Genomic DNA, 56204 nt, shown 5'->3' with positions numbered 1-56204 from the left:
CAGGCGAAAGCGACCCAGGGCGTCACATAGGTGGGCAGGCCGACGATCGAGGCCGTGCCCATCGTCACCTTGTCCCAGTTGGAATAGACGACATTGAGGATGAAGAGCGCTGCCAAGGTCGAGATCGAGGCGGCTATCCCTGAGAGGCGCATGAGGACGAGGCCGACGATGAAGGCGGCGACCGCGGCGAGCGTCGCCGCGCTGATGCCGGCGGGCAGCACCGGATAGGTATGGCTGCGCAGGAACTCCGGCAGGCCCGACATGGTGATCGGTTTCAAGGCCGAGCAGCAGGTCTGCCAGGCCGTGGCATAGGCGGCGATCGCCATGAAGGCGACATGGCCGAAGGAGACGACGCCGGAATTGCCGATGAAGATGTAGAGGCCGACCACGGTGACGATCTTGATCAAGCCCTCGGTCACCGAGCGTTCGACCGAGATCGAGCCGAACTGTTCGGCGAGGAACACGATGAGCGCCAGAGGCAGCAGAAGCCCGAGGATCGGCCAGGCCTGTTTCAGCAGACGCAAGGCCATCATACCCGCTCCCTCGACGCGCTCGAGGGGATGAGGCCCTTCGGATAAGCAAGCAGGATGAGGATGACGAGCGCAAAGACACCGGCATCGCGGAAGGGACGCAAGTCGGGCGGCAAATAGGCCTGGAGCAGGACGCTCGCCACACCGACCAGGAAGCCGCCGAGAGCCGCGCCGGCAAGCGAGCCCATGCCGCCGATGACGGTGGCGAAGAAGGCATAGATAACCGGCATGATGCCCATCCGGATGTCGAGCGTGCCGGTCTGGGCGACGAGCAGCAGCGAGACGGTGCCGGCGAGGAAGCCGCTCAAGGCGAAACCGAAAGCGATGACCTTGTTGGCCTTGACGCCGAGCAGGCGCGCCATCTGGAAGTTCTCCGCCGCGGCCCGCATCTGGATGCCGATCGCGGTCTTCTTGAGCAGGATGACGAAGCCGATGAGCAAGGTCACGGTGGTGATCATGGTCACGAGCTGCAGGCCCGGGATGCGTACGCCGAAGATGTCGATGGCCTGGGCGAGCGATGCGCCGATGGCGACCGATTTCGGCCGCCCGGTATGGACGAGCATCAGCGCATGCTGGAGGAAATAGCTCACCGCGAAGGACGAAATGAGAAGTGTCGCCGGATTGGCGTTGCGCAAGGGGCGAAAGGCGATGCGCTCGGTGAGCAAGGCGGCGATCATGCAGGTGGCGAGGACCGCCGCCACCATCAAAGGCCAGGGTAAAGCGCCGAACAGCAAGGGCGGCGTCACGCTTGCGGTCGGCACCACCAGCGAATAGGCGCCGATGGTGAGATAGTCGCCTTGCGCGAAATTGATCAGCCGCATGATGCCGAAGACGAGGCCGATGGCGAGCGCCACCAGGGCATAGAGGCTGCCAAGCGCCGCGGCATCGAAGAGGACCTGGATGAAATTCAGCATCGGGCCCTCAGATCAGCTGGCCGTGATCGGACTTGGTGCCGAGATAGGCGCGTCTGACCTCGGCATTGGCGCGCATCTCGGCCGGCGTCCCCTCGGCCAGGCTCTTGCCGTTGTCGAGAACATGGACGCGCCGGCAGGCCCCCATCACCACTTGCATATTGTGCTCGATCAGAAGCACGCCGCAGTCGAACCTGTCGGGTATCTCGGCGATGAGCCGCATTAGCGCATCGCACTCCTGGTCGTTCATGCCCGAGGCCGGCTCGTCGAGAAGCACATATTTGGGCGACAAAGCGAGCGCGCGGGCGATGCCGATGCGGCGCTCATCGCCATAAGGAAGACTGCCGGCCAAAAGGTTCGCCTTGCCGGCACAGCCGATCCAGTCGAGCAGCGCGTCGGCCAGGGCGCGCGCCGCCTTGCGCTTCCGGCCCGAGCCGATCCCGGCGACTTCGAGATTCTGGCGGACGGTGAGATCGCGGAACAGGCGCGCCGCCTGAAAGCTCCGCGCCACGCCGGCGCGCGCCACATTGCGGGGCCCGAGACCGCTGAGCGAGCGGCCGTCGAGCGTCACATCCCCCGAGGTCGCAGCCTGGAAGCCGGTCAGCACGTTCACCATCGTGGTCTTGCCGGCGCCATTCGGTCCGATGAGGCCCAGGACCTCGCCGCGCTTCAGCTTCAGGTCGACGCCTTTCAGCGCCTTCAGGCCGCCAAAGGCGACATGCACGTCGCGTGCATGAAGGCCGCTATCCTGTGCAACCGTGCTCATCAGTCCCGTCTCCGAACCGGCCTGCCGCTGTGCACGGCAGGCCGATGCGCTTGCCTCAGTTGCCGACGCGGAACAGCAGTTCCATCGAGGGCGTGAAGCTGTTGCGGTAGATTTCGACCGCGTGGAAGGACTCGTTCTCGACCTTCATGATGAGCCAGGGACGCGCCGTCTGGATGTGGAGCTCGGGCGTGTAGGAGGTCGGCCCGACCAGGAAGGGCTGGTCCTTGTAGCTGTTCATGACCTCGAGCACCTTGTCGGAGTCGGTGCCGCCGGCCTGCTTGACCGCATGCGCCCATTGCTCGATGAGGCTGTAGCCCAGCACCGAATAGGACGACACTGGCGCCTCGCCCCAGCGCGCTTTGTGGGCTTCGACGAACTTGTTCATCTCGGGCCGCGGGTCATCGCCATAGAGCGACATGAAGGCGGCGAGATAGAAGTTCTTGAGGCCAGGCGCCGAATTCAGCCAGTAATTGTCGACCATCGCGGTGTTGGCGAGGATCGGCAGGTCGACGCCGGCGGCACGGATCTGGCGCACCGCCGAGGCGCCGCCCGGGGTGAAGCTGCAGACGAAGACGGCGTCGGGCTGCGGGTTGAGGCTCTTGAGCCTGGTGATCTGGGCGGCAATCGAGGGGTCGTCATTCTTGAACGTGTCATCGCCGAGGATCGAGGCCTCGCCGCCGCCATTGATCCAGGCGGCGCGGAAGCCGGCGCAGGACGACTTGTTGTATTCGATCGTCAGGTCTTCCAGCACATAGGCCGTCTTGAGGCCGAGCTTCTTTTGCGCCCATTCGGCAATGGCGATGCCTTCCGACTGGGCGGCGCTGTTGGCGGTGAAGGCATAGGGGCCGACACCTTGCACGCCCATCTTCGGATCGGCGGCGCACAGGCTGATGGTGATGATCTTGGCCTGGTTGCCGGCGAGCGCCGCGGGCGCACCGAAATCATAGTCGCAGGAGACGACCAGGAGATCGACGCCCGCCTCGACGAGTTCGGCGCCGGCCGTCGCCGAGCGCTCGCGCTCGGTTTTGGTGTCGATCACCTTGTATTCGATCTTGCGGCCGTTGAGGCCGCCCGCCTTGTTGATCTCCTCGATCTGCATCACCGCCGCCTTGAAGGGCGGGCCGTCATAATTATGCAGCCAGCCGGATTCGGCGATGGCGAAGCCGATCTGGATCGGCTTCTCCTCGGCTTCAGCCGCGAAATTCAGCGAGAACAGCGCCGTGCCGAAAATGGCCGCGGCGCGAAGGGTCGATCGGAAAGAGATCATATCTGGCTCCCTGCCGGCACCCCGGGCGGGGCGCCATTTCTTGTGTTTATCAGTCTTCTGTAGACTGTGGACAGAGGACAGGCTAGTTTTTAGATCAAGACTTGTCAAATGAAACGAGTCCGAAAATGAACATTTGATCCGTGGACAAACGGGTCCGCCGGCGCCAGGGAGAGGAAATGCTGAAGGTTGAAGAACTTAAGGTCTCTTACGGGCGCGTCTCGGCGATCAAAGGCATCTCGCTCGAGGTCCAGGAGAATGAGGTCGTCTTCCTCATCGGGCCGAATGGTGCCGGAAAATCAACGCTCCTCAAGACCATTTCCGGCCTGCAGCGGCCGGAAGCGGGATCGATCGCCTTCGAAAACGCGGCGATCTCAGGTCAGGCGCCTGAGGAGATCTGCCGGCGCGGCCTCGTCCTCGTGCCCGAGGGCCGGCATATTTTCGGCACGCTCAGCGTCGCCGAGAACCTGTCGCTCGGCACCACGATCCGCGACGACCGCCAGCAGATCCGCGCCGATCTCGACGAGGTGCTGACCCTCTTCCCGATCCTGCGCGAGCGCTACAGCAGCACTGCCGTCTATCTCTCGGGCGGCGAGCAGCAGCAGCTCGCCATCGCCCGCGCCATCCTGCAGAAGCCGCGGCTCATGATGATCGATGAGCCGTCGCTCGGCCTCGCCCCTCTGGTCATCGACCAGGTCTACGACGCCTTGCGCAAGCTCAACGCCAAGGGCATGACGCTCCTCGTCATCGAGCAGTCGACGGCACGCGTCGCCGACCTCGCCTCGCGCGTCTATGTCATGCGCAACGGCAGGATCGTGCTGCATGAGACGAAGGCCTCGCTCGGCGACGGCACCGCGCTCACCGAGGCCTATTTCGGCGACGCTGGACATGCGGCCGAACAGCGTGTGCACTAAGCCCCAACTCGTCATGGCCGCCCTTGAGGCGGCCATCCAGCCCATCCATGCAGCAGCTGTATGGCGTCGAGCCTGGATGGCCGGGTCGGGGCCCGGCCATGACGAGTGGGGAGAGTCTGGCTCACATTTCTGGCGAGGGTAGTCTAGTCGCGTGGATAGAATCGACTGCACCGTCATCGGCGCCGGCGTCATCGGCCTCGCCGTCGCGCGCGCTCTAGCGCTCGCTGGCCGCGACGTGCTCGTCATCGATGCCGCTCAAGGCATCGGCACGGAGACGAGCTCGCGCAATTCGGAAGTCATCCATGCCGGCATCTATTATCCGAAAGGCAGCCTGAAAGCGCGGCTCTGCGTCAGGGGGCGTGACCGGCTCTATGCCTATGCCAGGGAGCGCGGCATAGGCCATGAGCGCCTGGGCAAGCTCATCGTCGCCACCAGCGATGATCAATTGCCAAAACTCCGGCAGATCAGGGCGGCGGCCGAGGCTTGCGACGTGCATGATCTCGTCCTTCTCGACCAGGCGGCGGCCCAAAAACTGGAGCCCGAGCTTGCCTGTGTCGCCGCCCTCTCCTCGCCCTCGACCGGCATCATCGACAGCCATGCGCTGATGCTGAGCTTTGAGGGCGATGCCGAGGCGAAGGGCGCCGTCTTCGCCTTCGAAACGAAAGTGGAAGGAGGCCGGATCACGCCCGAGGGCATCGTCCTGCGCACGGTGACGGGTGATGGGACGGCTTATGAATTTTTATCGCGGAGCGTCATCAACGCGGCGGGACTCGGGGCGCAGGATGTCGCCGGCAAGCTCAAAGGCTTCCCGGCGCAGCATATTCCGCCGCTCACTTTCGCCCGCGGCTGCTATTTCACGCTCACCGGCAAGGCGCCCTTCTCGCGGCTCATCTATCCCGTCCCCGTCGATGGCGGGCTCGGCGTGCATTTGACGCTCGATCTCGGTCATCAGGCGCGCTTCGGGCCCGACGTCGAATGGATCGACCGTATCGACTACACGCTGGATGAGCGGCGCGGCCAATCCTTCTATGCCGATATCCGCCGCTACTGGCCGGCCCTCGCCGATGGCCGGCTGCAGCCCGGCTATACCGGCATAAGGCCAAAACTTTCGAAACAAGGCGAGCCTGCCGCCGATTTCGTGATCTCAGGCCCCGCCGATCACGGCATTGCCGGTCTCGTCAATCTCTTCGGCATCGAAAGCCCCGGTCTCACCGCGAGCCTTGCCATCGCGGACGAGGTCTCGGCCAAGCTCGCTTCTGACTAGCGCCGGTGCATCAACTCACGCCGCGCTCCATTGCCAGTTCGGCCTCCAGGCTGTCGACATCCCGGAAGATCGAGGCAACCGCCACGCTGCGCCCATCATTCTTGAAGCGGAGAACACAGTCTCTGGATGCGATCTCGCCCTCGATTGCGATCTCGTCCCATTTGACGGCGTGACCCACATAGTTGATCGATAAATCGTAATGCTGGCTCCAGAAAAACGGAACGGCGGTAAATTTCTCCTGATATCCGAGCATATTGCGTGCTGCTGTTTGTCCTTGCCGCTCCGCAACGACCCAATGCTCGACCCGAATGCTTTCTCCACTGTGAGGATCGGGCCAGCGTGCAATATCGCCTGCCACGAAAATATCCGGCACAGTCGAGGCAAGAAAAGCATCGGCGATGACACCTCCGTCGATAGCCAGTCCGGCTCGCTCAGCGAGGTCGATCCTCGGCTAGACGCCGACACCCGCAACCACGAAGTCGGCACTGAGGCTATGACCGCTCCCCAGCCTGACCTGCAGACCGTCGATCAGGCTGACCTTGTCCTCGAGGTGGAACACTACTCCATGCTCCTCATGCAGTGCGCGAATGAACTCACCCATCTGGGGCCCGAGAATGTGCTCCATCGGTCGCTTTTCCGGAGCGACAACATGAACTTCGATGTCACGCGCCCGCAAAGCCGCGGCAACTTCGAGCCCGATGAAACTCGCGCCGACAACGACAGCTCGCCGCGCCCCTTGGGCATGCCGGATGATGGTGCGGCAGTCCGCAACAGAGCGCAGTGTCAGAACGGGCAATCGATCGGATCCGGGAACCGACAACCTGCGAGGCTCAGCACCTGTCGCGAGCAGCAGACGATCGTAGCCGATGCTGCTCCCGTCTCCGAGCGCAACGTCCCGCGACCGCGCATCGATGTCGACCACCTTCGCGTCAAGCCGTAAATCGACATCGTTCTCGGAATAGAAGGTCTCTGGACGAAGCGGCAGCCAATCCTCGGGCGCGCTGCCGGCGAGATAATCCTTCGAAAGATTCGGGCGGTCGACCGGCGGCGCGCTGTCGGCGCTGAGCATCACGAGACCGCCCCGATACTGCTCCCGCCTCAGCATCTCGGCGGCGGCAAATCCCGCCGCGCCGCCTCCGATGATTACGATCCTCTCCGGGTCCGTCCTTCGCGGCCTCTTCCGGCGCGGCTCCGGGCCTGCCGATGGACGCCTTCGCCTGACGTAAACCTTGCCGTCACTGTGATCCACATCCCAGCATCCAAGCGGGCTCAGCGCCGGCGGGCCGATGGCTTCGCCTGTACGCAAGTCGAAGCGGGCATGATGCCAGGGGCATCGAACCGTGTCCCCGACCAGTATCCCCTCCGCCAACGGGCCATGGTAATGCGTGCAGTGGGCATCGACAGCGAGAAATTCCTCGCCACGCCGGACCAGCAACACTTCTTTCTTGCCGACATGCCCGGCAAGGCAGCCGTCATCGGGAATGTCGCTCACAGGAACTCCAAGCGCAAAATCCGGGCCGACAGGAGCGGTATCGTCATTCATCGGAAAGACCTCCAAATGGGCGACGCGTGTCGAGATTCCTTCTCTATTTTACGGCAAATGCCTCAGGCAGACGAAAGTTATTGGCATTTCAATGCAATAATTTTGCTGCGATCAACCTGCAGCGGATATTCTACGTGGCCGGACCGGTTGAAATCGAGCGGGAGAGTTTCCGGCCAGCAGCGGACGCCGATGGCTTTGTGCTGGCGCGCAGGCTGAGCTTGAAGCCGAGATCGATGCGCGACGCCGACGGCCGCTTGCCCGATCCGCGGATGATCTCCAGGATGATCTCGGCGCTGAGCCGGCCCATCTCGTGGCGCGGCACGGCGATGGTCGTCAGCGCCGGATAGGCGCTGGCGGCGAATTCGAGGTCGTTGAAGCCCACGACCGACAAGGCGTCGGGAACGGCGATGCCGCGGCGGCCGCATTCGAACAGGACGCCGAGAGCGAGGTCGTCATTGCCGCAGAACACCGCCTCGAGGTCGGAGCGGCGGGCGAGCAGCGTCTCGAAAAGCTCGGCCCCCAATTTCACCGTAGATGGCAGCGTGCTCCATTCCATCAGGCTCTCGTCATGGAGGCCCTGCTTCTTCATCGCATCGACATAACCCGCCACGCGATTGCGCGTGCGTGAATCGAGCCGCGCCGCAATGATGCCGATCCGCCGGTGACCGAGATCGAGCAGGTGCCGCGTCGCGAGTCCGCCCGCCTCGAATTGCGAGATGCCGATATTGATGTCGACCGGTCTGTCGGTCAGCCCCATGGTCTGGATGATGGGGATGCCGGCATGTTCCAGAAGCTCGCGGGCATAGGGTGTCTGGTCGACATCGGTGAGGATGAGCGCTTCCGGGCGCTGGCCCAAGAGCGTCACGATCGCCTTCTCTTCCTCGAGCGGCGAATAGCGGCTGTTCAGCACCATGACCTGGAAGCCCTTGGGCTGGAACATGTCGTGCAGGGCGCGCAAATAATCGGCGAAGACGCCATTGGTGAGCGAGGAGACGACCACGCCGATGACATTGGAGCGCGACGAGGCGAGGATGCTGGCCGCGCGATTGGGAATGTAGGCCAGATCCTTGATCGCGGTCTCGATGCGCTCGCGCAAGTGCGGCGAGACCATTTCCGGCCGGCGCAAGGCGCGCGACACCGTGACCGCGCTCACCCCGGCACGAAGCGCTACATCCGACAATTTGCTGCGCGGCCGGCGCTGCTTTCGCGGCATATGCATCATGCTCCCCTCATATCTTTACCTTCAGGCAATCGCAATTGACAGCGCTTTCATCATATAATACCTTCATGCTGGCTCCGATGGCCGGACCGACCTCTTTTTCGCTTGCCGCAATAAGAATAATCACCGGGCCGTCCCCCCACCGAGAGCTTTTAAGCCAACTCGAGAATGGCGTTTGGGAGGAACCATCCATGATCTCTACAGTGAAAAGGGCGTGCCTTGCTTCCATTGCGGGAGCGTTCTCTCTGAGCCTTGCCTATACGGCCGCATTGGCCGCCGGACCTGAAGCCGTCGCCGGCCCCGCCTCGGAGCCCGATTGCTTCGTGCCATGGACGGACCAGACGAAGTTCTACAAATACCCGAAGAAGGACGGTCCCTATCGCATCGCCCTGGCCAATGGCTATATCGCCAATACCTGGCGCATCCAGATGATCCAGACCGCCAAGGCCTATGCGGCGCAGCCCGATGTCGCCGCCAAGCTAAAGGAATTCAAGGTCGTTTCGACCGGCGAGGACGTGCCGGCACAGATCTCGGCGATCAACAACTTCATCGACTCGGGCTATGATGCGATCGTCGTCAACGCCCAAAACCCAACCGCCTTCGCTCCCGTCATCAAGCGCGCCAAGGAGGCCGGCGTCGTTCTCGTCGCCTTCGACAACATCCTCGACACCCAGGATGCGATCAATGTGAATGTCGATCAGAAGGGTTTGGGCGTTCTGTGGGCGAACTGGCTCGCCAAGCATCTGCCCGATGGCGGCAAGGTCCTCGAAGTGCGCGGCGTCGCCGGCACCTCGGTCGACACCGACCGCCACAACGGCATCCATGAGACGCTCGACGCCACCGGCAAGAAGTGGGAAGTCGTCGAAGTGCTCGGCAAATGGGACGACCCGACCGCCCAGAAGGCGACCGCCGACGCGATCGCCGTGCACAAGAAGTTCGACGGCATCACCGCGCAGGGCGGCGACACCGGCGTCGTGCAGGCGATGATCGATGCCAAGCATCCCTTCGTGCCCTTCGGTGGCGAGACCGAGAACGGCTTCCGCAAGTTCTGCGCTAAATTCGCGGGCGAAGGCCTGAAATGCTCGTCCGCCGGCACGGGTCCTGCCCAGGTGGCGGTGGCGATAAAGACGGCCATCGCCGCACTTGAAGGCAATGTCGTGCCGCAGTCGGTCAAGCTGCCGCTCGCCATCGTCGAGGACCCTAACTTCAAGGACGGCCAGGACTTCTTTCCGGACCAGTCTGATAACTTCTTCGTCGGCAATTCCTTCCCCACCTGCGGGATCAATTTCTCCGCGCAGGAAATCATGGGACAGTCGAAAGAGAACCAGTAGAACTCGTTTCGATCTCTGCGCCGCGGCTTGCATGCCGCGGCGCAGGATTCCGATTGCTGGAAGGTCCCATGACGAGTCAGGAAACCGCAACGGCGCCCCCGCTGTTCAGCATGTCGGGGATCTCCAAATATTATGGCGGCGTGCGTGCGCTTGAAAAGGCCGAGCTCACCGTCATGCCCGGTCGCATCCACGCCATCCTCGGCGAGAATGGCGCCGGCAAGTCGACACTTATCAAGATCATGGCCGGCGTCGTCGCGCCCGATGAAGGCCGCCTCCTTCTCGATGGCCGCGAGGTGAGTTTCGCATCGCCCGCCGCAGCCGCCTCTTCCGGCATCGCCTGTGTTTTCCAGGAACTGTCGCTGATCCCGGATCTGAGCGTCGCCGATAATATCTGCATCTCCAACCCGCCGCGCCGTTTCGGCCTGATCGACCGTCAGGCGCAGCGCGTCATCGCCGGCGAAGCGCTGGCGCGCGCCGGCGCCGACGACATCCATCCGCGCACCCTGGTGAAGGATCTGCCGCTGTCGCGCCGCCAGATGGTGGAGATCGCCAAGGCCCTCGCCCGCAAGCCGCAGATTCTGATTCTCGACGAGGCTACCTCGGCCTTGACGGCCGGCGACGTCGCTAAGGTCTTCGCCGTCCTGAAGAGATTCCGCGCGGAGGGCATGGCGCTCCTCTATATCTCGCATCGCATGCATGAGATCGCCGAGCTCGCCGATGAATGCACGGTCTTCCGCAACGGCCGCAATGTCGCGACCTATAAGGCCGGCACCCGCAGCGAGACCGAAGTGGTCGAGATGATGATCGGGCGCGAATACAAGAATGTCTTTCCCGCGAAGCCCGTGCATGTTTCCCGTCCTGAACCGCCGGTGCTCGAATGCCGCGATCTCGGTTGGGACGATCGCCTGCGCAATATCTCGCTGACGGTCAGCGAAGGCGAGGTCGTCGGCCTGGGCGGTCTCGATGGCCAGGGCCAGCGCGATCTGCTGCTCGCTCTGTTCGGCGTTTTGCGTGGCACCACGGGAGAGATCCTCATCGATGGCAAGCCCCAACCCATCACCGGTCCGGCCAAGGCCTGCCACGAGAGTATCGGCATGGCGCTCATTCCGGAGGACCGCAAGACCGAGGGTCTCATGCTGCCGATGACCGTGCGCGAGAACCTCTCCATCGCCGCATTCGACCGCGTGGCGCGCCGCGGCATCATCGACCGCGACAAGGAGGAGGAGCTCATCGACGGGATGGTGCGCCTGCTCGACATCAAGACCGCCGGTTTAGACATCCCGGTCGGCGCTCTGTCGGGCGGCAATCAGCAGAAAGTCGTCATCGCCAAATGGCTGATGCGCAGTCCGCGTTTGATCCTGCTCAACGACCCCACCCGCGGCATCGATGTCGGCACCAAGCAGGAGCTCTATGCGCTGCTGCGCCGCCTCGCCGATCAGGGTGCTGCGATCCTGTTCTATTCGACCGACTATGACGAGCTGATCGGCTGCTGCGACCGCGTGCTCGTCCTTTACAATGGCAGCGTCGTCAACGAGCTCTCGGGCGACCGCCTCACCGAACGCGCGCTGGTCGCCAGCGCCCTCAATGTCGATCAGGCGCGGATGAAGGAGGTCCGCATATGAAGGAATGGCGCTTCTGGCTGGCCGAGCAGCGCCAGACTTTGATGGCGATCGGCATCTTCGCCGTCATGTTTGCTATCTATGTCGCCAATCATCCGGCGGGCTTCACCGCCAATGTCGTGCAGACCGCCGCCAATAAGAGCGTGCTCCTCGCCTTCGTCGCGATGGCGCAGACCCTGGTGGTGATCACCGCCGGCATCGATCTCTCCGTCGGCATGATCTTCATCCTCACCAACTGCCTCGCCTCCTGGCTTGTCGTCGGCGGGGCCGGCGCAACCACGCTGGGCGTGATCGCGGTGCTGGGCTCAGGTCTCGCCTGCGGCATCCTCAACGGGCTGATCGTGATTTATGGCCGGCTGCAGCCGATCGTCGCCACCATCGCCACCGGGGCCGCCTATTTCGGGATCGCTCTGCTGCTGCGGCCCTACCCTGGTGGCTCGGTGAATGAGGGCCTGGCCGACGCCTTGACCGGCAAGTTGTTTGGCGGCATCCCGGCGAGCCTCGTTGCGCTCGCTGCCGTGGTGCTGGTGGTCTGGGTGCCGTTCAGCCGTTCGGTGCTGGGCCGCGCCGCCTATGCCTCGGGCTCGTCCGAGCCCGCGGCCTATATGTCCGGCATGCCGATACGCCGGGCGAAATTCCTGGCCTATGCGCTCGCAGGTCTCCTCGCCGCGATCGGCGGCCTTTTTCTCACCTTCTTCACCTATACGGGCGAGGCCGCTTATGCGAGCGGCAATGCCTATACGCTCTTCTCCATCGCCGCCGTGGTGCTGGGAGGTGTATCGCTCTTCGGCGGCAAGGGCAGCGTCATCGGTGCGATCTTCGGCGCATTCGCCTTCCGCACCATCGGCGATCTCCTCTTCGTCTTCGATTTCGACCCGCTATGGCAGCCGCTGTTCCAGGGCGTAGTATTGCTGATCGCCGTCAGCCTCGGCGCCTTCGGCTTGTTCCGTGTCCGCAATCGGCTGGAGTGGTTCGGATGAGCGATATCACTGGAGAACGCGGGATGGAGCGCCGCCTGCCGAAATTCTTTCGCCGCATCGATCCGGCGGTCGCCACCGCTTTCGGTTGCATCCTGCTGCTGCTCGCCGTGGGCAGCATCTATTCGACGAGCTTCCTGTCGGTCGAGTATCTTCTGCAGCAATTGAAGGTGGCCTCGTTCCTGGGCGTCATCGCCACCGGCATGATGATCGTCATCCTGCTCGGCCAGATCGACCTGTCGGTGCCTTGGTCGGTGGCCGTCGGCGGCATGATGGCCTGTGCCGCTGCCGCTTTCGGTCATGTCGGCGAGGTGCTCGCCATTCCCTTCGGCATCCTGTGCGGCATGGCGATCGGCCTGGCCAATGGCGTTGGCGTCGCCTATCTGCGTATCCCATCGATGATCATCACGCTCGCCACCAACGCGGTCGCGCAAGGGCTGATGGTCGTCTATACCGGCGGCTTCTCGCCCCAGGATTCAGCCACAACCGCGATGCGCTACATCGCGACAGGCTTCCTCGTACCGGGCGTGCCCAATGCGGTGATCATCTGGGCGCTGATCGGCGCCGCGGCGGTCTTCGCCTTGACCCGCACGACCTTCGGCCGCAGCGTTTATGCGATCGGCAATCGCGAGCGCGCCGCCTACATGTCCGGCATCGACACGCGCCGCGTCGTCTTGATCGCCTTCGTCGTCTCAGGCGGGCTCAGCGCCTTTGGCGGCGTGCTGCTCGCGGGCTATGCATCCAAGGCGGCGCAGTCGATGGGCGACACCTATCTCCTGCCTTCGATCGCCGCCGTGGTGCTGGGCGGCACGTCGATCCTCGGCGGCCGCGGCTCCTATCTCGGCACCGTGGCGGGCGTCATCCTGATCACGCTCCTGCAGTCGATCCTGTCGGTGATGCAGATGCCGGAGGCGGGGCGGCAGATCATCTATGGCGTCGTCATCATCGCGATGCTCCTGCTCTACGGCCGGACGCCGGCGAACCGCTAGCGGTTCCTGATTGGAGCTTGACTTTTCTCCCTCTTGAAGCTTGACTCAACTGGTCTGACAGCCTGACCGCTTGAAGTCAGGACAGAGAGAGAAGCGTCTTGAAATCCAAGCCTGCGCCGTCTGCTTTTCTGGGTCCGGTCAAGAGCCAAACCCTTGACTCTGCTGTGATTGATGCGCTGGCGGCCTATGTCGAGGAAGCCCACATCGCGCTGGGGGAAAAACTCCCTTCCGAGCGCATGCTGTGCGAAAGGCTGGAAGTCAGCCGGCCCACGGTCCGCGAGGCCCTGAAGCGCTGGGAGGCGCTCGGCATCGTCGAGATGCGCAAAGGCTCGGGCGTTTTCCTGCGCAAGGCGGTCGGGCGCAACATCCTGCATGTGCCGCTGGTCCTCAGCCAGTCATCGAAGGTCAAGAGCCTGCTCTATGGCTTGCAGGTGCGCCGCGCGCTCGAGGGCGAGGCCGCCGCCATTTGCGCCGCTTCCGCTTCGCCCGACCGCATCGCCATGATCGAGACGGCGCTCGACCGCATGGAGCGCGCCCATGCCAAGGGCAATTCCTCCGAGGAGGACTGGGAATATCACCAGTCGATCATCGAGGCGACCGGCAATCCGCTCTTCACCCAGATCATCCAGTCGATGCGCGACCTGGTGCATCAGTTCTGGGAGAACCCGCTGCAGCTGCCGAATTTCGCCGAGGCGTCCTTCCCGTTCCACCGCAGCATGTTTGACGCGATAGCGCGGCGCGATCCGGAAGCGGCGCGCGCCGAAGCGCTCAAGATCATCGACAGCGTCGGTGAGGAAATCCGCGAGGCCTATCCAAATGAAGCATGAGAGCCGCATGACCGACGCCGCGGACGCCGCCATCGCAGCCGCTTCGCTCATCGTCACCGATGATGCGCCGCATCTCCACGACCCCGTCGTCGGACCGATCTACCAGACCTCGCTCTTCACCTTCAAAGACTATGCCGAAATGCGCAACGCCTTTGCCGGCGAGCGCAATGGCTACATCTACAGCCGTGTCGGCAATCCGACGGTGCATGATTTCGAACGCCGCATCGCCGCCCTCGAGCAGGCCGAGGCCGCCCGCGCCTTCTCTTCCGGCATGGCGGCGATCAGCTCGACCGTGCTCTCTATCGTCTCCTCGGGCGACCGCATCCTCGCGGTGCGAAATTGCTATGGCGATGCCTATCGCTTCTTCGAGAAGCTCCTGCCGCGCTTCGGCGTCACGGTCGACTATGTCGACGGGTCCGATGCCGAGGCGGTCGAGGCAGCCCTTCCCGGGGCCAGGCTCCTCTATCTCGAAAGCCCCTCTTCCATGGTCTTCGAGCTGCAGGACATAGGGCGCCTCGCCAAGGCTGCCCGCGCCCAGGGCATCATCACCGTCATGGACAATTCCTGGGCGACGCCGATCTTCCAGAAGCCTGTCACCCATGGCGTCGATCTGGTGCTCCATTCCGCCTCCAAATATATCGGCGGCCACAGCGACACGGTGGCGGGCGTGGTCTCAGGCTCGACGGCGCTCATCGCCCGGATCAACGAGCTCACCCATCCTTTCCTCGGCGCCAAGCTGTCGCCGCTCGAGGCTTTCCTTCTCACGCGGGGCCTGCGCACCTTGCCCTTCCGGCTCAAGCGCCATATGGAAAGCGCGCTCACTCTTGCCGAGCGCCTGCGCGGACATGCGCATGTCACCAAGATCCATCATCCGGTCTATTCCAACCATCCGGGGCGCGCGACCTTGTCGGGTTTCACCGGCCTCTTCACCTTCGAGGTCGATGAGGCGATCGACATCCCGCGCTTCGCCGATCTCTTGAAATTCTTCCGCCTCGGCGTCAGCTGGGGCGGGCATGAGAGTCTTGTCGTGCCGGTCGCTGCATCGCTCGCGCAGACGCCGGGCGTCAATTCCTTCGACCGCTTCAACGTCAGCCCGCGGGCGATCAGGCTGCATGTCGGATTGGAGGATGCCGAGACGCTGTGGGCGGATCTCGAGAACGCCCTGGCGAAGAGTGTGACGTGAGAACCAACAAGGGAGGAGACCACATGAAAAGACTGCTGCAGACAATCATGTTCGGCGCCGGCATCGCCGCTCTGGCGAGCGTTGCTTCGGCCGAGACCAAGGTGCAACTGGTGGAGGTGATCACCAGCCCGCAGCGCACCGAATTCCTGCGCAAGGAGCTCGATGAGTTCGAGAAGGCCAATCCCGACATCAAGGTCGAGATCGTGTCGCTGCCCTGGGGCCAGGCCTTCGAGAAATTCCTCTCTATGGTGCAGGCGGGTGAGACACCGGACATCGTCGAGATGCCGGAACGCTGGATGGGCCTTTATGGCAATAACGGCCAGCTCGAGGATCTCGGCCCCTATATGAAGGACTGGCCGGAATTCGGAACCTTGGGCGACCGCGCCAAGGTTTTCGGCTCCACCGTCAAGAACACGCAATATATGATTCCCTATGGCTATTACGCCCGCGCGATGTTCTGGAACAAGAAGCTCTTCGCCGAAGCCGGCCTCAAAGAAGCGCCGAAGACGATCGATGAGTTCATCGATGCGTCCAAGAAGATCTCAGGCCTCGGCAACGGCAAATACGGCTATTGCCTGAGGGGCGGCCCCGGCGCCTTCGGCGGCATCCAGATGTTCATGAACATCATGGACGGCAAGCCCGGCTTCTTCAACGAGGACGGCACCTCGACCTTCAACGAGGAAGGCTCGGTCAAGGCGCTGCAGATGCTGCAGGACATGTACAAGAACGGTCTCGTGCCGAAGGACAGCGTGAGCTGGGGCTTCAACGAGATCGTGACCGGCTTCTATACCGGCACATGCGCCATGCTCGACCAGGATCCGGATGCCTTGATCGGCATCGCCGAGAAGATGAAGGCCGATGATTTCGCCGTGGCGCCGATGCCGGTCGGTCCCAATGGCAAGTCCTATCCGACCTTGGGCTATGCCGGCTGGTCGATGTTCGCCGACAGCCCGGCCAAGAAGGAGTCCTGGAAGGTCATCGAGTTCCTGTCCTCCAACAAGCAGAATCTCGAATGGGCCAAGGTGGTGGGCGTGCTGCCGATCCACAATGGCGCCGACCAGGATGCGCATTTCAAGACCGAGCAGTTCAAGGGCTGGTTCGAGGAACTCGCGAACCCCGACAAATATGTGTTCGTGACGCCGCCGACGCATCTCGAGAATCTGGGCGTGTTCTATGATTCCATGGTGCCGACCGGCTTCCAGCAGATCCTGCTCGCAAAGCGCAGCCCGAAGGAAGTGGCGGATGAATGGGCCACCTTCCTCACCGCCGAGCAGAAGAAATGGATGGAAAGCAATAAGTAGGTAAATGGTAGAAAGCGAAAGCTGTCACCTGAATCTTCCCCTCTCCCGTTGCGTAGCAATGGGAGAGGGTGCCCGGAGGGCGGGTGAGGGCTCTTTGCCTCAGCTAGAACTGTTCTTTAAAATCAAAGTGCGCTGCACGAAAGAGCCCTCATCCGGCCTTCGGCCACCTTCTCCCACGCGTCCCGCGCAGGAGAAGGGGAAAGCATGAAATGACAGTTCTCGTCGAAGACATTGGGGGATTGCAGCGGCAAGCCGACCGGCGCCGGTGGCTCGAACCGTGGCTCTATCTGAGCCCGGCGCTCGTCATCATCTTCACCATCCTCATCGTGCCGCTCATCATCGGCATCGGCTATTCCTTCCGCAAGTTCTCGGCCTTCCGCTCGGAATTCGTCGGCCTCGGCCAATACCGTGCGATGCTCGGCGATCCCGTCCTGCATGGCGCGCTCATCAACACCTTCTGGTGGACGGTCTGGAGCCTCGCTCTGCAGTTCTTCTTGGGCCTCGGCCTCGCTCTCCTGCTCAACCGGCCCTTCCACGGCCAGAAGCTGGTGCAAGGCCTCGTCTTCCTGCCCTGGGCGGTACCGATCTTCCTGACCGGCCTCACCTGGGCGTGGCTGTTCAATCCGCTCATCGGCCCCTTGCCGCATGTCTTCCATGCGATCGGCCTTCAAGCCGAGCCCGTCACCATCCTGGCCGATCCCGCAACAGCCATGTGGGGGCCGATCATCGCCAATGTCTGGTTCGGCATCCCCTTCTTCGCCATCACGCTGCTCGCGGCGCGCAAATCCATTCCTTCCGAGCTCTATGAGGCCGCCGCCATCGACGGCGCCTCGCCCTGGCAGCAATTCACCAAGGTGACGCTCCCCTTCCTCGCCCCCACCATCGCCATCACCGTGATGCTGCGCACCGTGTGGATCGCGACCTTCGCCGATCTCATCTATGTCATGACGGCGGGAGGGCCGGCGGGCTCCACCAACACCATCGCCACCTACATCTATGTCTCGGCCTTCAAATCGCTCGACAAGGGCTATGCCTCGGCCATCGCCGTCCTCCTGCTCGTGCTTCTCATCGCCTATGCGCTGATCGTCATCCAGATGCGGCGCGCGCTTCTGAGGGACACCTGACATGCCCGGCCAGTCCCTCCTCCAGCGCCTCCTCGGCCAGATCGGCCTTTACGCCGCCGTCGCCGCCTATGTCGCCTTCGCGCTGCTCCCGATCTATTGGACGATCAAGATCTCGGTGACGCCGCAGGATCTGCTCTATAGCGAAGGCATCCGCCTGTGGCCGAGCCGCATGACGCTCGCCAATTATGCGAGCGTCCTCGAGGCCACCGACTTCCCGCGCTATTTCCTCAACAGCATCCTGGTCTCGGTGGCGACGGCGGTGATCGTCACCGCGGTCGCGTCCTTCGCCGGCTACGCGCTGTCGCGCTTCCGCTTCCGCGGCAAGGCCATGGTGAGCCTCGTCCTGCTTCTCACCCAGACCTTTCCTTTGGTGATGGTGATCCCGCCGATCTATCGGATCATGGGCCAGATCGGCCTCACCGACAGTCTCTATGGGCTCATCATCATCTACACCGCCTTCAATATCGCCTTCGCGACCTTCCTGATGCAGTCCTTCTTCGACGGCGTGCCGAAGGATTTGGAAGAAGCGGCGATGATCGACGGCTGCACGCGCCTCATGGCGCTCCGGCGCGTGATCCTGCCCTTGACGCTGCCCGGCATGGGCGCCACCGTTGCCTTCGTCTTCACCGCCGCCTGGAGCGAGTTGCTGTTCGGCCTGATGCTGATCAACAGCGAGAGCCAGAAGACCTTCTCGGTCGGGCTTCTCACCTTCATCGGCAAATTCGCCGTCGACTGGGGGCAGATGATGGCGGCCTCGGTGCTGGCCCTCATCCCGGTCTGCCTGTTCTTCCTGTTCCTGCAACGTTATCTGGTCACCGGCCTCACCGCCGGCGCCGTCAAGGGCTAATCATGGCTTCCGTTTCCCTGCGCAATGTCCACAAGGCCTTCGGACCGATCACGGTGCTCAAATCGATCGATCTCGACATCGCCGATGGCGAGTTCGTCGTGCTCGTCGGCCCGTCGGGCTGCGGCAAGTCGACGTTGCTCAGATCCATCGCCGGGCTCGAGACCATCAATGGCGGCGAGATCCGTATCGGCGAACGGGAGGTCAATCACGTGGCGCCCAAGGATCGCGACATCGCCATGGTGTTCCAGTCCTATGCGCTCTACCCGCATATGGATGTGCGGCGGAACATGGCGTTCAGCCTCAACTTGCGCAAGAGCCCTCAGGCCATGATCAGCGAACGCGTCGGCGCCGCCTCGCAGAAGCTCGGCCTCGGCAGCCTGCTCGAGCGCCTGCCGAAGCAGCTTTCCGGCGGCCAGCGCCAGCGCGTCGCCATGGGGCGCGCCATCGTGCGCCAGCCCCAGGTTTTTCTGTTCGACGAGCCGCTGTCCAATCTCGATGCCAAATTGCGCTCGACCATGCGCACCGAGATCAAGGCGCTGCATCAGCAACTCAAGACGACCGCCATCTATGTCACCCATGACCAGGTCGAGGCGATGACCATGGCCAACCGCATCGTGGTGATGAATGACGGCGTCATCCAGCAAGTGGGAGCGCCGCTCGAGCTCTATGATCGCCCCGCCAATATCTTCGTCGCGGGCTTCATCGGCTCGCCGACGATGAATTTCTTCGACGCGGTCATCGAGAAGAGGTCGGCCCGCCTCGCCGATGGCGCGCTGCTGGCGCTTCCGGCCTCTACGACAGCCACTGAAGGCCAGGAAGTGGTGATCGGCATCAGGCCGGAGCATCTGCATTTCGCCGGATCAGGGATTGCCGCGACGGTGGCGGTCGTCGAACCCCTGGGCATGAGCACGCAAGTTACGCTCGATGCCGCCCAGGAGCGCGTGACGCTCTTGACGCTGGACCGGCCGCAGTTCTCGCCCGGCGATGCCCGGATCATCACGGCCAAGACCGCCGACATCCATGTCTTCCATCGCGAAAGCGGGCTTAGATTGAATTAGCAACGATTGAGAACGGCGCCTTTGCCCTCGCCCCGCTTTAGCGGGGAGAGGGTAGGGAACCATTGCGAAGCAATGGGAAGGGTGAGGGGCCTGTGTGCAATCGGATACAAGCCCCTCACCCTTCCCGTCGCTTCGCGTCGGGCCCCTACCCTCTCCCCGCTAAAGCGGGGCGAGGGCAAAGGCATGGGTTCCCATTTTCGCGCCAATGTGCAAAAGCTCATGCCCACAGGAAATGGGCAGAGTGGCGCGCAAACCCGATTCAGAAGCTGACCGGCTCGATGACGCCGCAAGGGCGGGCTGGCTCTATTACATCGCCGGCAACACCCAGGACGAGATCGCTCGCAAGCTCGGCGTGTCGCGGCAGACGGCGCAGAGGCTCGTGTCGCTCGCGGTCAGCGAGAAGCTGATCAAGGTCCGGCTCGATCATCCGATCGGACACTGCCTCGAGCTGTCGGAGAAGCTGAAAGCCCATTACGGCATCGATTTCTGCGAGGTCGTGCCGAGCGATCCGGAATCGACCTCGAGCTCGATCGGCGTCGCGGAAGCCGCCGCCGCCGAGCTCGAGCGCTACCTCGTCTCGCAGCATCCCGTCATCGTCGCCATGGGCACCGGGCGCATGCTGCGGGCCATGGTCGAGCAATTGACGCCGATGGATTGCCCGCAGCACAAGGTCGTGTCGCTGGTCGGCAATATCGCGCCCGACGGCTCGGCCTCGCTCTTCGATGTGGTGAGCCGCGTCGGCGACCGCGTGAAGGCGCCGCATTATCCGATGCCGCTGCCGGTGATTGCCACGACCGTGCATGAGAAATCGCTCCTCCTGGCGCAGAAGCCCTTGCGCAATGTCATCGAGCTGGCGCGCCAGGCCGATGTCACCTTTGTCGGCATCGGCACCGTCGATGACGATGCCGCGCTGCTGCGCGACGGCTTCGTCCGCCCCGACGAGATTCGCGCTCTGGTCAGGACGGGGGCCGTCGGCGAGATCGTCGGCTGGGCCTATGACGGCGATGGCAAGCTCATCGACGGGCTCACCAATGACCGGGTGCTGAGCGTCCCCCTGGAGCAGCCGGCAACCCGCCGGATGATCGGCATCGCCATGGCGGTCCCCCGATTCCGGGCGATCAAGGGCGCGCTGCGTGGGAAATTGATCAATGGTCTGGTCACCAATGAAAAAATGGCTGAGCTTTTGCTTGAATAACCAGCAAAAGCTCAAATTTTATTCTCTCGTAAAAACAAGACATTGTCGCAGATGTTGCAGCGCTTTTGTGCGTCGCAACAGGAAATCGGCTTGACTTCGTTTGGCAATCATATTGGGATAATGCCCACTAAAAAGGCAAATGCTCAATATGGGAGGATTCTATGAAGGCCATTCTCACCGGCATTCTCGGCGCCTTCGCCGTCGCCGCTTTGTCGACGACAGCGCTCGCCGAAACCAAGCTCACCATCGCTACCGTCAATAATGGCGACATGATCCGCATGCAGGGACTGACCGAGGATTTCACCAAGGCCAACCCCGACATCACGCTCGAATGGGTGACGCTCGAGGAGAATGTCCTGCGCCAGAAGGTGACGACCGACATCGCCACCAAGGGCGGCCAGTTCGACGTTCTCACCATCGGCACTTATGAAGTGCCGATCTGGGCCAAGAAGGGCTGGCTCGTCCCACTCGACAATCTGGGCGCCGACTATGATGTCGACGATCTTCTGCCGCCGATCCGCGGCGGCCTGTCGCTCGACGGCAAGCTCTATGCGGCGCCCTTCTATGGCGAAAGCTCCATGGTGATGTATCGCACCGATCTCATGGACAAGGCCGGGCTGAAGATGCCGGATGCGCCGACCTGGGACTTCATCGCCGATGCCGCCAAGAAGATGACCGACAAGGCATCAGAGACCTATGGCGTGTGCCTGCGCGGCAAGGCCGGCTGGGGCGAGAACATGGCCTTCCTTACCGCCACCTCCAACTCCTTCGGCGCCCGCTGGTTCGATGAGAACTGGAAGCCGCAATTCGACCAGCCGGAATGGAAGGAAACGCTCACCTTCTATCTCGACCTGATGAAGGAAGCGGGCCCTCCGGGCGCTTCCTCGAACGGCTTCAACGAAAACCTCGCGCTGTTCAATGCCGGCAAATGCGGCATGTGGATCGACGCCACGGTCGCCGCCTCCTTCGTGAGCAATCCCAAGGACTCGAAGGTCGCCGACAAGGTCGGCTTCGCACTCGCGCCCGACAAGGGTCTCGGCAAGCGCGGCAACTGGCTGTGGGCGTGGTCGCTCGCCGTGCCCGCCGGCTCGCAGAAAGCCGAGGCGGCGCAGAAATTCGTCTCCTGGGCCACGAGCAAGCACTATGCCGACCTCGTCGCGTCCAAGGAAGGCTGGGCGAACGTGCCGCCCGGCACGCGCAGCTCGCTCTACGCCAATCCGGAATATCAGAAGGCCGCGCCTTTCGCGAAGATGACGCTCGACTCGATCAACTCGGCCGATCCGAACAAGCCCACCGTCAAGCCCGTGCCCTATGTCGGCGTGCAATTCGTCGCCATTCCTGAATTCCAGGGCATCGGCACGATGGTCGGCCAGATCTTCTCCGCGGCACTCGCGGGCGAGAAGTCGGTCGATGACGCGCTCGCCGAGGCGCAGTCGGCGACGACGCGCGAAATGACCAAAGCCGGCTATATCAAATAGGACGGCACCTCCCTGGACTGGGCTGCCCGGAGCGCCGGGCAGCCATTTTCTCCGGGTGATGATGGGGGATAGTCATATGCACAGGCCTCTCCAGGTTTCCCCCTCTCCCGTTGCGAAGCAATGGGAGAGGGTGCCCGAAGGGCGGGTGAGGGCTCTCCATCTGAGCAAGCGACATTCATCGAGATCAGAGCATCCTGCACGAAAGAGCCCTCATCCGGCCTTCGGCCACCTTCTCCCACGCTGCGCGCGGGAGAAGGGAAACATGGACTAGGAGAGACGCCATGGCAACGCAGCAAACACGAGTGCTAGGCCGGCTCGCCGTAGCGCCCTCGGTCATCGTGCTGTTCCTGTGGATGATCGTGCCGCTGGTGCTCACCATCTGGTTCTCGCTTCTACGCTACAATCTCCTCGATCCGGGGAATGAGAGCTTCGTCGGACTCTTCAATTACGAATACTTCCTCACCGATCCGGCTTTCTTCGCGGCCATCGGCAATTCATTGAAGCTCGTTTTCGCGGTGCTCGCCATCAGCATCATCGGCGGCACGCTCCTCGCCCTTCTCCTCGACCAGGCCATCATCGGCCGCAGTATCGTGCGCCTCATGGTGATCGCGCCTTTCTTCATCATGCCGACGGTGAGCGCGCTGGTCTGGAAGAACATGTTCATGCATCCGGTCTCGGGGCTCTTTGCCTGGCTCATGAAGTCGGTCGGCCTTCAACCAATTGACTGGTTTGCCTCGGCGCCGCTCACCGCCGTCATCATCATGGTGGCGTGGCAATGGCTGCCTTTCGCAACGCTGATCCTCTTGACTGCCATCCAGTCGCTTGATGAGGAGCAGAAGGAGGCCGCCGAAATGGACGGCACACCACCGCTTTCATTTTTCTTCTACATAGTCCTGCCGCATCTCGCGCGCCCGATCACCGTGGTGATCCTGATCGAGACGATATTCCTCCTCAACGTGTTTGCTGAAATATATGTCACCGGCAGCGGCGGACCTGCCGGCAACCTGCCCTATCTTGTCTATTTCCAGGGCTTGCTCAATTTCGATGTCGGCGGCGCCTCCGCGGGCGGGATCGTGGCGGTCGTTCTTGCCAATATCGTGGCCTTCTTCCTGGTCAGGATGGTCGGCCGGAACCTGGAGGGTTAGCCATGGCCAGAGCAGTATCGGCACGCCGACGCGCCATCAGCACCGTGATTGCCTGGATCATCGGCTTCCTCATCTTTTTCCCGATCCTTTGGACTGTCATCACCAGTTTCAAGACGGAGCTGGAGGCTTTTTCCATTCCGCCGAAATTCCTGTTCTTCGACTGGACGCTCGAAAACTACGAGATCGTGCAGGAGCGATCGAACTACCTGCGCTTCGTCACCAATTCGCTGATACTGTCCATCGGCTCGTGCCTGGTGTCGCTTCTGGTTGCCATTCCCGCAGCGTGGTCCATGGCGTTCTCACCGGGCAAGCGCACCAAGGATCTCCTGATGTGGATGCTTTCGACCAAGATGATGCCGCCGGTTGGCGCGCTCATCCCGGTCTATCTCATCTTCCGCGACCTGGGGCTCCTCGACACGCGCGGCGGCCTGATCGCCATCCTGTTCCTGCTCGATCTGCCGATCATTGTCTGGATGCTCTATACCTACTTCAAGGAGATTCCGGGTGAGATCTTGGAAGCAGCCCGCATGGACGGCGCGTCCTTGTGGAAGGAACTCGTCTTTGTTCTCGCCCCGATGGCCGTTCCAGGCATCGCCTCGACGCTCCTCCTCAACATCATTCTTGCCTGGAACGAGTCATTCTGGACGCTTAATCTCACCACCTCATCCGCCGCACCGCTTACCGCCTTCATCGCCTCCTATTCGAGTCCGGAAGGCCTGTTCTGGGCGAAGCTTTCCGCCGCCTCGACGATGGCGATCGCACCCATATTGGTGATCGGGTGGTTCGCCCAGAAACAACTTGTCCGTGGCCTCACCTTCGGAGCTGTAAAATAATGGGCACTATCGTTCTGAAAGACGTGCAGAAGAGCTTCGGCGACGTCACCATCATCCCCAGAGCCAATCTCGGCATCGAGAATGGCGAGTTCGTCGTCTTCGTCGGCCCGTCGGGCTGCGGCAAGTCCACCTTGCTCAGGCTCATCGCGGGGCTCGAGGATGTCACGGCGGGCGAGATCATCATCGACGGCACGAACGCCGCACAGCTCCCGCCCGCCAAGCGCGGCCTCTCCATGGTGTTCCAGTCCTATGCGCTCTATCCGCATATGAGTGTCCGCAACAACATCGCCTTCGGCCTCAAGATGGCGGGCCTGCCCAAGCCCGAGATCGAGGCCAAGGTCAACAAGGCGGCGCAGATCCTTAATCTCTCCGATTATCTCGACCGCAAGCCGCGCCAGCTTTCGGGCGGCCAGCGCCAGCGCGTCGCCATCGGCCGCGCCATCGTACGCCAGCCGAAAGCCTTCCTGTTCGATGAGCCCTTGTCCAATCTCGACGCGGCGCTCCGCGTCCAGATGCGCATCGAGATCATGCAGCTGCACCAGTCGCTCGGCGCTACCATGATCTATGTGACGCATGACCAGGTCGAGGCCATGACCATGGCCGACCGCATCGTCGTGCTCAACAAGGGCAATATCGAGCAGGTGGGCTCGCCGCTCGAGCTCTACAACAGACCGGACTCGCTCTTCGTTGCGGGCTTCATCGGATCACCGAAGATGAACTTCATCTCAAGCGACGTGGCGGCGGCGCACCGGGCTCATACGATCGGTGTGCGACCCGAGCACATTGCCCTTTCACAATCGTCGGGTGAATGGGAAGGCACCATCGCGCTTGCCGAGCATCTCGGTGCGGATACGTTCCTCCATGTCGATGCCCCGAAATGCGGCCGGCTCACCGTGCGCGCCGCCGGCGAATTTCCGCAAGGACCGGGCGCCAGGATCTGGCTGACCCCGGAAAACGGCCGTATCCATCGCTTCGATGACAAGGGAAAAACGATTCGTAATGCGGCTTGAACGGAAAACAGCGGTTGTCACGGGCGGCGCGCGCGGCATCGGGCGTGCCATAGCGGAGGGCTATGCGCGTGAGGGCGCCCGGGTCTGCATCGCCGATCTTGACGATGATGCAGCCCGTGCCGCCGCCCGTGACACTGGCGGCGGCGCTTTCGCCGCGCATCTCGACGTGACGCGGATCGAGTCGATCAACCGGCTGGTGGACGAGGTCGAGGCAAAGACCGGCGGCATCGACATCCTGGTCAACAATGCCGCCATCTTCGACCTGGCGCCGATCGAGGAGATCACCGAGAAGAGCTATGATCGGATCTTCGCCGTCAATGTGAAGGGCCTGCTCTTCACCCTCCAGGCGGTAGCGAATTCCATGATCCGGCGCGGCAAAGGCGGCAAGATCATCAACATGGCCTCGCAAGCCGGCCGGCGCGGCGAGGCGCTGGTCGCCGTCTATTGCGCCTCCAAGGCCGCCGTCATCAGCCTCACACAATCGGCGGGTCTAGGCCTCATCAAGCATCGCATCAATGTCAATGGCATTGCGCCCGGCGTCGTCGACACGCCCATGTGGGACGAGGTCGATGCCCTCTTCGCCAGATATGAGGGCCGGCCCTTGGGCGAGAAGAAGCGTCTCGTCGGCGAGGGCGTTCCCTATGGCCGCATGGGCAAGCCCGAGGATCACGTGGGCTGCGCGATCTTCCTCGCTTCGCCCGAAAGCGACTATGTCGTGGCGCAGACCTTCAATGTCGACGGCGGACAATGGATGAGTTGAGTTGAAAGGATCGGAAAAGTGTATCTGGAAAAACTGAAGCTCGACGGCAAGGTGGCGGTGGTGACGGGAGCGGGCCAGGGCATCGGCGCCGCTTGCGCCCGAGCGCTCGGCGAAGCCGGGGCAACGGTCATCGTCGCCGACATGTTGCAGGATCGCGTCGATGCCAGCGTCGCCGAGCTCAAGAAGCTCAAGATCAAGGCGCATGGCGTGAAGCTCGACGTTACCAAGTCCAAGGAGGTCGATGCCGTCGCCGCCCAGATCATCAAGCAGCATGACCATGTCGACATCCTGGTCAACAATGCCGGTGTCGCCAAGAGCGACGTCAAGGCGGAAGATACCAGCGACGACCATTGGCGCTTCCACATGGATGTCAATCTCGACGGCCTGTTCTGGTGCTGCCGCGCCTTCGGGCGCCAGATGCTGAAGCAGGGCTCGGGCTCGATCGTCAATATCGGCTCGATGTCGGGCTTCATCGTCAACAAGCCGCAGCCGCAATCCTTCTACAATGCCTCCAAGGCCGCGGTGCATCACCTGACCCGCTCGCTCGCCGCCGAATGGGCCATGCGCGGTGTCAGGGTGAACGCGGTGGCGCCCACCTATATCGAGACCCCTCTCACCTCCTTCGGCATCAGGGAGAATGAGGCGATGTACAAAACCTGGCTCGAGATGACGCCGATGGGCCGCGTCGGCCAGCCGGACGAGATCGCCTCCGTGGTCCATTTCCTGGCCTCGGATGCCGCGAGCCTGATGACCGGATCGATCGTCCTCGCCGACGGCGGTTACTGCTGCTGGTAAGATCTCTCTCGCTATCTGACAGAAACCGAGATCGGGATGCGGCCGCGATAGGACCCGGCGGGCGGCGGCGGGAAAGAGGTCGCGGCCACCACCGAACGAGCGGCGGAATCGAGCCTCGAATTGCCGGAAGATTGCGAGATCGATGCCGAGGTGATGCGGCCGCTGGCGCCGATCGCGAAGGCGATGATGACCCGCCCCGAGCCGACGCTCGTGCTGATCGCAGAGCGCCGCGCTGACAGCCTCGCCTGGACGATCGAGCGATATTCGGAGCTCGATCTCCGGCCTCCCGATGACTGAGCGCTCGACTGGCCCTTGCGGGTGGCCTCCTTGGCCAAGGTGGAGCCCGCCACTGCGAGGCGGCGTGGCTGAGCCTTGGCTTTCTTCTTCGCCACCTTCTTCTCTGTCTTCTTTCCTTCGGTCTTCCTTGCTTCGGCCTTCTTTGCTTCGGCCTTCGGCTTCGTGGCCAAAGCCGGCGCCTGCGGCGTCGCGACCTTCGGCTCTTCCAGCTCGATCGGCATGGTGACCGGAGCTTCCTCGGGCGGCGTCTCGGCTTCCTGCGGCTCTTCCGCCTCTTGCGAATCTTCCACTTCCGGAGAGTCTTCCGCTTCCGGCTGGGCCTCCGGTTCCACCGCCTCCGGCCGGACCTCAGGTTCAGCCGTGTCCTCGACTTCTGGCGGCATGACCTCGGTCGGCTTCGTCTCGAGCGATGCCACGGCTTCTGCCACTTCACCATCCATGGATGCGGCTTCGCCCGGCTGGGTCTCGGTTACCTGCTCGATCTGTTCCGCCTCGGCGGCGACCGAAGGCGGCACCTCTTCGGCGACCACGCTCGTGATCTCCGCCAGCATCTCGATCTCGACACCTTCGGGCGGTGGCGGCGGCTCCATCTTCGGTGTCAGCATGAAGGCTGCGGCCGCGGCGGCATGGACACCCACCGCGAGGATGATGCAGACGAGGCGCGAGCCATGCGACAGGCCGCCGGTGTTCATGGCGTCACGGGCTCCACCGGATTGCCGTTCTTGTTGGCGATCAAAGAAAGCCTGGTGATGCCGTTGAGCGCCAGCTCATCCAGCACACTGACGATGTCGCCGTAAGTCGCGGTGCGATCGCCGCGCACATGGACGACACGGTCCTCCGTGCCGATCATCGCTCTGATCCGCGGAACGAGATCGGTTCGGGCGATCTCATCGGCGCCGAGCGATATCTTGTTGCCGGTGGCGATGGTGAGCACGATCGGGTTCTTGGGATCGGTCGGCTCGGCCGATTTGGCCTGCGGCAGATCGACCTTCATGCCCGAGCTCAGCATCGGGGCCGCCACCATGAAGATGATGAGCAGCACGAGCATGACGTCGACCATGGGCGTGACATTGATCTCCGCCATGGGCGCCAGATCGTCGCCGTCACTGTCGGCGGAGAGGTTGAAGCTCATGCGATCTTCTTCCGCAAGGTGGAGACAGGGGCGTTCTCGCGGGCGAGCCTGGTGCCATAATCCTCGATGCGCCGGTTGAGGCCGCGCGACGTCGTGCCGAAGGCGGCGGCGAGACGATTATAGGCGAAGGCCGCCGGTATGGCGGCGGCAAGGCCGATCGCCGTCGCGGCGAGCGCCTCGGCGATGCCCGGCGCCACGATGGCAAGGCTCGTATCCTTGGCCGCGGCAATGCCGGCAAAGCTCGTCATGATGCCCCACACCGTGCCGAACAGGCCGATGAAGGGGGCGACCGAGGCGATCACCGCAAGATTGGGCAGGCCGCGCTGGCAAGATTCGACGAGCTCTTGGGCGCGTCGGCGCATTGCCGCGATGATGGCGCTGCGCCGGTCGGCCTCGGCGGCCGAGGCTTGTGCCTCGAAGGCCTCCTCGCGTCCGGCCGCGAAGATCTTGCCGATGAGCTCGCCCATGCGGCTCTTGTTGGCGCCTTCGCTGCGGATCGCGCGGCGCAAGCGGCGAAGCGTCCATAAGGCCTCGAAGATGATGATCCAGCACCAGAGCGATGCGGCAATGAGGATCGCGATCACCGCTTTCACCACCGGGCCCGCCTGCATGAACATTTCGACGGGGGATATTTCTCCACCTTGCATATCGGTCACTCACTTGTAGAAACGGGTGGCGAGGCGGGACGACACGGCGAGCCGGTCGAGACAGGCCTCGGGCGCGGCATCGGGCGCGCAGCTCGCGACATCATTGAGCAGGACGCCGGAAATCTCAGGGCACTGAACGTCGATCGAAAAGATCTTGACGCTGGTCTTCTTCGACCTGACCGGCCCCATCTCGGCGATCAGCCGCTTGGCGATGCCGCCATCCTTGCCGAAGATGATGAGATCGGTCTTCAGCGACTGGAGCGGCTTGCCGGCCTTCTCCTCGATGAGGAAATAGGCCTGGCAGGCGTCCTTCACCGGCTCGAGCTTGTTGAGCTCGAGGGCAATATCGTCCTTGGCGGAAGCGGCCGCGGCGAAGCTCGAAAGCGCCAGGGCAACGCCGAGCAACAGGCTCATTGCCCTGAGCGAATGGCGCTTGGAAATAGGATCGGTTCGTTCCAGATACATTCAGGCCCTTGCACATTATTCTTGGTTTTGCTGGGTTTTCGGCCTGGCTGCGGGGCGCAGTGTAAATACCCGACTTCTTGAGTCAAGTTTTGTCCATATCGATTCTTTTAATCCTATTTTCGGTGTAAAGTCCCCTTTTTCGATTATTGCGTTTAGCAGAGAGGGGACTATATCTATTGCAAGATTGGAGGACCAAAAATGCTGGCCGCCGACAAGCTTTCATTGGCTCCCGTGCTGCCTACGGAATCCGACAGCAAGATTGCTGCGGAGGCAAGCCGGGAGCTTTCAAAAAACCCAACCGAGAGGCTTAGAGTCCGTCTCGATGACGGGACCGAATTGGCATTGCCGCAATCCGCTGGCCGTCTGCTGATTCACCTGCTCACGGAAATGGCGCAGGGAAATGCGGTTACGATCATACCGATACATGCAGAGCTGACGACGCAGGAGGCGGCGGATTTTTTAGGCGTTTCGCGACCCTTCCTCATTCGTCTTCTTGAAGAAAATCAGATCCCCTTCCACAAAGCGGGGACACACCGAAGGGTGAAGTTCTTGGACCTTGAAGCGTTCAAGAAGACATTCAAGGCCAAGCAAAACAAAGCGCTGGATGAACTGGTAAAGCAGGCCCAGGATCTGGACCTTGGGTATTAAGCCCTCATTCTATACCGTTCTCTTTGATGCCTGTGTCCTATACCCAGCACCGTTGCGGGATATCCTGGTCCAGCTTGCAACGACTTCACTTTTCCGCGCCAAGTGGACAAACCAGATCCACGATGAATGGATCGACAGTGTCCTGGAGCGTCGACCCGACCTTACTCGTCTCCAGCTCGAACGCACACGCGACATGATGAACGGTGCGATCCTGGATTGCCTGATAACCAATTACGAATACCTAATTCCCGCACTTAATCTCCCTGACCCCAAAGACCGCCATGTTCTAGCCGCGGCCATACATGCGAGATGCGACGCCATCATAACCACAAACCTGAAAGACTTCCCGGCGCACATTCTCAGCAAACATAACATTGAAGCAATCCACCCCGACGACTTCATACACCATCAATTCGGGCTGGATCAGGCCGCAGTGATCACCTCAGCCTATGAAGTCAGGGCCAGATTAAAAAATCCGCCAGTAACAGCGGACGAGTATATCGACATCCTCAGCAAGCTTCCGCTGCCCAAAACGGCATCGGAGCTGCTGCCGTTCAAATCTGTGATTTAGGAGCGTCGGTGAAAAAAGCTCCGGCCTACTTGCGCGGATAGAATTCCCTGCTCCCCACTTAGCCCGTTTGCAGGCAACCTTCCGAAATTATTCGGCAAATCCCCCGTGGAAGGCGCCACAGCAGGGCAATTCTCGAGTTTTCCCTCTATTTTCCCTGTATCCGCCGCAAGCTCTATTTCCGCGGATAGCGCAACAGATAAGTGTCCATGATCCAGCCATGCTTCTCGCGCGCCTGAGCCCTTGTTGCCTCGATCGCCGGGGCTACGTCCTTGAGCCTGCCCGAGATCAGGATCTCATTCGCCGTCCCGATATAGGCGCCCCAATGGATCTCGGCCTCGGGATCGACGGTGCGAAAGGCATTCTGGCTGTCGAGCATGACCACCGCATTGGTCACGCCTTCGGGCAGGCCTTCGGCGAGCTTGCGGCCGGTGGTGACATGAATGGCCTCGCCGATGCGGTTGATCGGCAAGCGGTGCTTCGCCACCAAAGCCTGGACGCTGCTGATCCCCGGGATCACCTCATATTCGAAATCGACGCGCGCGCGCTTGCGGATCAATTCGACGATGCGGATCGTCGAGTCATAAAGGGTTGGATCGCCCCAGACGAGAAAGCCGCCGCAGCCGTCATCGCCAAGCTCCTCCAGCATCATCCGCTCGAAGATCAGTGCCCGCTTCTCATACCAGTCCTCGACCGCCGCCTCATAGGCCGGCGCTTTACGGTCGCGCTCGGGATCGCGCGCCTCGACGATGCGCCAGCCGGCTTTGCGGATATATTTGTCGCAGAGATGCTTGCGCAAGGCGACGAGGTCTTCCTTCTCCTCGCCCTTGTCGATGACGAAGAAGACATCGACCGCGTTCAAAGCATTGATCGCCTGGACGGTGATGTAGTCGGGATCGCCGGCGCCGATGCCGATGACGAGGATTTTCCGCATGGATAAGGGACCTTCAGATGCGAAGATCCCCCTGTTTGCGGGACGTCCTGGCCTTCGTCAACAGCGCCCCGCCGGCCTCAGCCCGGTGTCGCGACCTTGGCGACGGCTTTGGCCACGGCGGCGCTCTTTACCGGCTCGATGGCCGACGCGGGCTTCGCCTCGCGGAAATAGGCGTTATAGCGCGGATCGCCATAATCGGTGCTGTCGGTGCTGTAGAGCTTCATCCGCTCCATATCGGCCTTGTTCAGGATGATGCCGAGGCACTTCTTGCTCAACGCCGGATCGGCATCGAGCTTCGCCTGCACCGTGGCCCTGGGCGTGCGTCCCCATTCGACCACGCAGACAATGGCGTCCATATAAGGCGTGATGGCGCGCACGTCGACGACGGGGGCGAGCGGCGGCAAATCGAGAACGACATAATCGAAGGATGCCCGCGCCTGTTCGAGCAGACCCGCCATTTCGCGCGAGGCGAGGAGATCCGAGGTCATGGGGACGTCGCGCCGCATGACCGACGGCAGCATGGCGAGATGGGTGCGTTCCTCGAACAGCAGAAGGTCCTTGAGGGCGGCATTGTCGATGACGAATTCGCCGAGGCCCGCCGTCGCCTGGGGCGCCACCGAGCGGGTCAATGTCGGGTTGCGCAGATCGGCGTCGATCAGCAAGGTGCGCGCCTTCTGGCTGGCGAGCAGGCGTGCAAAATTGATCGCGATCGTCGATTTGCCCTCACCCGGCAGCACCGAGGTGATGCCGATGATCTTCGGCTTCTCGCGGCCGAGCGTCAGATCGGCGGCGATCTTGGTGCTGCGCATGGTCTCGGCGAAGAGCGACAGCGGATTGTTGACGGCATAGTTGGTGATCGGCCTTATGCCGTCGCCCGGGCGCGCTTCCGCCAGCCGCTTGCGCGACAGCGTGCCGCCCAAGACCAGGGGGACCAGGCCCAGGAACGGCAGTGAGGTTTCGGCCGAAACCTGGTCGCCGGTGCGGAAGAAACGGTCGCGATATTCCTGAAGCAAACCGAGGCCCGAGCCCAGTGCCAGCCCGAGGAACGCGCACAAAGCCAGCACCAGCGACTTCTTCGGCCCGCTCGTCTCCTGCGGGACCGCGGCCTGGGAAATGATGCGCGCTTCGGTCACCGGGAAGGATTCCTGCTGCAGCGAATCCTGATAGCGCTGCAGGAACTTCTGATAGAGATCCTTGTAGTTCTCGGCCTCGCGCTCGAGCTCGCGCAGCTGAACCAGCGTCTCGTTCGCATCGGCGCTGACGCCGGTCGCGTCGCCGACGATGTTGCGCAAGGATTCCTCGCGCGACTTCGCCACCTGATACTGGCTGTCGTAGCTCTTGGCGATGCGCCCGAGCTCCTCGAAGATGAGCTTGCGGTATTCGTCCATCGAGTTGCGCAGGCGCTTGACCTGATCGTGCTTGGGCCCCACCTTCGCCGAGATCTCGGCGGCGAGCCGCGAGGCTTCGAGATATTTGAGCCTGAGGTCGTTGACGATGGGGCTGTCCAGCGTGCCGGCGACGATGGCATCGGGTTGCCCACTGTCGATGACAGCCTGCAGGCGGTCATACCTGACCTTGGCGGCGGCCGTATCGGCGCGCGCCACGATGAGCTGGCCGTTGAGGTCCGACAATTGCTGCTCGCTCAACAGCTTGCCGCTGGCGGCGATCAGATTGTTGTCGGAGCGGAATTTCTGGACGGCAAGATCGGATTTGAGCGCTTCCTGCTGCAGGTCCTTCATGCGCTGCTGGGCCCAGCCGCCGGCCATCCTGGTCGCCTCATATTTCGAATTGAGCTGGTCGGCGAGATAGGCATCACCCAGCGCTTTGGCGATATTCGCCGCCATGACCGGATCGGACCAGGAGAAGCGGACATTGAGCACATAGCTGCGATTGAGCCGCTCGACCTCCAGATTGCGCTGCAGGCTCTGCAAGGCGAGCCGGCGCGGGCCGTCTTCACCGGGGATGGTTGCCGACGACGTGAACAGCGACACCACCCAACGCACGGCCGACTTCGCCATCTGCACCGGATCGGCCGGCGCATCCATGAATTTCGGGTCTTTCGTGAGGTTGAGCTTGTCGACGACCGCAAGCCCGACACTTTCGGAGACCAGGATCTCGACCTGGCTCAAGATTCTCGCCTCGTCCTCGACGGTGCGCTCGAGCGCCGAGCCTTGATAGAGGATCTTGCTGTTGTCCTGGTCGATCAGGATGGAGGTCATCGCCGTATATTTGGGCGGCGCCACCAGAAGATAGAGAACCCCGAGCACCAGCATCACCAGGACGCTCAGGGCCGCGATGCGCCATTGCCGGCGCACGATGGCGAGCAGCTTGAAAAGGTCGATCGGCGACGGCGTGGAAGATTCGCGGTGCTGATAGGGGCCGGCAGTGGGAAAGGTTTCGCGCATCATGGGCTTCTCCTAACGCAGGGGCGCGCTTTTGAACGCATAATAGAGGGAATACCAGAAGGGCTTGGTCTGGAAGTTCTCGTCATAAGGCAGGCAGCGGTTCATCGTCCCGTCGCTGCGCTTCTGGTAGACGCTGTTGTTCAGCCAGGAATATTTGTCGGACAGGCCCCAGGTGACGACGCCTTCGACGGCACGCTCGGACAAGGCGGCGGTCAGGAATTTGGTCGCCCTCTCGCCCACGAGGCGGTCGCGCTCGCTGACCGTCTGGGTCAGGCTGCGGTCGTCTATGTCGAGCTCGGTGATCAGTATCTTCAGGCCGAGATTGGCGACCTGGCGCAGGAAGGTCGAAAAGACCGAGGCATCGAAAGGCCGCCCCATCGCCAGATGGCCCTGGATGCCGAGACCATAGATCGGCACGCCACTGCTCTTGAGCTTCTCGAGAAGAGCCAGGACGGCCGTGCGCCGCGCCTGGTCGGTGCTGTCATTATGATAGAGGCCATACTCGTTGTAGAAGCCCTGGATGCTCGGATCGGCCTCGGCGGCGAGCGTGAAGGCGCGGCCGATGTAATCCGGCCCCAGCCGTTGCAGGAAGGCTGAGTTGCGCAACGAATTCGCTTGGCTGTCCTTGGGCTCTATCGCTTCATTGACGATGTCCCAGCTCTTGATCTTGCCCTTGTAGTGGGTCATCAGGTCGCTGATATGGGTGGCCAAGACCGAGATACCCTCGTCGCGCATCGCGGCATCGACCCATTTCGGCAGGTTGCGGTGCCAGATGGCGGCATGGCCTCTGCAGGTCAGGCCGTGTGAGGCGCCGAAGGACACCACGCGGTCGGCGGCCCCATAGTTGCGCGTGCCGCGCGTAGCTTCGATCGTCCCCCACTTCATCTCCCATTCGGGCACAACGGTGCTGCATTGCCGGTCGAAGGTCCGGCGCAGGGTGGCATCACGATCGGTCTGCCAGGTCGCCAGGGCGGCGCCGTAAATGAGGTTCTTGGGCTTGGCCGCGCCGATCAGGGTCTTGTCGGTCGTGGTCTGTGCACGCGCCTCCATCGTTCCTGCTACGGTCGCGCCGGCGGCGGCGAGAAGATCGCGACGGGTCATGACCGTCATCAGTAGGCCTCCAACAATGAGTGAACCAGGTCGCGGTCGTGATCCCAGTCGAACTTGCGTGCAAAACATTGGCCCGAGGCCTGGATGCGCGGCAGATCCCGGCGCGACAGGGTCTTCGGATGACTGCCGCCCTTGTCCCAATCCACATAGGTGAGCGAGCCCTTGATCCGCTCGGCAAAGGGCGAGAGCGAGACCATGGTCTGGAAATAGGATTCGTCCGGCGTCTCGGTGTGGCGGAAGCGCTGGTCATAGGCAGGACGCTGGCGCCGGAACGCCATTGCCCAGTCGAGACAGGGCCGCGACAGGCACCACCACATCGATCCGAAGCGCGGCTCGCCGAACTCTTTTTCGAAAGCAGGACGCGTCCAGGCAAGGCGCGACAGGCGGTTGAGCGCGCCGAGACACGGGCGCGGCATAGTCTTGCTGTAGAAGCGGTAATACATGAGCCGACGCCTCCGGTCATGACCGGCCGCCTCTTCATCCGGCATCATGTCTATATACTCGCCCGCCTCCTGCGCCAGTCTTTCGGCGAGGCTCGTCGCGCTCAGGACCGGCAGACAGGCGCCGCTCATCAGAATGAAATAATCCGCTTTGCCCCGCTCGAGCGCCGTCTCGATCAAGGAGAGCGTGGCCTCGACCACGCTGAAGCCGCCCCAGCTCACCGAATGGCGCTGCCCAGCGAGCACCGCATGCTTCGACAGATCGTCCCAATGGCCGTCGAAGCCCCGGGCATCGCGGTCGACATGAAGATAGGTCTCGCCATGGCGCCCGAGCGCGGGGAGCATCGCCAGGAGATCGTTCGGGGCGCGGTGGGCGAGGATGAGATAAGCGAGCCGCATGGTCACTGCTCCTTGCCGGTGGCGACGGCACGCCGGTTCAGGAAGCCGGAAATGGCTTGCCTCAGCAAAGCGGGCTTCAGCGGATCGATATAGATATGCGCCATGACGGCATAGAAGGCCAAGCCGGCGACGGTGATGACGCCGCCGAGCAGGAACCAGTCGATGAGCGAGAATGCCGGCAGGAAGAGGCTTGCGGCGAGAACGATGCCGATCGCCGCCATGGGTCCCAAGAGCGCCATCGCCACTTGGCCGCGCGCATAGCCCAGCGAATTGACGACGATCATGCCGATGCGCAGGACGGCGACGACCTCGGCCGCAGTCAGGGCCAGGACAAAGACGTCGATCGATGGCCAGATCAGGGCTGCGACGCCAGCCACGGCCAGAGCGATGATCGAGAAGACGGTGCAAGTCAGCACCAGCTTGCTGTTTCCCTGCGCCATGGCCACCGGCGAGGGCAGCTGATAGAGGAACTTCACGAACAGGTTGAGCCCGATCAGGGACATCAGATAGGGTGTCGCGGCATAGGCCGGGCCGAACAGCAGCGGCAGCAAGGGTGTCGCGACAAAGATGAAGCCCATGGCATAGAGGAAGGCAGTGAGCGACAGGATCAGCGTCCAGCGCGCGCAGTTTTTCTTGATCGAGGGATGATCGGGCGGGCGGTTGACGAAGACCGGCACGAACAGATTGGTGAGGAAGCGCAAGATGGCGCCGCGCGGCAAGGTCGCGGTCCCGAAGATCACGCTGTAGAAGGCGAGCGCATGAACGCCCAGCGCCCAGCCGACGAAAACGCGGTCGCCCAGCGATAATGCGCCGCTGACAAATCCGTTCGGCACCAGCGGCTTGCCGAAAGCCGTCGCCTCATCGGCGACCGCCTTGTCCCAGCCGAGGCGCCAGGGAAAGCGTGACAGCAAATTGGACGTGATGGTGGACGCGATGATGCTGGCCCCGAGCCCCCAGACCATCGCCCAGTAATCGGGCGATATCCATGCCGCCACGATGACGGTGACCGTCCAGGCCAGCTGGATCATGATCAGGGTGAGCGCATTGGGCCAATAGATGTAATCGCGCATCGCCTGCTTGACGCCGAGATTTCCGAAGCCGCGCAGCGTGGCGCAGGCGCCGACCACGACATAGGCCCAGGTGGCCTGCGGCGACTTGAAGATGATCGCAAGCACGGGCGCCAGCGCCATGAGCAATCCGCCGACCAGGGCGGCACGCGTCAGCTGAAGCGTATGCAATGTGGCAAGAGCCTTCTTTGGATCATCGGTCGCGGTGTAGCGAACCGCCGATACGGGGACGCCGAAATCGAAGCCGATCTCCACCAGCGCGATGATCATGGCCAGCGAGACCGCCACGCCGAAATCCTCCTGCGACAGAAGCCGCGCCAAGAGGACATTGCGGATGAAGGGGAAGGCCATCTCCGCCAGATTGGCGGCAAGCAGCACGGATCCCGATTTGAACGTGTTCTTCACCCTCTGACCTCCACGGGCTGCAACATGAGATCGTGGGTCATGGGCCGCGACGAAAACTGTGCCGCCACCAGCGCCAGCGCCAGAAGCGCGATCATGTTGTCGGCATATTGGAAGAAGCCGCCGGGCTCGGTCATGGTGAAGGACAGATAGCAGGCAAGCAGTGCCGCGATGCGCGGATCGCGCGCCCTGATGGCGTGCCTGGCGATCGATGCGATCGGGAGGATGAACAGCGCCAGAGCGATGACGCCGCCATAGAGCAAGAGCTGCAGCACCAGATTGTGGGAATGCGGAAAGACATAGATGCCGACGTCGCCATTCAGCAAATAGGATTCTTCCATGAACATCGTATAGGTCGAATCGAAGCCATAGCCGAGGATCGGCGCCTTCTTGATCAGGCTCCAGGATAGTTCCCAGATGAAGCTGCGGCCGGTGCCGGTCAGCAACTCCTCCGCGTCGCCCGAGCGCGAAAGCACCGCCAGGATCTGGTCGTCGAGCATGATCACGAAAGCGGCCGCGGCGCCGAGGCAGATGAGCAAGGGGATGAACGCCGCATGCCAGCGGTTCTTCAACAGGAAGAAGACCATGCAGCCGGCGCCTGCGGCAATGAGCGAGGTGCGGCTTTGCGTCAGGACCAGGGTCACCAGGGCGACGGTAATCGCGAGAGCCTTGAAGGCGCGCGACAGATTGCCGCTGTCGCAGCGCGCGTAGATCGCCACGATGATGAAGCTCGCCAGGACGCCCGTCTGGTTGGGGTGACCGCCGAGGCCGGTCATGCGGCCGCCGACCGATCCATCCCAAAGCAACATGTGCGAGACGGAAGGAACGGCGAAATAAAGAACGATCGACAATGCGAGGAAGACCGTCTGGATCTGCAGCAGACGGTCGAACAGCACCGGCAGGCCGCGCTCCTCGGCGAAGGCGAGGAAAACGAAAAAGACCGACAGCAAGGTGCTCACCATGAAGAGCGCCTTGAACCGCTCCGGCGCATAAAGCGTGGTGATCGCCAGCCAGCCGAAGAAAAACAGCATGTAGCTCATCGGCGGACGCAGGAGATCGGCAATGTGCCGGCGCAGGAGCCATGCCGCGACGAGGAGGCCAAAGCCCCAAAGGGCGGCTTTGCCGATATTCGAGATGTCGAGCTTGCCGGGATCGGTCGCGAGCCTTTCGCCTCCGGTCAGGCGGCGCAGCGCCAATTGGGTCACGAAGACATAAACGACCAGCAGCACGTCGAGCACGCCGATGCCGACCCGCGCCGGCGCAAAGCGCCCGAGGCCCGGAGGCATCGCCTGATGCTCGAAAGTGGTCATAAGCGGGCCCCGTGCGCGGTCATCAGGCCCATGAGATGGGCGGCGCGGCGCAATACTTCGGCCGACGGCGAGCGCGACAGAGCGGACCAGATGAATCCGAGCGCCTTCACAGCTTCGCCAGTGACGCGGATATGAAGCTCGGCCCGCTTGAGGTCATGCAGCGCCGACAATCGCCCCAGGCCGCCCTTCCCGATTTCCGCCGCGATGCGGGCGAAGACCAGCTCATGGCCCAGCATCAGCTTGGTCATGTCGCGCGACAGCTTGTTGGTCGCCTCGTAAGTATATTCGACAAGCGGCGCCTGCACGACGGGCAATGGTCCCAGTTTGGAAAGCTTGAGCCACAGGTCCCAGTCCTCGCAAGTGGGCAGGTCGACATCGAAGCCGTTGACAAAATCGAACCGGTCCTTGCGGACAAGAGCGGTCGATGTCGTGGCCAGCACATTGGAGACGGCCAGATCATGCGGCCCGACGATCGGCGGCGGCAGACCGATACGCGGCTTGCGCTCGGCATAGGCAAAGCGGATGCCGCAGAAGATCGCCGGCGCGTCGGGGTGCCGTGCTGCCAAATCCAGCTGCCGCGCCGTCTTCTCCTCATGCCAGCGGTCATCCGAATCCAGGAACGCAATCCATGTGCCGGAAGCTCGGGCAGCGCCATCATTGCGCGCCACAGACGCACCCCCGCTCGCATCGCGGCGAATGAGCCTGATCCGGCCCTCGGTCCGCGCCATCTCCATCACCACGTCCGGTGTCGCATCGTCCGATCCGTCGTCGACGACGATGATCTCGTCGGGCGCAACCGTCTGGCCGAGACAGCTCGTGATCGCCTGGGCGATCAGGATCGGTCGGTTCTTCACGGGTATCACGGCAGATACGGTCACGTTTGCTACTCCCTCTTCGCAGTGATGCAGCCGGACGCCGCAAGGGCGCGGACCAGGCCCGGCACGATCACCCGGCTCGCCGCGACGGGCTCCGGATGCACGCCGTCGGCGATCGCGCCGGCTATTTCCTCATCCGAAAGCCGGGCCCAGGCCGGCCGGTGATCGATGAAGCCGGCGCCGAGCTTCTTCGCGACCACCGCATGCATCTCCTCATAGTCTCCAAGGAATGGCCTGATCATCCCGCGCAGGCCGGAAACGGGATTCATCGCCATCACATAGACGGCCGGCCGGCTGTCGCTTTCGCGCAGCCTGAGGATGATCTCGGTCATATTGGCGGCGCTGCGGCTGAGCGACATGAACTCCGTCACATCGGCGTCGTTCACGGCAAATTCGATCAGGACGATATCCGGCCGCTCGGCGACGACCTTGTCGATCTGGGTCAGGCCCCATTCGGATGTCATGCTGCTCTTCGCCAGATTGACGACCGTGACAGCGCTGTTGAGGCAGGTCCTGAGCGAATGTTCGAGAGGCTCCTGCCAGCCGCCGCGAGCCGAAAGGCTGGTCCCCAGCGTGACGATCTTCACCGGTTCGCCCGGCTGGGCGACCGCCGGCACGGCGGCTGCCAAATGCAGGGCGAAGGCGGCAATCATCAGAAACGTGGGCGAAAAGGCCATGCTAGGCGACCCTCCCCCTCGACCGGTGCCGGGCCGGCGCAAAACTCCGTCGCTCCCTGGCCGACAAGGCGGCGCGCAGGGCGGTGCGGAACTCCCGCGACGACATGCGACGGGTCGCCACCAGGAAACTGCCCACCATGAGCTTGCGCAGCAACAGCCCGACGCTCGCCGGCCGCATGGCCGTGTGGCGGGCGATCGCGATCAGGCTGCCGCGGAAATAACGCGACCTGAAGCGAAAATTGTTGTCGCGATGACCGATCAGCGCGCGGTTGACAAAGCGGCATTTGCGTGATTGCCGAAAGGCGCGCAGCGCATAGTCGGTGTCCTCGCCGCCATTGTTCTCGGTCCCGACGCCCAACTCCTCGTCGAATTCCCCGAGAGTCTCGATGACGCGGCCGCGCAGGAATATGGTGTTGGATGATGCCTCCGCCGCAACCTCGAAAACCGAGGGCGATCTCATCTCCCCGGAGAGAGCATGGGCCGGCGGCTGCGGCGCCGATGCATAGCGGCAGAACCAGAAGTCCAGCGCCTGATCGCTCCGAAACAGATCGAGGATGCGCTTGAGCGCGCCATCCGGATACCAGCAATCATCATCGGGAAAGGCGACGAGCGGCACCTCCGCCAGGAGCCCCTGGGCGCGCGCTTCATGAAGCAGAATGTTGCGGGCCCGCGAGGCCGATACTCGGTTGGGAATGATCCCGACCGCAACATTTCCCGGAATGCCGGAAGCGATGCCCGCATCCGAAGAGGCGCGCTGCACCAAGAGGAGCATCCGCCAGTCCCTGCCGGCGAGTGCCGCTTCGATGGACGACAAGAGGCGCGCGAGATCGGAAGCGCGGCCGCCGGCGGCATCCGTCGTGGTGAGGAACAGGATTTCGGAGGTCATGGCAATCCTCCCGCTTCCCGCGCCGCCAGCTCCGGCTCGAGGGGCAAAACCGTCTTGTCCTCGCCCTTTGGCGGGCCCGCTCTGCGCAAGTAGCCGAAGCGGCCGGTTTCGATGTTGCGGCGGATGACGCGCGCCGGATTCCCGACGGCGATCGAAGCCGGCGGGACATCCTTGGTGACGACACTGCCGGAGCCTACGACCGAGCCGTCGCCGATGCGCACGCCGGGCAGGATGATGCTGCGCGCGCCGATGAAGCAGCGCGAACCGATATAGGTGTCGCAATGGAGACCGCGCACCATGTCATGAGTGAGCACCGCGACATCGAAAGCGAGATAGCTCTCGGCGCCGATATGCACGCCCTTGGGATAGGTCTTGTCGAGCCTGACGCTCAACGACATGATGGTGCTCGGATGGATGTCCATGCCCCAGAGCCTGGTGAAGTAGAGCCATCTGAGCTTCACCAGCAGGCGCTGCAGCCAGAGCAGCTGATTGAGGCTGCGCATCTAGGCTGCCTCCCTCTTTGACCGGCGCCCCGGCGATGGCGAGAAGGCTGCCTTGAGCGCCGTCATGAAGTCCTTAGCCGGCATGCGGCGCGTCGCCACCAGAACGCTGCCGACGATGAGCTTGCGCAGCAGGAGTGCGACGCTTGCCGGCCGCTTTGCCGTGTGACGGGCGATGGCGATGAGGCTGCCGCGGAAGTAATGCGATCTGAAGCGCGCGTCATGGTCGCGATGGCCGATCAGCCGCTGATCGACGAAGCGGCTCTTGCGCGCCTCCGAAAAAGCCCTGAGCGCATAGTCGGTATCCTCACCGCCATTGTTCGCGGTCCCGACCCCCAGCTCCTCGTCGAAGCCGCCGATGCGTTCGACGATGTGATTGCGCAGAAATATGGTGTTGGACGAAGCCTTGGCCGCGACGTTGAAGACCGACGGCGGCTTGGTGTCCATGGAAAGGGCGCGCAAGGGCGTCGATGGCGCCGAAGCATAGGCGCAGAACCAGAAATCGAGGCCCTGGTCGATCCTGAACAGATTGAGGATGCGTTCCAGCGCGCCCTCGGGATACCAGCAATCATCATCGGGAAAGGCGACGAGCACCGTGCGGGACAGAAGCCCCTGCTCTCGCGCCTTGCCGAGGAGCAGATTGCGCGCCCGCGACAGCGATATCCGATCGGGGATGGCCTCGACCGCGACATTCGCCGGGATAGCGACGCCCAATTCCATCCCGGGCGAAGCGCGCTGCACCAAGAGGAGCATGCGCCAATCGCGCCCCACGAGGCTTGCCTCGATGGAGGTGAGCAGGCGGGCGAGATCGGAAACGCGGCCGCCGGCGGCGTCGGTCGTGGTGATGAACAGGATTTCAGATGCCATATTCTCTCAAGGCCCTCATGGCTGACGCCGGCGCGGGCGAAGCCGCTTCCGCGGCTTGCGTCTCCCTCGGCCGGCGATAGTCGATGCGGTCGGACGCGGCGAACCATTCGCCGTAATAGCGGCTGATCTTGCCGTAGCTGTTGTCCTCGCAGGTGATCGGCATGTCGAGCAGCGCGCCCAGGATCATGCCGTGCAGCCGGTTGGTGGTGAGCCGCCCATAGCTGCCGACAAACTTGATCGACCGGCGCAGCAAATGGTCGCGATACCACTTCCAGACGACATGGCTCGGCACGATATGCCGGGTCGGGAACTCCACCGACTGCGTCTTCCGCTGCACGCGGATCATGCCGCGGTCGAAGACGGTGGTCAGATCGTCCCAATCGAATGTGTCGGCGCTCTGTGCCGAGCCGCCCGTCGCTTCCTTGTCACGGCGGCGGAAATTCAACAGGCGGGTCGCGGCGCCACTATGGCGCGGCAGGCTGCCCCACAGAGCATGGGCCATGTCCGGCATCAGCGCCGCCGGACAGCCGCAGTCATTGCGAGCGAAATCGAGCGATTCCCTGTCGCGCGCGAAGATGAAGAGCTGGGGATGGGCCGCGAATAGCTTGGCGACCGCCGCGCGGTTCGCGGGATCATCGAAATGCACCGATTGCGGCAGGATGACGATCGGTGCTTCGGGATAGCGCGCGATCACCAGCTCACGGAACATCTGATAGTCGCGATAGAGATCACCGAGATTGCCGCCGCCATGGAAGACGATCGTGGCGCCGGTCTTGACCAGATCATCCAGGCGCCGCACCGAGTCCTTGAAGAAGACCAAGGGCCTCCCCGGGCGGTGCGTCAGGCAGAATTCATGGATGCTGTAGTAGCCGATCACATTATAGCCGAAAGCCTCGAAGAATCTGTCGGTGCCGGCATGGATGAGAAGATCGCCGACATTGCCGTGAATGGGATAATCGAGATAGATGACGGGCTTGTCCCTCGGAATGACATTCGCGATGGCGCCGAGCTTCTGCTTGAGCTCGTCCATGACCTCGGCATGCGGGCGCTTGGCGGGGTTTCCTGGCATTTCCATCACTCCACCAGATGGACGATCTTGGCGCCGCGCGCCTTGAGCTCGTCCAGCACCATCGGCAGAAGCAGCACGGTGTTGTCCTTCACGTCGTGCATCACGATCACGCCGCGATCGACGGTATTGAGCCTCTGGCGCAGGCGCCTCAGCGAGTTTTGCGGCGCATCACCCCGCCAGTCCTCGGGCGACACGTCATAGCTCGCGACGATCATGTCGAAGCGCGCCGCCGCCTCCATCAGGTCGGGGGTCGCGGCGTTTTCCGGGAAGCGGAACAGGCGCACCGGCGTCGAGCGGGTGCGGAACACCGCCCATTGGACGGCAGCCTGGCCCAGCTTCATTTCCAGGAGGGCTTCCTCGTGAGGTATGTCCTTGAGCCGCTTATGCGAGAAACTGTGGCTGCCGATCGAATGCCCGGCTTCCGCGACCGCGCGCGCCACAAAAGGAAATTTGGTCGCCTCACGTCCGACCATGAAGAAGGTCGCATGCAGGCAGGCGGCGCGCAGCTCATCGAGGATCTTCGGCGTCGTCGTCTTGCGCGGGCCGTCATCGAAGCTCAGCACATATTCGCCCTTTTCCAGTGGCAAGGGCGGCAGCTTCTGCAAGGTGCCGAATCTGGTGATGTTGGCCTGCGACAGCGAGAGGGTGCGCTCGGGCAATTCGCCGGGGCACGCGCCATTGGCGGCTTTGGCGTTTCCCGACCATGCAGTGAAGGCAAAGAGCGTTGCCGCGCCGAGTGCAATGATGTGCTTGACGGCGATCATGCATAGGCCCTTATCTTCACCAGCTCCTCATAGGCGGCGACATATTTCCTGGCTTCGCTGTCCCAGTTGAATTTTTCCTCGGCCAGCCGGCCGGCACGCGCGCCGAGCTCCCGCCTCAAAGCCGCGTCATCGATAAGAGGTAGCGCCGCCTCGGCGAGATCCGCAGGTTGAGCCCCCTTGGCGAAGGTCCCGGCCTGACCCAGAAGGCGGCGCGTCTCGCTCAGGTCGTAGGACACGGAGGGAATGGCAAGGGCCGAATATTCGAACACCTTGTTCATGCTGATCTTGTCGTTGTACTCGTTCACCGGATCCGGGATGATGCCGATATCGAAGGTGCTGATGGCGCTGAGCAACGCCTCGCCGCGCAGATAGCCGGTGAAGGTGATATGCTCGGCGACACTGAGCGAGCGCGCCAGCTGCTTCACCGAAGCCAGCGCCGGCCCGTCGCCGACGATGACGGCGCGAATGCCTTGCCGGCCATGCTCATGGACCGCGTGATGCATCAGGCGGACCAGATGATCGACGCCGTCCTGATCGGCGATGATCCCGATATAGCCCAAGACGACAGTCGCCCCTGCCCTCAGCTTCGCGTCGGGCGCGACGCGGCGCAATTTCTGCCGGTCGGGCACGCTGTAGACCGTGGTGACGCTGTCGGGCGTCCTGCCGCCGCGCGTGATCGCGATGTCGCGATAGGTGTCATTGGCGGAGATCACCCGATCGGCGAGCTTGAAGGTGCATTTCTCGGCGAGAAGCAGCAGTCGATGGAAGAAATCATGCCGGTCATATTTGGCGGCATAGAGCTCGGGGCACAGGTCATGATGGTCGAAGACGAATTTCTTGCCGAACAGCTTGTAGGGTGCCGCGACGAGAAAGATGAGATCGGGCGGATTGCAGCCCTGCACCACGTCGAAGCCCTTGGCGAAGGCGATCTTCATGAGGAGGCGCGCCTCGTGGAAGAGAGCCGAGGCATATTCGATGAGGAAGCCGAGCTTGCCCCGCGCCTCGACCGGAAGCGCATGCCGGTAGATCGCGATGCCGTTGATTTCCTCGAAGGCCAGCGGATGCTGCTCGTTCTTCGGGCAGATCACGGAGACCTCCCAGCCCCCATCCTTCAGCGCATTGGCCTCCTGCCATACGCGCCGGTCGAAGGGCACGGGAAGGTTCTCGACGATGATCACGCAGCGCGGCGGCCGATCCTTGGTCGCGGGGTACGGAAATGTAAGCGACATGCCTGCTCTTCTCCCTCGCCGTTACTCGGCCGCTTCGACGACCTGCAGCGCGATATCGTGCTCGGGCCGACCAATACTGAAATAGCGGAAGCCATGCTTGGCGATGTCCTCGCGGCGATAGACATTGCGCAGGTCGACGAGACACGGCGACTTCATGACCTGGCGCAGCATGCGGAAATCGAGCGCCCGGAACTCTTCCCACTCGGTCACGATCACCAGGACATCGGCGCCCTCGGCGATCTCATAGGGGCTTTGCCCGAACTCGACGCCTGCGAGCGCCGAACGGGCATTCTCCAGTCCCGCCGGATCATAGAGCCGGATCGCGGCACCTGCGTCCTGGAGCGCCTGGATAATGGCGAGCGCCGGCGCTTCACGGATGTCGTCGGTATTGGGCTTGAAGGTGACGCCGAGAAGCGCCACGGTCTTGTCCCTGAGATCGCCACCGCAAGCCGCCGCGATCTTGCGGCCCATGGCGCGCCGGCGCGTATCGTTGATCGCCACCGTGGTCTCGACGAGACGCAAGGGCGATTCGAAGTCCTGGGCGATGCGGATCAGCGCCGTCGTGTCCTTGGGAAAGCACGATCCGCCATAGCCAGGCCCGGCATGAAGGAATTTCGGTCCGATGCGGTTGTCGAGCCCGATGCCGCGGGCGACGTCCTGTACGTCGGCACCGGCCTTCTCGCAAAGATCCGAGATCTCATTGATGAATGTGACCTTCATGGCGAGGAACGCATTGGCCGCGTATTTGGTGAGCTCGGCGGTGCGGCGCGAGGTGAACATCAGGGGCGACCGGTTGAGATAGAGCGGGCGATAGACTTCGCTGAGCGCGTTTCTTCCGCGCTCGTCATTGACGCCGACGATGATGCGGTCCGGGCGCTTGAAATCGGCAATGGCCGAGCCCTCGCGCAGGAACTCCGGATTGGAGGCGACCGAGAAATCGAGCGCCGGGCTGGTGCCGGCCATGATGAGCTCGACCTTGTCGGAGGTGCCGACCGGAACGGTCGACTTGATGACGATCACTGTTCCCGGCCTGACGGCCTGGGCGAGCTCGTGCGCCGCCGCCTCGACGAAGGAGAGATCGGCATGGCCGTCGCCGCGCCGGGACGGCGTGCCGACGGCGAGGAAGACCACATCCGCCGCCGCAACACCTTGCGCCAGATCGGTGGTGAAGGACAGGCGGCCGGCTTTGACATTGTCGCCGACGATCTGGTCGAGTCCCGGCTCGAAGATCGGGATCTCGCCTTGCCGCAAAGCCTGGATCTTGCCTTCATCCTTGTCGACGCAGATGACCTTATGGCCGAAATCGGCGAGACAGGCGCCCGAGACCAGCCCGACATAGCTCGATCCGATCATGGTAATATTCATCCGATACCCTTTCGTGTCAGGCCGGCTCATGCCGGCGACGCTGTTCCCATTTTTCGATTTTCGTCCGCCACGCCGCGGCGGAGCGTCAAGCTCAGAGGGCGTTGGGCCCTGTCAAGGCGAAGACGGTGCGCAGCATGATTTTCATGTCCAGCAGCACCGACCACTTGCGGATATAGAGGCGATCGTGATGCACTCTATATTCAATATGCTCGAGGGCTTCCGTCGGCCCGCGAAATCCCGCCACCTGGGCGAGGCCGGTGAGCCCGGGGCGCACCAGATGCCGATCGTTGAAATTGCTGATCACTTCGGCGAAGGAATCATCCATCGCAATCGCATGCGGCCTTGGTCCGACGAGCGACATCTCGCCGCGCAGCACGTTGTAGAGCTGCGGAAGCTCATCGAGGCTTGTTTTACGCAAGAAGCTCCCAAGCCTGGTTATCCTGGCATCGTTGCGAGTCGCTTGCGTGAATTCGCCGTGCGATTCAGTCACCGTCATGCTGCGGAACTTGCAGATGTAGAAGGACGAGCGGTTCCGGCCATAGCGCAATTGCCAGAACAGAACCGGTCCCGGCGACTCGATCTTGATCGCCAGCGCGATGAGCAGCCCGACCGGCACCAGAACCAAGAGCGCCAGAGAAGCAACAAATATGTCGATGCAGCGTTTGACTATCGACTGATTGATCGCGACCGACTTGCTTTGTAGCGCTGTATCGAAGCCTTTGCGCACCGAAAGCTTGTCTGCGTGCAGAGCATATTCGCCGCTAGCGGCAGAATTTGACCTCACACGAAAGTCCATGGATACCTCCACTCGCTTTCATTGGGTTGCCGCCCACGAGGAGTTAATGCCGAGCTTGACTGATTTTGCAAGCGCGAAGACGCATGTGCAGCGAAAATAATTTCGCGCTGCACAATAGTTATTCTTTTTGCTCAAGAAGGTGGCAACAATTAGCTCGCAGCAAGGAAAATTGAGCGTAAGATGTTGACCACATGTTAAGTTGGACGCAGAACATTGAGAAACTCTTGAGGCCATTGCGTTAACACTTCCCATCACGACGGCGCGACATCACATGCAAAGTAAAGATATAGAACAAGACAACGATGCGACTACGCACGCATCAAAGTCTTGTGACGAAACGATGAATGACAAGCGAGACGATGCACGGCGCATGGCGGAAGAGCTGATCGCGGAAGAAGCGCGCGGCGCTCCAGGCTCGGCGATAAAAGCCTATCTCATTGCCGCCATGGTCGGACTTGCCTTCTGGGGTGTGCTCTATTTCATCTGGCGCAGTCTTTGACCGCGGTCGCGATTTTTTCTTTCGGCCTGCGGCAATTTTTCTCAAACGTTTCTTCGCGCGCTCATCTCGGTGAAGAGACGATCTCGCAAAATACGATTCAAATCAGATAGCGGGCCGCTTGAGAGCCTTGGTCGTCTTCGCATCGAAGAGCTGGAGCTGCGACAAATCGTAGAAGAAAGTCGTCGTCGCGCCGGGCTCCGAACGAAAATCGCGCGGACAGCGGATATGGACTTCCGCTTGATCCGAGCCACGCAGAGAACCGACCAGGATCACTTCGGGTCCCAGCACTTCCGTGGCAATGGATGAGACGTCGACCGGCGAAGCCAGTCGCGCCGCATCCTTGCTCAGATGAAAGTCCTCCGGGCGCAATCCGACGACTACCTCTTCGCCTGCATGTGCGGCAAAGGCGTCGCGCAAGGGTTGCGGCAGCGGCAGGCTCACATCGCCGAGCGACACCCTATCGCCGGAGAGCCTGCCGCGCAGGAGATTCATCGGTGGGCTCGCCAAAAAACCGGCGACGAAGGTGTCGGCGGGATTGCGATAGACCTCCATCGGCGCCCCCACCTGAACGATGACGCCGTCCCTCATGATGCAGATCCGCTCGCCCATGGTCATCGCCTCCACCTGGTCATGCGTGACATGGACGATGGTGGTGCCGAGAGAGCGATGCAGCTTGATGAGCTCGGTGCGCATGGACGAGCGCAGCTTCGCATCGAGATTGGACAAGGGCTCGTCGAGCAGGAAGGCCTTGGGCTCGCGCACCAAGGCGCGACCCAGAGCGACACGCTGGCGCTGGCCGCCGGAGAGCTGTGCGGGCTTCCTCGCCAGGAGCTCGCCGATGCCCAGCATGTCGGCGATGCCGGCGACCCGCCTGGTGATGATGGCGCGCTCGACCCCGCGCAACCTCAGGCCGAAGCTGAGATTGTCGGCGACCGTCATATGCGGATAGAGGGCGTAATTCTGGAAGACGATGGCGATGTCGCGGTCGGCGGGATCGATATCGTTCATGCGTTTCTCTCCGATATGGAGATCGCCTGCGGATATGGTCTCGAGCCCGGCAATCATGCGCAAGGTCGTCGACTTGCCGCAGCCCGAAGGACCCAGGAGGATCATAAACTCGCCGTCCTTGATGTCGAGCGAGACGTCGCGGACCGCCGCATAGCCGTTGGGATAGAGCTTGTGGATGTTCTTGAGTGAGATCGAGGCCATTCGTTCGTTCGTCAGGTGAGGGAGCGCATGTAGCGATGGAGCCAGGCGGTGAGAGCGAGGATGATAACGAGCAGGATCGCCGACATGGCCGAAGCCTCACCGATATTGAGGCCGACGAAGGCGGTGCGATAGATGAAGTAGCTGACGAGATCGGTCGCGACACCGGGTCCGCCGCGGGTCATGATATAGACGAGATCGTAGGTCTTCACCGCGAAGATGAGGCGGATCAGCAAGGTGACGGCGATGACCGGCAACATCAGCGGCAAGGTGATGTGCCAGAACGAGCGCAGCGCCGAGGCGCCGTCGACGCGCGCCGCCTCATAGGGTTCGCGCGGCAAAGCCGAGAGGCCGGCAAGCAGCAGCACGATCATGAAGGAAACCTGGTGCCAGATGTCCACCATGACCACCGTCCACAGCGCCACCTTGGTGCTGCCGAGCCAGTTCACCGGGGCGATGCCGATCGTGCTCAGGAGATAATTCACGATGCCGAGCGAGGGATGCAGGAACATGCGCCAGATGAGACCGACGATCACCGGATTCATCAAAAGCGGGCACAGGAGGATGGCGTAATAGACCGACTTGAAGCGCTCGACCGTGTTGAGCATCAAGGCGACGAGGAAGCCCAGCGCGAATTCGAGCAGCACCACCGCGGCGACGAAGAAGGCGGTGAGCCACAGCGTGTGGCGGAATTCGGGGTCGCCCACCGCCTTCACATAATTGTCGAGGCCGTTGAAGGTATCGAAATTGGGGGCGATCAGCGTGTAGTCATGGACGCTGGTATAGAGCGCCCAGAAGACTGGAAAGAGGATGACCAGGAAGAGCAGCGCCAGACTCGGCGAGGCGATGAGCCAGCCGAACAGCCGGTCGCGCCGCTCGACCGCCGTCTGCGTGGCAGGCGGAAGATCGTGGAAGCGTCTGTCGTCGGCAGCGAGCGTCATTGTTTGTTACCCTCGCCCCCAATCGGGGGAGAGGGAGGGGCCCAATGCGCAGCATTGGGAGGGTGAGGGGGAACGGACGGTGATTTCTTGCTGCATCTCGTAAAGCTCCACGTCTGTTCCCCCTCACCCTAACCCTCTCCCCGTTGGGAGAGAGGGCATATTCCGCACTACTTGAGCTTGCCGTCCTTCTTGGCGAGCTCGCTCATCTCGGCCTCGACCGCCGCGAGCGCGTCGGGCGCCTTCTTCTCGCCGGCAACGGCGAGGCTCAATTCGCGCCCCAGCACCTCGACGAGCTGCGGCGTATAGGTGAAGACCGGGAAGTTGTGGCTGGTCAGCAGCATCTCCTTCAGCGCCTTGGCATAGGGATATTTCGCATTCACGTCCGGATCGTCGAAGACGTCGGTGCGCGTCGGCGAGCCGCCCTGCAGGGCGCGCTTCTTGGCGATCTCGGGGCTCTCCACCCATTTGAGGAACTTCCAGGCGGCATCCGGATTGGGGCTCGATTTCGGGATCGCCCAGCCCCAGGCGCCGTTCAGGCTGCCGCCCTTGGCGGCTTCGGTTCCCGGCACCGGCATGATCTCGACCTTGCCGACCACCGCCGATTTCGAGGCATCGTCGATGCCGGCGCGGAAGAAGTTGTAGGTGATATAGCTATAAGCCTTGCCTTGCGCCATCACGTTGAAGGCTTCGTCGAAGGAGAAGCTCGCCGAACCTACGGGTCCGAACTTGTTGACATTGGTCGCATATTGATCGAGCGCCTTCACGCCGGCCTCGGTGTTGAGCGTCGGCTTCCAGTTGTCGTCGTGATATTCTCCGCCATTGGCGAAGAGATAGTTCGACCATTCCATGGCGATGGGATCGGGCCTCAGGCCCTGATTGACCACGCCGTTGATGCCGTCCTTGGTGAAGAACTCGACCTGCTTGAGATACTCGTCCCAGGTTTTTGGCACATCGAGATCGAAGCCGTATTTGGCCTTGAAGTCCGTCTTGTTCTTCTCGTCGGCCAAGAGGTCCTTGCGATAGAGAAGGCCCATCGCATAATTGTAGAAGGGCAGCATATAGGTGGTGCCGTCGACCTTGCCCACGAGATCCATGAGCTTCGGCACATAGACGGAAGTGTCGACATTGTCGGCCTTGATGCGCTCATCGAGGGGCTGCAGCCAGCCCGCCTTGGTGAACTCGCCCACCCAGTAGAAGTCGACGACGATGGCCGAATAGCTGCCCGAGGGCGCCACCAGCTGCGGCACGAGCTTGGTGTGCATCTCGGCATAATTGACGACCTCGAGATTGACATCGATGCCGGTCGCCTGCTTGAACTCGGGCAGAAGCGTCTTGACATATTCGGTATCGGGAACACCTTCCATCAGGATGTTCACCGTCTCGGCGAAGGCCGGGCCTGACAGCCCCGTCACCAATGCCGCCGCCACGAGCCATTTTCTGATCATATTCAACCTCCCGACCTAAGCCCTTTGTTGCTTAAGGCCATTTCACTTGAGGGCGCCAAGTGAAAGGCCTTTGATGAGATGTTTGCGCAGGAACGGCAGAAGCGCGAAGACCGGCACCAGCGAGACGACGGTCGCTGCGGCCAACGGCGCGATCTCGACGCCGGCATGGGTCTCGAGTGCCGCAAGGCCCACCGGCAGCGTCTGGCTCGAAGGTCCCGACAGGACGAGCGCGAAAAGGAACTCGTTCCAGCTCAGGATGAACCCCAGAAGGCCCGCGGCCAATATGCCGGGGGCGGCGACCGGCACGGCGATATAACGGAAAGCCTGCCAGCGCGTGGCACCATCGACGCGCGCTGCTTCCTCGAGCCTCGCCGCGTCACCTTCGAAGAAGGACACCAGCATCCAGGCGAGGAACGGCAGGGCGATGGTGAGGTGCGCTACGATGAGGCCCAAGCGGCTCTGCATCAGGCCTGCCATGAGGAACATGCCGAAGAGCGGCAAGACGAGGATGATCGGCGGCAGCATCTGGCTCGCGAGCACGCCGAGCCTGAGGAAAGTGCCGCCGGTCGCGAAGCGGGCAAAGGCGTAAGCCAGCGCCGTCGCCAGGGGCAAGGCGACCGCGGTCGCCCCCAGAGCGACGATCAGGCTATTGAAGAACCAGCCGGCAAAGGGATAGCGCGCGAAGATCTCGACATAGTTCATGAGACCAACGGTGCCGATCTCGGGCGGGATCTTATAAGCGGTGAGCCGGTCGGTAAGGCTCACGCGCAGGATCCACAGCAGCGGCATCAGGATCATGAGAGAGAAGGCACAGAGAACAATGTGCGGCAGGACTCTCTTGGCGATGCTCTTCATGCCGGAGACGGACTCTCGACTATCTGATCATTTTCGATCATTATACTGGTGAGACGTCCCAAAACAAGACGCTCCATACGCTTTATGCCTATGAACACATTTGAACGATATCGATCATCATGATGGGGCCGTAACCGATCATGCCGCCGCGCGACCCCGTCGCCCGCCAAAACCTCCTGGTCGAAAGCCTCGTCCGTCGCGGCTTCATGAGCGTCGCCGACATTGCCGAAGAAACCGGTGTCTCCGAGATCACCATCAGGCGCGACCTGACCGAGCTCGAGCGCTCGGGCACCATCCGGCGCACCCATGGCGGCGCCCTCATCGCGAAGAACGGCGTCAGCAATGTCTATGACATAAGAGAGCCGACCTTCGAGGCCCGCCGCCGGCGCAACAGCGATGCCAAGATCCGCATAGCCCGGACCGCTGCGCAATTCGTGAAGCCCGGCCACACGATCGCGCTCGATACCGGCTCCACCACGCTCGAGCTCACCCGCTTTCTGGGCGACATCCCCGATCTTAGGATCATCACCAACAATACGCGCGCGGCGAGCCTCATCGCCGAGACGAGCCATCCCGTCTATCTGCCCGGCGGGCGCTTACGCGGGCGCGAATTGTCGATCTATGGGTCGAGTGCCGCCGCCTTCGTCGCCTCCTACCACTATGACATCGTCTTCCTCGGCCTGTCGGGCATAACCGACCAGGGGCTCTTCGACTATTCGCCCGAGGATTCGGAGATCAAGCGCGCCTTCATCCAGCGCTCCGACCAGGTGATCGCTCTCAGCGATGCGAGCAAGTTCAACCGCCAGGCCATGGTGCGCATCGCCGAGCTCAAGGAGATCCATATCCTCATCGTCGATACCATGCCGCCCGATGCCTTGCGCGAGGCCATCGAGACGGCGGGGCCGAAGATCATCATCGCCGAGAACCTCATGGAATAAAGTCTGGGGCGCCGTTCGCTACAAGGCAGAAACATAGGAGCGGGAGGGCATCGCGTTTGGTCTTGTGTGATTGGCCCAGTTCAGCCCTTCAGGGTCTCGACATGTCTCGCGAGCTTGTCGAGGGTCTGATAGCCGAGCTCTACGGCCCCAAATCCGATCGCGCCTTGGCGACGCGCCTTGGTCGGATGCAGCTGCCGCAATGTGACGACAGTCTTGCCATTGCTCTGCTCGTCGAAGGTAACGATCGTTCTGAAGAGGTTTGGATCGTCATCCTTATCGGCACCGTGGTTCACTTCGAGCAGGTATGGCGGCTCGATTTTCAAGAAGACCACGCGGTTGTCATAGCGCGTGCCGTCGGGACCAACGAAGACGAATCTCCACTGGCCGCCGACGCGAATATCGATCTCGAGAGTTTCGACCTTGAAGCCTTCCGGTCCGAACCATATCGGCAAGTGCTGCGGATCGGTCCATACCTTGAACACCAGCTCGCGCGGTGCGGCGATGACGCGCGAGAGAACGATCTCGCGGTCGAGTTCCCACGAATCGAGGGGCGAACTATTTCCGATGCGCTCGCTTGCCACGCTTTTTCTCCGTTGTTTGCAACTTGAGGACATAGGCCTCCATCCGATCGAGCCGTGCTTCCCAGAGCGCCCGGCGAGCGCTGAGCCACTGCTCGGCGCGCGCGATCGCTTCGGCGGAGACGCAGCACGTCCGCGTTCGGCCAATCTTCTCGGTAGAGATGAGGCCGCTCGCCTCGAGGACCTGCACGTGCTGGACGATCGCCGCCAGCGTCGTCTCGAACGGCGCGGCCAACTCGCTCACTGACGCGGGACCTTGCGTCAGCCGATCAAGAACGGCCCGCCGCGTCGGGTCGGAAAGCGCGTGGAAGACGCGGTCGAGCTGCGGCGATTGGTTAAGCATATGCTTTAGTATTTCGGTCGTGGTGGAAAGTCAAGCAATACCTTTAGTATTGTGTCGGGCACCAGCCGAGCCGTGCCGCCTCATTGACGTGCAAATAATCGCAGTGCGTTGGGTGAGTCGCGCAGGCGTCACCTTCATTTGGGACTGGAACAAGGCTGATCTAGACTGCGTTCTCCAGGCATCTTGACGCGGAGGACGCCATGCCCAAGCCCCGGCCATCCAAGACTCATATCGGCAACCACCGCCTCCACCCCGAAACGCTGATGCTGAGCTATGGCTTCGATCCGCAGCTCTCGGAAGGCGCCGTCAAGCCGCCGGTCTTCCTCACCTCGACCTTCGTCTTCAAGACCGCCGAGGAAGGCAAGGACTTCTTCGATTTCGTCTCCGGTCGACGCGAGCCGCCCAAGGGCAAGGGGGCGGGGCTCGTCTATTCCCGCTTCAACCATCCCAACAGCGAGATCGTCGAGGACCGGCTCTTGGCCTTCGAGGGAACGGAAGCCTGCGCCCTCTTCTCTTCCGGCATGTCGGCGATCGCCACGACCCTTCTCGCTTTCGCGCGTCCCGGCGATGCGATCTTGCATTCGCAGCCGCTTTATGGCGGCACCGAGACGCTGCTCGCCCGCACCTTCCTCAATCTCGGCATCGGCGCCTCGGGCTTTTCGGACGGCGTCAGCGAGGCGGCGGTGCGCAATGCCGCCGAGAATGCCCTTGGGAAGGGGCGAGTCTCCGTCATCCTCATCGAGACGCCCTCCAACCCGCTCAACACGCTGGTCGACATCGCCTTGATGGCGCGCTTCGCGGATGAGATCGACAAGCGCCAGAAGCATCGGCCGGTGATCGTGTGCGACAACACCTTGCTGGGGCCCGTCTTCCAGCGCCCGCTTGAACAAGGTGCCGACATCTCCGTCTATTCGCTCACCAAATATGTCGGCGGCCATTCCGATCTCATCGCTGGTGCCGCCCTCGGGCGGCTGGATATCATCAAGCCGGTGAAGGCGCTGCGCGGCGCCATCGGCACGCAGCTCGATCCGCATTCCTGCTGGATGCTCGGCCGCTCGCTCGAGACGCTCGCCATCCGCATGGAGCGCGCCAATGACAATGCTGCGGCCGTGGCGCGCTTCCTCAGCGAGCATCCCAAGGTCGACAAGATCCATTACCTGCCTTTCCTCGATGACAAGAACCCGGCGGCGCGCGTGTTCAAGGCGCAAAGCCAGGGCGCCGGCTCGACCTTCTCCTTCGACATCAAGGGCGGCGAGAAGGCCGCTTTCGCCTTCCTCGATGCGCTGCAAATCTTCAAGCTGGCGGTGAGCCTCGGCGGCACCGAGTCGTTGGCGAGCCATCCGGCCGCCATGACCCATTCCGGGGTGCCCAAGGAAGTGCGCGACCGCATCGGCATTCTCGACTCCACTATCCGCTTGTCGATCGGCGTCGAGCACCCGGACGATCTCATCGCCGACATCACCCAGGCCCTGGCGAAGAGCTAGAAAATACCCTCGCCCCTCGAAGAGGGGAGAGGACCTCCCACCAACAAGTCAAGGTCTTGCGGGGCGGTAACCCCGCGAGAAGAGAGGACGAGAAGGTTCCGTGATTGTCGATTGTAGCGCCGTGCTCGCACTGTCCAGGACGCTTCGCGCCAGCTTCGCCGGTGCCGCCTTTGGCGGCAT

General features: G+C 62.4%; 55 protein-coding genes and 1 pseudogene (1 of these 56 running past the window's edge). 24 read left to right on the top strand and 32 right to left on the bottom strand.

The window, feature by feature from the left end:
* The 4 genes in view from DS839_RS25565 to DS839_RS25550 are tightly spaced (at most 55 nt apart) and all read right to left on the bottom strand, a layout consistent with a single transcriptional unit that may run on beyond the window.
* Positions 1-530, bottom strand: the 5' portion of a protein-coding gene (locus tag DS839_RS25565) for a branched-chain amino acid ABC transporter permease (protein WP_368911917.1). 511 nt of this gene lie to the left of the window's left edge; 530 of the gene's 1041 nt are visible here — the first part of the coding sequence; it begins with the start codon at positions 528-530; the stop codon falls past the left edge of the window.
* Positions 530-1444 (bottom strand): branched-chain amino acid ABC transporter permease, encoded by a 915-nt coding sequence (locus DS839_RS25560; RefSeq protein WP_119273324.1) that lies wholly within the window; start codon positions 1442-1444, stop codon positions 530-532. Before DS839_RS25560 ends, DS839_RS25565 begins: the two co-directional genes overlap by 1 nt.
* 7 nt (positions 1445-1451) lie before the next feature.
* A complete protein-coding gene (locus DS839_RS25555) occupies positions 1452-2207 on the bottom strand; it encodes an ABC transporter ATP-binding protein (protein WP_119273323.1) in 756 nt (251 codons plus the stop codon).
* A 55-nt stretch (positions 2208-2262) separates the two neighbouring features.
* Entirely contained in the window at positions 2263-3474 is a 1212-nt protein-coding gene (locus DS839_RS25550; protein ID WP_119273322.1) for an ABC transporter substrate-binding protein, read from the bottom strand.
* Positions 3475-3650: 176 nt separating this feature from the next.
* Between DS839_RS25550 and DS839_RS25545 the strand changes: the two genes are divergently transcribed.
* The gene (locus DS839_RS25545) at positions 3651-4385 is read left to right on the top strand and encodes an ABC transporter ATP-binding protein (protein ID WP_119273321.1); all 735 of its coding nucleotides are present in this window, start codon (positions 3651-3653) and stop codon (positions 4383-4385) included.
* A gap of 151 nt (positions 4386-4536) precedes the next feature.
* The gene (locus DS839_RS25540) at positions 4537-5649 is read left to right on the top strand and encodes an NAD(P)/FAD-dependent oxidoreductase (protein ID WP_119273320.1); all 1113 of its coding nucleotides are present in this window, start codon (positions 4537-4539) and stop codon (positions 5647-5649) included.
* Between the two features lie 10 nt (positions 5650-5659).
* Here DS839_RS25540 and DS839_RS25535 read toward each other — a convergent pair.
* Both DS839_RS25535 and DS839_RS25530 read right to left on the bottom strand, forming a co-directional pair.
* Positions 5660-7192: pseudogene (locus DS839_RS25535) on the bottom strand (FAD-dependent oxidoreductase).
* A gap of 130 nt (positions 7193-7322) precedes the next feature.
* Positions 7323-8414 carry a LacI family DNA-binding transcriptional regulator gene (locus DS839_RS25530; RefSeq protein ID WP_368911916.1) on the bottom strand — a complete coding sequence of 364 codons (1092 nt, stop codon included), beginning with the start codon at positions 8412-8414 and terminating at the stop codon, positions 7323-7325.
* Positions 8415-8605: 191 nt separating this feature from the next.
* Between DS839_RS25530 and DS839_RS25525 the strand changes: the two genes are divergently transcribed.
* The 17 genes from DS839_RS25525 (at position 8606) to DS839_RS25445 (ending at position 26883) form a co-directional block, all read left to right on the top strand.
* On the top strand, positions 8606-9742 hold the full coding sequence (locus DS839_RS25525; protein WP_438816549.1) for a sugar ABC transporter substrate-binding protein: 1137 nt from the start codon (positions 8606-8608) through the stop codon (positions 9740-9742).
* Between the two features lie 68 nt (positions 9743-9810).
* Positions 9811-11364, top strand: a complete 1554-nt coding sequence (locus DS839_RS25520) for a sugar ABC transporter ATP-binding protein (protein ID WP_119273319.1) — start codon at positions 9811-9813, stop codon at positions 11362-11364.
* Positions 11361-12341: an ABC transporter permease gene (locus DS839_RS25515; RefSeq protein WP_119273318.1), complete on the top strand. Its 981-nt coding sequence runs from the start codon at positions 11361-11363 to the stop codon at positions 12339-12341. The genes DS839_RS25520 and DS839_RS25515 overlap by 4 nt, the downstream gene beginning before the upstream one ends.
* Positions 12338-13327 (top strand): ABC transporter permease, encoded by a 990-nt coding sequence (locus DS839_RS25510; protein WP_119273317.1) that lies wholly within the window; start codon positions 12338-12340, stop codon positions 13325-13327. Before DS839_RS25515 ends, DS839_RS25510 begins: the two co-directional genes overlap by 4 nt.
* Before the next feature lie 164 nt (positions 13328-13491).
* Entirely contained in the window at positions 13492-14154 is a 663-nt protein-coding gene (locus tag DS839_RS25505; RefSeq protein ID WP_368911915.1) for a FadR/GntR family transcriptional regulator, read from the top strand.
* Positions 14155-14161: 7 nt separating this feature from the next.
* Complete coding sequence (locus DS839_RS25500; protein ID WP_119273472.1) at positions 14162-15337, top strand: PLP-dependent transferase; 1176 nt, start codon at positions 14162-14164, stop codon at positions 15335-15337.
* 23 nt (positions 15338-15360) lie between these two features.
* Positions 15361-16638 (top strand): ABC transporter substrate-binding protein, encoded by a 1278-nt coding sequence (locus tag DS839_RS25495; RefSeq protein WP_119273315.1) that lies wholly within the window; start codon positions 15361-15363, stop codon positions 16636-16638.
* 209 nt (positions 16639-16847) lie between these two features.
* On the top strand, positions 16848-17762 hold the full coding sequence (locus DS839_RS25490; protein ID WP_119273314.1) for a carbohydrate ABC transporter permease: 915 nt from the start codon (positions 16848-16850) through the stop codon (positions 17760-17762).
* 1 nt (position 17763) lies between these two features.
* Positions 17764-18609, top strand: coding sequence for a carbohydrate ABC transporter permease (locus DS839_RS25485; protein ID WP_119273313.1), 846 nt, complete (start codon positions 17764-17766; stop codon positions 18607-18609).
* A gap of 2 nt (positions 18610-18611) precedes the next feature.
* Entirely contained in the window at positions 18612-19667 is a 1056-nt protein-coding gene (locus DS839_RS25480) for an ABC transporter ATP-binding protein (RefSeq protein ID WP_119273312.1), read from the top strand.
* A 241-nt stretch (positions 19668-19908) separates the two neighbouring features.
* Positions 19909-20862: a sugar-binding transcriptional regulator gene (locus tag DS839_RS25475; RefSeq protein ID WP_438816548.1), complete on the top strand. Its 954-nt coding sequence runs from the start codon at positions 19909-19911 to the stop codon at positions 20860-20862.
* Between the two features lie 161 nt (positions 20863-21023).
* Complete coding sequence (locus tag DS839_RS25470; RefSeq protein WP_119273310.1) at positions 21024-22340, top strand: ABC transporter substrate-binding protein; 1317 nt, start codon at positions 21024-21026, stop codon at positions 22338-22340.
* Between the two features lie 281 nt (positions 22341-22621).
* On the top strand, positions 22622-23485 hold the full coding sequence (locus DS839_RS25465) for a carbohydrate ABC transporter permease (RefSeq protein WP_119273309.1): 864 nt from the start codon (positions 22622-22624) through the stop codon (positions 23483-23485).
* Positions 23486-23487: 2 nt separating this feature from the next.
* Positions 23488-24318, top strand: a complete 831-nt coding sequence (locus DS839_RS25460) for a carbohydrate ABC transporter permease (RefSeq protein WP_119273308.1) — start codon at positions 23488-23490, stop codon at positions 24316-24318.
* On the top strand, positions 24318-25328 hold the full coding sequence (locus DS839_RS25455) for an ABC transporter ATP-binding protein (protein ID WP_119273307.1): 1011 nt from the start codon (positions 24318-24320) through the stop codon (positions 25326-25328). The genes DS839_RS25460 and DS839_RS25455 overlap by 1 nt, the downstream gene beginning before the upstream one ends.
* Positions 25318-26088 (top strand): L-iditol 2-dehydrogenase, encoded by a 771-nt coding sequence (locus DS839_RS25450; protein WP_119273306.1) that lies wholly within the window; start codon positions 25318-25320, stop codon positions 26086-26088. Before DS839_RS25455 ends, DS839_RS25450 begins: the two co-directional genes overlap by 11 nt.
* 18 nt (positions 26089-26106) lie before the next feature.
* Entirely contained in the window at positions 26107-26883 is a 777-nt protein-coding gene (locus tag DS839_RS25445; protein WP_119273305.1) for an SDR family NAD(P)-dependent oxidoreductase, read from the top strand.
* Positions 26884-26894: 11 nt separating this feature from the next.
* Here the strand turns inward: DS839_RS25445 and tolA are convergent, their stop codons facing one another.
* Genes tolA through DS839_RS25425 form a run of 4 tightly spaced genes read right to left on the bottom strand, consistent with a single transcriptional unit; the run spans position 26895 to position 29424 of the window.
* On the bottom strand, positions 26895-27872 hold the full coding sequence (gene tolA / locus DS839_RS25440; RefSeq protein ID WP_119273304.1) for a cell envelope integrity protein TolA: 978 nt from the start codon (positions 27870-27872) through the stop codon (positions 26895-26897).
* Positions 27869-28312, bottom strand: a complete 444-nt coding sequence (locus tag DS839_RS25435; protein ID WP_368911914.1) for an ExbD/TolR family protein — start codon at positions 28310-28312, stop codon at positions 27869-27871. Before DS839_RS25435 ends, tolA begins: the two co-directional genes overlap by 4 nt.
* Positions 28309-28923, bottom strand: coding sequence for a MotA/TolQ/ExbB proton channel family protein (locus tag DS839_RS25430; RefSeq protein ID WP_368911912.1), 615 nt, complete (start codon positions 28921-28923; stop codon positions 28309-28311). Before DS839_RS25430 ends, DS839_RS25435 begins: the two co-directional genes overlap by 4 nt.
* Positions 28924-28968: 45 nt before the next feature.
* Positions 28969-29424, bottom strand: coding sequence for a hypothetical protein (locus DS839_RS25425; protein ID WP_119273302.1), 456 nt, complete (start codon positions 29422-29424; stop codon positions 28969-28971).
* A 198-nt stretch (positions 29425-29622) separates the two neighbouring features.
* Here DS839_RS25425 and DS839_RS25420 point away from each other — a divergent pair, with 198 nt between their 5' ends.
* Positions 29623-30072 (top strand): helix-turn-helix domain-containing protein, encoded by a 450-nt coding sequence (locus DS839_RS25420; protein WP_119273301.1) that lies wholly within the window; start codon positions 29623-29625, stop codon positions 30070-30072.
* Positions 30062-30643 (top strand): PIN domain-containing protein, encoded by a 582-nt coding sequence (locus DS839_RS25415; protein WP_368911911.1) that lies wholly within the window; start codon positions 30062-30064, stop codon positions 30641-30643. Before DS839_RS25420 ends, DS839_RS25415 begins: the two co-directional genes overlap by 11 nt.
* 172 nt (positions 30644-30815) lie before the next feature.
* On the opposite strand, the gene cobF is transcribed toward DS839_RS25415, so the two are convergent.
* The 16 genes from cobF to DS839_RS25335 all read right to left on the bottom strand — a co-directional run bounded on the left by cobF (position 30816) and on the right by DS839_RS25335 (position 47735).
* Positions 30816-31574, bottom strand: a complete 759-nt coding sequence (gene cobF / locus DS839_RS25410) for a precorrin-6A synthase (deacetylating) (protein ID WP_119273300.1) — start codon at positions 31572-31574, stop codon at positions 30816-30818.
* 77 nt (positions 31575-31651) lie between these two features.
* Positions 31652-33982, bottom strand: coding sequence for a polysaccharide biosynthesis tyrosine autokinase (locus DS839_RS25405; RefSeq protein ID WP_119273299.1), 2331 nt, complete (start codon positions 33980-33982; stop codon positions 31652-31654).
* Positions 33983-33991: 9 nt separating this feature from the next.
* Positions 33992-35089, bottom strand: coding sequence for an endo-1,4-beta-xylanase (locus tag DS839_RS25400; RefSeq protein WP_162918792.1), 1098 nt, complete (start codon positions 35087-35089; stop codon positions 33992-33994).
* Positions 35089-35928, bottom strand: coding sequence for a beta-1,6-N-acetylglucosaminyltransferase (locus DS839_RS25395; protein ID WP_119273297.1), 840 nt, complete (start codon positions 35926-35928; stop codon positions 35089-35091). Before DS839_RS25395 ends, DS839_RS25400 begins: the two co-directional genes overlap by 1 nt.
* 2 nt (positions 35929-35930) lie before the next feature.
* The gene (locus DS839_RS25390; protein WP_119273296.1) at positions 35931-37400 is read right to left on the bottom strand and encodes an oligosaccharide flippase family protein; all 1470 of its coding nucleotides are present in this window, start codon (positions 37398-37400) and stop codon (positions 35931-35933) included.
* Entirely contained in the window at positions 37397-38707 is a 1311-nt protein-coding gene (locus DS839_RS25385; protein WP_119273295.1) for an O-antigen ligase family protein, read from the bottom strand. Before DS839_RS25385 ends, DS839_RS25390 begins: the two co-directional genes overlap by 4 nt.
* Entirely contained in the window at positions 38704-39585 is an 882-nt protein-coding gene (locus tag DS839_RS25380; protein ID WP_162918791.1) for a glycosyltransferase family 2 protein, read from the bottom strand. Before DS839_RS25380 ends, DS839_RS25385 begins: the two co-directional genes overlap by 4 nt.
* A 5-nt stretch (positions 39586-39590) precedes the next feature.
* Positions 39591-40259, bottom strand: a complete 669-nt coding sequence (locus DS839_RS25375; RefSeq protein ID WP_162918790.1) for an SGNH/GDSL hydrolase family protein — start codon at positions 40257-40259, stop codon at positions 39591-39593.
* Between the two features lies 1 nt (position 40260).
* On the bottom strand, positions 40261-41145 hold the full coding sequence (locus DS839_RS25370) for a glycosyltransferase family 2 protein (RefSeq protein WP_119273293.1): 885 nt from the start codon (positions 41143-41145) through the stop codon (positions 40261-40263).
* The gene (locus DS839_RS25365) at positions 41142-41648 is read right to left on the bottom strand and encodes an acyltransferase (RefSeq protein ID WP_119273292.1); all 507 of its coding nucleotides are present in this window, start codon (positions 41646-41648) and stop codon (positions 41142-41144) included. Before DS839_RS25365 ends, DS839_RS25370 begins: the two co-directional genes overlap by 4 nt.
* A complete protein-coding gene (locus DS839_RS25360) occupies positions 41649-42512 on the bottom strand; it encodes a glycosyltransferase family 2 protein (RefSeq protein ID WP_119273291.1) in 864 nt (287 codons plus the stop codon). It abuts the gene before it with no gap.
* Positions 42502-43581: a polysaccharide pyruvyl transferase family protein gene (locus tag DS839_RS25355; RefSeq protein ID WP_162918789.1), complete on the bottom strand. Its 1080-nt coding sequence runs from the start codon at positions 43579-43581 to the stop codon at positions 42502-42504. The genes DS839_RS25360 and DS839_RS25355 overlap by 11 nt, the downstream gene beginning before the upstream one ends.
* A 5-nt stretch (positions 43582-43586) precedes the next feature.
* Positions 43587-44345: a polysaccharide deacetylase family protein gene (locus DS839_RS25350; protein WP_119273289.1), complete on the bottom strand. Its 759-nt coding sequence runs from the start codon at positions 44343-44345 to the stop codon at positions 43587-43589.
* A complete protein-coding gene (locus DS839_RS25345; protein WP_119273288.1) occupies positions 44342-45574 on the bottom strand; it encodes a glycosyltransferase family 4 protein in 1233 nt (410 codons plus the stop codon). Before DS839_RS25345 ends, DS839_RS25350 begins: the two co-directional genes overlap by 4 nt.
* A gap of 21 nt (positions 45575-45595) precedes the next feature.
* Positions 45596-46939 carry a UDP-glucose dehydrogenase family protein gene (locus tag DS839_RS25340; RefSeq protein WP_119273287.1) on the bottom strand — a complete coding sequence of 448 codons (1344 nt, stop codon included), beginning with the start codon at positions 46937-46939 and terminating at the stop codon, positions 45596-45598.
* A gap of 91 nt (positions 46940-47030) precedes the next feature.
* A complete protein-coding gene (locus tag DS839_RS25335; protein ID WP_119273286.1) occupies positions 47031-47735 on the bottom strand; it encodes a sugar transferase in 705 nt (234 codons plus the stop codon).
* 340 nt (positions 47736-48075) lie between these two features.
* Between DS839_RS25335 and DS839_RS36670 the strand changes: the two genes are divergently transcribed.
* Positions 48076-48234 carry a hypothetical protein gene (locus tag DS839_RS36670; protein ID WP_162918788.1) on the top strand — a complete coding sequence of 53 codons (159 nt, stop codon included), beginning with the start codon at positions 48076-48078 and terminating at the stop codon, positions 48232-48234.
* A 102-nt stretch (positions 48235-48336) separates the two neighbouring features.
* On the opposite strand, the gene DS839_RS25330 is transcribed toward DS839_RS36670, so the two are convergent.
* The 4 genes from DS839_RS25330 to DS839_RS25315 all read right to left on the bottom strand — a co-directional run bounded on the left by DS839_RS25330 (position 48337) and on the right by DS839_RS25315 (position 52681).
* The gene (locus DS839_RS25330; RefSeq protein ID WP_119273285.1) at positions 48337-49443 is read right to left on the bottom strand and encodes an ABC transporter ATP-binding protein; all 1107 of its coding nucleotides are present in this window, start codon (positions 49441-49443) and stop codon (positions 48337-48339) included.
* A gap of 11 nt (positions 49444-49454) precedes the next feature.
* A complete protein-coding gene (locus DS839_RS25325) occupies positions 49455-50381 on the bottom strand; it encodes a carbohydrate ABC transporter permease (protein WP_119273284.1) in 927 nt (308 codons plus the stop codon).
* Between the two features lie 167 nt (positions 50382-50548).
* On the bottom strand, positions 50549-51826 hold the full coding sequence (locus tag DS839_RS25320) for an ABC transporter substrate-binding protein (RefSeq protein ID WP_368911910.1): 1278 nt from the start codon (positions 51824-51826) through the stop codon (positions 50549-50551).
* 42 nt (positions 51827-51868) lie between these two features.
* Positions 51869-52681, bottom strand: coding sequence for a carbohydrate ABC transporter permease (locus DS839_RS25315; RefSeq protein WP_119273283.1), 813 nt, complete (start codon positions 52679-52681; stop codon positions 51869-51871).
* A 140-nt stretch (positions 52682-52821) separates the two neighbouring features.
* Here DS839_RS25315 and DS839_RS25310 point away from each other — a divergent pair, with 140 nt between their 5' ends.
* Positions 52822-53619: a DeoR/GlpR family DNA-binding transcription regulator gene (locus DS839_RS25310; protein WP_119273282.1), complete on the top strand. Its 798-nt coding sequence runs from the start codon at positions 52822-52824 to the stop codon at positions 53617-53619.
* Between the two features lie 80 nt (positions 53620-53699).
* Here the strand turns inward: DS839_RS25310 and DS839_RS25305 are convergent, their stop codons facing one another.
* Together DS839_RS25305 and DS839_RS25300 are read right to left on the bottom strand one after the other, a co-directional pair.
* Positions 53700-54200 carry an SRPBCC family protein gene (locus DS839_RS25305; protein WP_368911909.1) on the bottom strand — a complete coding sequence of 167 codons (501 nt, stop codon included), beginning with the start codon at positions 54198-54200 and terminating at the stop codon, positions 53700-53702.
* Positions 54175-54540: an ArsR/SmtB family transcription factor gene (locus DS839_RS25300; RefSeq protein ID WP_119273280.1), complete on the bottom strand. Its 366-nt coding sequence runs from the start codon at positions 54538-54540 to the stop codon at positions 54175-54177. The genes DS839_RS25305 and DS839_RS25300 overlap by 26 nt, the downstream gene beginning before the upstream one ends.
* Positions 54541-54740: 200 nt before the next feature.
* On the opposite strand from DS839_RS25300, the gene DS839_RS25295 reads away from it, so the two are divergent.
* Entirely contained in the window at positions 54741-56024 is a 1284-nt protein-coding gene (locus tag DS839_RS25295) for a cystathionine gamma-synthase family protein (RefSeq protein ID WP_119273279.1), read from the top strand.
* The last annotated feature ends 180 nt before the right edge of the window (positions 56025-56204 follow it).

The sequence above is a fragment of the Taklimakanibacter deserti genome, from assembly GCA_003574785.1.
This window is presented reverse-complemented; position numbering and strand designations above follow the sequence as displayed.

What these genes read in the sequence shown, in the direction of transcription:
- DS839_RS25435 (WP_368911914.1), bottom strand. Translation starts at nt 28,312, where the DNA reads ATGAGCTTCAACCTCTCCGCCGACAGTGACGGCGACGATCTGGCGCCC.
- DS839_RS25355 (WP_162918789.1), bottom strand. Translation starts at nt 43,581, where the DNA reads ATGCCAGGAAACCCCGCCAAGCGCCCGCATGCCGAGGTCATGGACGAG.
- DS839_RS25510 (WP_119273317.1), top strand. Translation starts at nt 12,338, where the DNA reads ATGAGCGATATCACTGGAGAACGCGGGATGGAGCGCCGCCTGCCGAAA.
- DS839_RS25560 (WP_119273324.1), bottom strand. Translation starts at nt 1,444, where the DNA reads ATGCTGAATTTCATCCAGGTCCTCTTCGATGCCGCGGCGCTTGGCAGC.
- DS839_RS25405 (WP_119273299.1), bottom strand. Translation starts at nt 33,982, where the DNA reads ATGATGCGCGAAACCTTTCCCACTGCCGGCCCCTATCAGCACCGCGAA.
- DS839_RS25375 (WP_162918790.1), bottom strand. Translation starts at nt 40,259, where the DNA reads ATGGCCTTTTCGCCCACGTTTCTGATGATTGCCGCCTTCGCCCTGCAT.
- DS839_RS25325 (WP_119273284.1), bottom strand. Translation starts at nt 50,381, where the DNA reads ATGACGCTCGCTGCCGACGACAGACGCTTCCACGATCTTCCGCCTGCC.
- DS839_RS25300 (WP_119273280.1), bottom strand. Translation starts at nt 54,540, where the DNA reads ATGCTTAACCAATCGCCGCAGCTCGACCGCGTCTTCCACGCGCTTTCC.
- DS839_RS25500 (WP_119273472.1), top strand. Translation starts at nt 14,162, where the DNA reads ATGACCGACGCCGCGGACGCCGCCATCGCAGCCGCTTCGCTCATCGTC.
- DS839_RS25295 (WP_119273279.1), top strand. Translation starts at nt 54,741, where the DNA reads ATGCCCAAGCCCCGGCCATCCAAGACTCATATCGGCAACCACCGCCTC.
- DS839_RS25455 (WP_119273307.1), top strand. Translation starts at nt 24,318, where the DNA reads ATGGGCACTATCGTTCTGAAAGACGTGCAGAAGAGCTTCGGCGACGTC.
- DS839_RS25335 (WP_119273286.1), bottom strand. Translation starts at nt 47,735, where the DNA reads ATGGACTTTCGTGTGAGGTCAAATTCTGCCGCTAGCGGCGAATATGCT.
- DS839_RS25520 (WP_119273319.1), top strand. Translation starts at nt 9,811, where the DNA reads ATGACGAGTCAGGAAACCGCAACGGCGCCCCCGCTGTTCAGCATGTCG.
- DS839_RS25310 (WP_119273282.1), top strand. Translation starts at nt 52,822, where the DNA reads ATGCCGCCGCGCGACCCCGTCGCCCGCCAAAACCTCCTGGTCGAAAGC.
- DS839_RS25395 (WP_119273297.1), bottom strand. Translation starts at nt 35,928, where the DNA reads ATGCGGCTCGCTTATCTCATCCTCGCCCACCGCGCCCCGAACGATCTC.
- DS839_RS25320 (WP_368911910.1), bottom strand. Translation starts at nt 51,826, where the DNA reads ATGATCAGAAAATGGCTCGTGGCGGCGGCATTGGTGACGGGGCTGTCA.
- DS839_RS25465 (WP_119273309.1), top strand. Translation starts at nt 22,622, where the DNA reads ATGGCAACGCAGCAAACACGAGTGCTAGGCCGGCTCGCCGTAGCGCCC.
- DS839_RS25425 (WP_119273302.1), bottom strand. Translation starts at nt 29,424, where the DNA reads ATGTATCTGGAACGAACCGATCCTATTTCCAAGCGCCATTCGCTCAGG.
- DS839_RS36670 (WP_162918788.1), top strand. Translation starts at nt 48,076, where the DNA reads ATGAATGACAAGCGAGACGATGCACGGCGCATGGCGGAAGAGCTGATC.
- DS839_RS25480 (WP_119273312.1), top strand. Translation starts at nt 18,612, where the DNA reads ATGGCTTCCGTTTCCCTGCGCAATGTCCACAAGGCCTTCGGACCGATC.
- DS839_RS25470 (WP_119273310.1), top strand. Translation starts at nt 21,024, where the DNA reads ATGAAGGCCATTCTCACCGGCATTCTCGGCGCCTTCGCCGTCGCCGCT.
- DS839_RS25530 (WP_368911916.1), bottom strand. Translation starts at nt 8,414, where the DNA reads ATGATGCATATGCCGCGAAAGCAGCGCCGGCCGCGCAGCAAATTGTCG.
- DS839_RS25400 (WP_162918792.1), bottom strand. Translation starts at nt 35,089, where the DNA reads ATGACGGTCATGACCCGTCGCGATCTTCTCGCCGCCGCCGGCGCGACC.
- DS839_RS25345 (WP_119273288.1), bottom strand. Translation starts at nt 45,574, where the DNA reads ATGTCGCTTACATTTCCGTACCCCGCGACCAAGGATCGGCCGCCGCGC.
- DS839_RS25340 (WP_119273287.1), bottom strand. Translation starts at nt 46,939, where the DNA reads ATGAATATTACCATGATCGGATCGAGCTATGTCGGGCTGGTCTCGGGC.
- DS839_RS25365 (WP_119273292.1), bottom strand. Translation starts at nt 41,648, where the DNA reads ATGCGCAGCCTCAATCAGCTGCTCTGGCTGCAGCGCCTGCTGGTGAAG.
- DS839_RS25450 (WP_119273306.1), top strand. Translation starts at nt 25,318, where the DNA reads ATGCGGCTTGAACGGAAAACAGCGGTTGTCACGGGCGGCGCGCGCGGC.
- DS839_RS25350 (WP_119273289.1), bottom strand. Translation starts at nt 44,345, where the DNA reads ATGATCGCCGTCAAGCACATCATTGCACTCGGCGCGGCAACGCTCTTT.
- cobF (WP_119273300.1), bottom strand. Translation starts at nt 31,574, where the DNA reads ATGCGGAAAATCCTCGTCATCGGCATCGGCGCCGGCGATCCCGACTAC.
- DS839_RS25555 (WP_119273323.1), bottom strand. Translation starts at nt 2,207, where the DNA reads ATGAGCACGGTTGCACAGGATAGCGGCCTTCATGCACGCGACGTGCAT.
- DS839_RS25385 (WP_119273295.1), bottom strand. Translation starts at nt 38,707, where the DNA reads ATGACCACTTTCGAGCATCAGGCGATGCCTCCGGGCCTCGGGCGCTTT.
- DS839_RS25490 (WP_119273314.1), top strand. Translation starts at nt 16,848, where the DNA reads ATGACAGTTCTCGTCGAAGACATTGGGGGATTGCAGCGGCAAGCCGAC.
- DS839_RS25330 (WP_119273285.1), bottom strand. Translation starts at nt 49,443, where the DNA reads ATGGCCTCGATCTCACTCAAGAACATCCACAAGCTCTATCCCAACGGC.
- DS839_RS25460 (WP_119273308.1), top strand. Translation starts at nt 23,488, where the DNA reads ATGGCCAGAGCAGTATCGGCACGCCGACGCGCCATCAGCACCGTGATT.
- DS839_RS25515 (WP_119273318.1), top strand. Translation starts at nt 11,361, where the DNA reads ATGAAGGAATGGCGCTTCTGGCTGGCCGAGCAGCGCCAGACTTTGATG.
- DS839_RS25495 (WP_119273315.1), top strand. Translation starts at nt 15,361, where the DNA reads ATGAAAAGACTGCTGCAGACAATCATGTTCGGCGCCGGCATCGCCGCT.
- DS839_RS25315 (WP_119273283.1), bottom strand. Translation starts at nt 52,681, where the DNA reads ATGAAGAGCATCGCCAAGAGAGTCCTGCCGCACATTGTTCTCTGTGCC.
- DS839_RS25430 (WP_368911912.1), bottom strand. Translation starts at nt 28,923, where the DNA reads ATGCAGGCGGGCCCGGTGGTGAAAGCGGTGATCGCGATCCTCATTGCC.
- DS839_RS25370 (WP_119273293.1), bottom strand. Translation starts at nt 41,145, where the DNA reads ATGACCTCCGAAATCCTGTTCCTCACCACGACGGATGCCGCCGGCGGC.
- DS839_RS25360 (WP_119273291.1), bottom strand. Translation starts at nt 42,512, where the DNA reads ATGGCATCTGAAATCCTGTTCATCACCACGACCGACGCCGCCGGCGGC.
- tolA (WP_119273304.1), bottom strand. Translation starts at nt 27,872, where the DNA reads ATGAACACCGGCGGCCTGTCGCATGGCTCGCGCCTCGTCTGCATCATC.
- DS839_RS25545 (WP_119273321.1), top strand. Translation starts at nt 3,651, where the DNA reads ATGCTGAAGGTTGAAGAACTTAAGGTCTCTTACGGGCGCGTCTCGGCG.
- DS839_RS25420 (WP_119273301.1), top strand. Translation starts at nt 29,623, where the DNA reads ATGCTGGCCGCCGACAAGCTTTCATTGGCTCCCGTGCTGCCTACGGAA.
- DS839_RS25485 (WP_119273313.1), top strand. Translation starts at nt 17,764, where the DNA reads ATGCCCGGCCAGTCCCTCCTCCAGCGCCTCCTCGGCCAGATCGGCCTT.
- DS839_RS25550 (WP_119273322.1), bottom strand. Translation starts at nt 3,474, where the DNA reads ATGATCTCTTTCCGATCGACCCTTCGCGCCGCGGCCATTTTCGGCACG.